Raw genomic sequence first — 47,533 nt, 5'->3', positions numbered from 1 at the left:
AGGTTACGATAAAAACACCCAATTTAATTTGGAAGATGAAGTAATTCTCAGAAAGCCTTTTGCAATATCAGAAATGAGTCAGTTGATTCGGAATGTGCTAGATGAAATATAGCGCTTCTCTAAATTTTATTTAGTCAGATTATTTAAGCTTTTTGGCTAGATCTTTTCCTCTAGGGTGGTAATACCTTAAAATCATTTTTAGATCTTTGTGACCAGTTATTTTTGCTAGGTCCTGAGCAGGGTATATTTCGGCAAGGCGGCTAGTTGCTTCATGTCTTAAATCATGAAATGTAAGCCCTTCAATGGGGGCTGGCTCACCCTCAGCATCTTTAGCTTTTACGCAGACCTTAATGAATGCCTTTCTAGTGGCATAAGAAGTGGTGCCAAAAACTTTCCCCGAGATCGACTTAGGTAAGGACTTTAATACTTTGATTGCACGTGGTGAAAGAGGAACCTCTCGACTCTCTCCGTTTTTAGTGTCTGGCAAGAATACAACTCGATCCTTTAGGTCAATATTGTTCCACGTCAAATCAAGCATTTCTCCTTTCCTCATGGCTGTTTCGATGGCCAAGGTGACCAGAGGTTCCAACCAAGGGTTTCCCTGTCTTCTACAGCCTCTCAGAAGTTTCTCTTCTTCGCTTTCTTTACCATCAAAGCTTTCTTCAAGCCTTCTGTCTCGCGAATTTTTCACAATGGGTTTGCGGATCAACTCAACTGGGTTTGCTAGACTCTCCATTCCCCATTCTTTGCGGGCAATGTTGAAAAGGTGTGAAATAACAGCCAAGTATTTGACTACTGTACTGGGGGATTTCCCATCACGTAACATTTCATCGCGAACAGATGCAATATCAGACCCCCGAATGCTTGCCATATAGTAATGCGCGATAGGTAATCCTTTCAGAACACGTATGCGGCTCTCATCTTGTTTGTAGCCTTTTTTTCCTGGTACTATCTCTTTTAGATATCGTTCAAGGCATTCCAGTAGGGTGGTACTTTCAGCAGACGTGCGTGAAACGAATACACCACGGTCCATTTCAGAGAGGATCATCCGTTCCCAAGCTTCGGCTTCGTATTTTGTTTCGAAGGTCTTGGTTTGGGATGGCAAACCTTTTCTTCTTATCCTTGCTCGCCATTGATATGGACCTCGGTTTTCAACTGCCATTTTTAGGCTCCTAATTGGGGGTGTTTGCCCCAAATATGCCCCAATAAATTATATATAGTCAATAATATGTTACATATAAACAAATAGTCTCGGAATCATAATCCGTGTGTCCGGGGTTCGAGTCCCTGAAGCGCCACCAACAAGAAAGAGGGAGTGACTGAATGTCACTTCCTCTTTTGCGTTAGGGTGAAGAAATAATATTTAACTAAATGTCACTCTGCCTTTTTGTGTCAGGCTTGTATTTAACAGCAGTGACTGAATGCCCTGCATGAGAAAATGCCGGTTGCTTGCTCGGCCTTTTATTCAATAAATCTATGATTTGTGTAATATCAAATCCGAATCTCCGACTAGTTGGCTCAGGCATTATTGATGTGAGTGGCCAAGTTCATTTAAACCAGAGGAAAAATTGCATATGAGAACAGTATGAAAATGGAGATACAATGATTAAAAAAGTTCTGCTTATGCTAATTGTGCTGTCAGGGGTTCTCAGCTTCTTTGCCTTTGATCTGGATCAGTATCTGACGCTTGAAGCGCTTAAACAGAGTCAGGATGAATTTTCATCACTCCAGGCTGAATCCCCATGGTTGGTCGCAGCATCATTCTTTATGGTTTATATCATTGTGACAGCGTTATCGTTACCTGGCGCTGCGATTATGACACTGGCGGCAGGTGCATTTTTCGGCCTGGTGACCGGCACATTGCTGGTCTCTTTTGCCTCCACTATCGGAGCAACTCTGGCTTTTCTGGTGTCCCGTTTTCTGCTGCACGACAGTGTTCAACATCGTTTCGGGGATAAGCTGAAAGCCATTAACGATGGCATTGCCAGGGATGGCGCGTTTTATCTGTTTACCCTGCGCTTAGTGCCGGTGTTCCCGTTCTTTCTGATTAATCTGCTGATGGGGCTCACGCCTTTACGAGCAGGTACGTTTTATTGGGTCAGTCAGGCAGGCATGCTGGCTGGTACGCTGGTGTATGTGAATGCAGGTACACAACTGGCAAATATCGATAGTCTTTCCGGTATACTGTCACCCGGCCTGCTGTTCTCATTTGCGCTTTTGGGTATCTTTCCCATCCTGGCTAAAAAAGCTGCACAATATGTTCAGAAGCGCCGTGTTTATTCAGCCTGGAGCAAGCCAAAATCATACGATCGTAATCTGATAGTGATTGGTGGTGGCGCAGCCGGGCTGGTCAGTTCCTATATCGCAGCGGCTGTGAAAGCCAAAGTTACACTGGTGGAAGCCCATAAGATGGGTGGTGATTGCCTGAACTATGGTTGCGTACCGAGTAAGGCTATTATCAAGAGTGCCAAGCTTGCGCAGCAGTTGAGGCATGCTGACCGTTATGGTCTGGAGAAGAGCAGTCCTCGTTTCAGTTTCAGGGCAGTGATGAGACGTGTGCATGATGTGATTCGAGCAGTTGAACCCCATGATAGTGTGGAGCGTTATACCAAACTGGGTGTCGAAGTATTGCAGGGATATGCCAAAGTGGTTGATCCCTGGACTGTTGAAATCACGCTGCATGATGGAAGCATTCAGCGGCTGACAACGCGTAATATCATTATCGCTTCCGGAGCCAGACCTTTTGTTCCGCCACTGCCGGGTATTGAAGAGGTCGGTTATTTGACCAGTGATACCCTGTGGGAAGAGTTTGCCAAACTGGATGAACCACCTGAACGACTGGTTGTGCTTGGTGGTGGTCCGATTGGCTGTGAGCTGGCACAGAGTTTTGCTCGTCTGGGTTCACAGACGACCCAGGTTGAGATGGCTCCGCGTATTATGATTCGGGAAGATGAAGAAGTATCAGCGCTTGCTCAATCAGCCTTGGAAGAAGATGGCATCACTGTGTTGACCGGTCATAAGGCACTGCGTTGTGAGTTGGATGGCGTGCGAAAAACGCTGGTTGTGGAGTCGAATGGTGAAGAGAAACGGATTGAATTCGATGCACTTCTCTGTGCAGTCGGACGTGTAGCAAGATTGAGCGGTTATGGCCTGGAAGAGCTGGGCATACCGACCGAACGTACTGTCGTGACCAATGAGTATCTCGAAACATTATATCCCAATATTTTTGCCGCAGGTGATGTGGCAGGCCCTTATCAGTTTACGCATACGGCTGCGCATATGGCGTGGTATGCCTCTGTAAATGCCCTGTTTGGCAGCTTTAAACGTTTCAAGGTTGATTATTCAGTCGTACCCTGGGCTACGTTTATCGACCCTGAAGTCGCACGTGTCGGCCTGAATGAACAGGAGGCTAAAGAGAAGGGCATAGGCTATGAGGTGACTCGGTATGATCTGGATGATCTGGACAGAGCCATTGCCGATAGTGAAACCAGGGGTTTCATCAAGGTGTTGACCGTACCCGGCAAAGATAAAATTCTGGGTGTTACAATTGTGGGGGCGCATGCAGCAGAAATGTTGTCCGAGTATGTGCTGGCCATGAAACATGGTCTCGGGCTGAATAAAATTCTCGGCACCATTCATACCTATCCGACACTTTCAGAAGCCAATAAATATGCGGCGGGTGAGTGGAAACGAGCCCATGCGCCTGAGAAATTGCTGGCCTTGAGTGAGCGCTACCATACCTGGAAACGGGGTTAGCATGAGAAAGCTGCTGTTCTTATGTCTGTTGCTTGCAAGCTCAATCAACGTTCAGGCGGCCGCATTTAATCACAGCGACTGGGATGCTCTACTCAAGAAACATGTCATCACAGTTGGGCAGGGAGAGGTAACTCAGGTTGATTATGCCGGTATGGCCGCTGATCGATCTGATCTGAAGAACTATCTCTCCTCATTGTCAGCGACAGGTATGCAACAATTTGAATCATGGCCAGAACAAGCGCAACTGGCATTTTTGATCAATGCATACAATGCATGGACGATTGAACTGATATTAACGGCTTATCCGGATATTGAGTCGATCAAGGAACTCGGTTCACTGTTCCAGTCCCCATGGAAAAAAGAGTTTATTCCACTGCTGGGAGAGGTACGTTCGCTCGATGATATTGAGCATGGCTTTATTCGAGCAGAAGGTCGATATCAGAATCCATATATCCATTTCGCCGTGAACTGCGCCAGCATTGGCTGTCCAGCGCTATTGCCTGAAGCTTATAGTGCCAAGACCCTGGATAGGCAGCTGAAAGAAGCGACGGCCAATTTTCTGCGTGATAGAAGCCGCAACAGGCTGGAAGGCCAGACGCTGAAAATATCGAGCATCTTCAAATGGTATCGTCAGGATTTTGAACGTGGTTGGGAAGGTTTTCACTCACTAGAAGCTTTCTTTTCAGAGCACAGTGAGTCTCTTGATCTTTCAGCCGCAGATGTAAAACGCCTGCTTGCAGGTGATATCGAAGTGGAATACCTCGATTATGACTGGCGCTTGAATGGTAAAAGAAGTCGTTAGTGTTCTCTGAAAAGTTATATCTGTTTGGGGAAGCTGTGTTTCTTGCCGCAGATGAGGAGGGGAGCCTGGAGAGATGAAAGTCTGTTAGGCCTGTTCTTCTGATCTGAGACGATCAAAATAATTCTTTCCTGCAAGCACCTAAAAACTCCGCTCAGTATCATGGTCAGCTGCACTGAAGCGAATATAATAAGTGCGCCAGTGGCCATATCCAGGGAAACATAAGCAAAAGAAAATGCCGCTGCATAGGCAAATAACATCAGACTGGCTGACCAGCTTCCTGTTGATGCAGGCTGCTTATTGTTGCCGCTGATTCTTTAAGATCAGCAATAGAGCAATGGCACCTGTAAGTAAACGGATCACGGTGAAAACCGATGCATCAATCAGTTCTTCACCCGGCGCTAATCGGCACAACACGGAATTAGCAGCAAATGCCATTAATGCGATGCCTGCAAATATGAATGCACCATTCCGGTCGACCAGTGCAGAAGCTGGAGTCAGAGCAAACAGAGCCGGCCAAAGTGTGGTCAGGCTTAGAAAAATTATGCCCTGTTCATCATGCATATCCGGAAAAGTCATAAAACTCGCAGGGTTTCATTATCGCATGAGTTTCGTAATGGTGGGTTGGGCTGATGCAATAGAATGTAAATAATCCATTTTTTACTGCGGATATTTAGGCGTGCATGCATGGATTATCCTTGTTATAATGGATGGGATTTTACCGGATTGATGGATCAATGTCGGTTACGCTTTGACAAGGGCTGCAGAGGGGGGAGCGTTGCAGAGAGATAGCCTTCACTCATCGGAAGCTGTACATGTCCCGGATATAGATAGGCGGGATGATATAGGTCCAATCGCTTTGGAATTGAAGCGGAAAACACTCACGCGTGTCTGTGTGATGGTGGCTATCGCACTTGCTGTTTTTGCAGCGTTCAATGTTTATAGCGGTATCTACCTTCTGGCCGCGATTGAAATTGCTTTTTCATCTGTTGTGCTGTTGGTGACAGCAGCGGATAAGCGTTGGCATTTTCCACTCCAGCGTTTGACAGACCTGCTGGTGGTGCTGACCTTATCACTGTTCAGCTATCTGTTTATCTCCGGCGGTGTTGAGGGGACAGGTTTTTACTGGGCTTTTCTATTTCCGTTTGCAGCATTTTTCCTGAAAGGAATTCAGCAGGGGCTGATCTGGAGTATCCTGTTTTTCTGCATTAATGCGCTTGCCATACTGGTGATGCAGATATCGGGGGCGCAGCTGCCTTACAGTGGTGAGATTCTCCAGCGCTCATTATTGGTATATCTGCTGACTGCTTCGTTCGCATATTATTATGAGTCGCTGCATTTTAAGCGCCAGTTTGAAATGGGCATCGACAAAAACCGGTTTGAGCAGTTGATAGAAAATTCCTATGACCTGATTGTTATTGTCGATCCGATGGGGACAATGTTGTTTTTATCCCCTTCATTTGAGCGCATGACCGGTTTTACGCCCGGAGAACTGACAAACAGGAATGCCTTTGATTATATTCATCCTGATGATGCGAAAAAGGTAAAAAAGGCATTAGGCCGCCTGTTTTATAATCGTAAAGGGTCGGAGCAGGAAGAGTATCGTTTCCGCAATAAAGATGGCAGCTGGATTCATGTCGAGGCAATTGGCAGTCCGCTTATTGATGTTGACGGGGTTGTCTCGGTGATCGCTAATGTTCGCGATATCTCTGAGCGCAAGCAGGTTGAAGAGATAATTCGTGCAAAAGAGATCAGCCTGAATCACCACTTCGCTGAATTGGAAAGTATTTATTCTACGGCACCTATCGGTATGGGATTTATAGATACGGAGCTTCGTTTTAAACGTATCAATCCAGCGCTGGCAGGTATGGATGGTTTGTCAGTGGAAGAGCATCTGGGGCACACGGTTAAAGAAGCCATTCCCAAGCTTGCTCATCAGCTTGAACCGGTTTGTCAGAGTGTCATGGAGACTGGAACAGCCGCTGTTGCTCTTGAACTTCAGGCTGAGTCTGCAGCTTATCCGGGACAGTTGCGTAACTGGTTGGCTCATTTCTATCCTGTGATTGATAATGCCGGGGAGGTAATTGGCGCGAGCCTGTTTATACAGGATGTGACCGATCAGAACCGTCTGGAGGAGAAATATCATCAGGCCCAGAAGATGGAGGCGATCGGAACACTGATTGCCGGTATTGCACATGATTTCAATAACACGCTGGCTGCCATGCAGGGGAATCTTTATCTGGCCAGGCTGCATACGGATAAAAACTCTCCGTGTATGGAGAAGTTGCGTAGTGTGGAAAGTTTAGGCGATCATGCTGCAGAAATCGTGTCGCAGCTGCTGATCTTTGCCCGCAAGGGCATGGTGTCCCGATCTCCCATCTCTTTTTCCGCTTTGGTTAAAGATACGATGATGTTGGCGGGTAATATTGTTGGTGAGAATATCGAACATTCATGTCATGTCTGTCAGGAGGATTTGACCATCAACGGAGATGCTTCGCAGCTGCAACAGGTGATTGTTAATCTGCTTGGTAATGCCAGTGATGCGGTTGAAGCTGTGTCATCCCCCAGAATACACTGCAGTGTCGAGCCATTCACGGCAGATGATGCATTCAAACAAAGACATCCGGATGAAACAGACCGGGATTTTGCACACCTGATCGTCGAAGATAATGGCTGCGGTATTTTACAGAGTGTACAGGTACACATGTTTGAACCGTTCTTTACCACGAAAGAGGTAGGTAAGGGCTCTGGCCTCGGACTTGCCATGGTATATGGTGCTGTGAAGACCCATCAGGGCGTGATAGAGGTAGAGAGTTCACCCGACAGCGGTACCAGAGTGCATATCTACCTGCCACTGGAGGTCAAGCAAACTGCTGTATCACAGGTGGATGAAGCTGAGCAAAGTGAAGTCAAAGAAAAGCAGGCCACCATTCTTATCGTTGATGATAATGAGAAGATTTTATGGGCAACCGAGCAGGTTTTGCAGAAACTGGGATATAAGACGATTATTGCAGTCGACGGGCAACAGGCTCTTGGCCTGTTTGAGCAGAATCATGATGATATAGATCTGGTTATTTCTGATGTGGTCATGCCCAAGCTTGGCGGCGTGGAATCGGTGGAGATGATGCGGAAAATCAATCCGGAACTACCTGTTATTTTTATGACAGGTTATGACAAGGAAAAAACAGTAATTCCTCAAGCCATGTCGAAAAACAGCAGGTTTTTAACCAAGCCGTTCTCCTTTCCTCATCTGAATCAACTGGTGAACAGTATGATCCGTGGAACAGAGGAGCAGGACTAAGCCAGTTCAGAACAGTTCGCCGTATGATATGGCTGCTATTATGAATCCTGTGTGCGGCTTTGAAGTATGCGCTTCTGAATGGCTGCCGGAACAATGTCGTAGTGATCCAGTTCAATGATATAACTGCCTTCACCTGATGTGATGGATTTCAGTTGAGCCTGATAAGACTGAACTTCAGCCAGTGGCGCCTGAGCCTCAATAGTGGCGTTGTTACCATTGATATTGGTAGCAAATATCTGGGCACGGCGTGAATTGAGATCTCCCATGATATCACCGATATGATCCTGTGGTGTGGTGATCTCCATTTTCACAATCGGTTCGAGCAGGACCGGTCTGCAGGCTTGAAAAGCCAGTTTAAAAGCCTTTTGTCCGGCAACCTGAAAGGCAATGTCTTTGGAGTCGACAGAGTGGGTTTTTCCATCGCTCAGTGTTACGCGTACATCGGTGGCAGGGAACCCGGCCAGTACACCTTCGGCCATGGCGGCCTGAATACCCTTATCAACCGATGTGCGGAAAACGGCATCGATGACACCGCCATGAATTTTATCGACAAACTCATAACCTTTGCCACGTGCCAGCGGCTCCATATCGATCACCACACGTCCGAACTGACCTGCACCACCGGACTGTTTTTTGTGCGTGTATTCTATACCGCTTACCTTGCCGGTAATGGTTTCCATATAAGGCACCTGAGGCACTGAGGTTTCGACATTAACTTTATAGCGGCGTTTCAGTTTGTTCAGGATCAGCTGCAGATGCATATCAGACATGCCGCTGATAATCAGGTCGTGGGTCTGGCTGTCAGCCTGCACATGGAAAGTGGAGTCATCGGTTGCAAACTCATGCAGTGCTGTGCCGAGCTTTTGTCCGTCTTTATTGGTTTTAGGGCGTATTGCCATCGAAACCATCGGTTTGGGAAAATTCATCTCATCGATAGTGATGTCGGTATTATCATCGGTTATGACATCACAGGCATGCATATCATCAATTCTGGGCATGGCGACCAGATCTCCGGCTGTTGCCTTGCTGATATCATGCTGGATTTTGCCGACTACGCGGAAGATGTGGCCGATTTTTTCATGTTTTCCAGAGCGACGGTTGAGGAAAGTATCATGCGTAGAAATAGAGCCAGAGAGGATGCGGACATAGGATATGCGGCCGGCGAACTCGTCAGATTCGGTGCGATATACATAAGCAGCAAAACCATCCAGATCGGTGACTGAAACAGGTTCACCATCCCGGTAGACAATGCGTTCAATCTCTTCGGGTGCAGCGGTGAGGCTGCAGAGCAGGTCGAGTAAATCAACCGTACCAGTTACATTTTCAGCGGCTGTTGGCATCACCGGAAAAAGCGAGCCATGCAGAAGGGCGTCTTTCAGCGCTGCAAGCAGTTGTTGCTCACTGATCTCTTCTCCCTCCAGATATGCTTCCATCAAATCATCATCTGTTTCAACAATGGCCTCGACAATTTTTTCATAAGTGGCAGCGCCCTCGGCAACGGCATCTCTGTCATGTAGAACTGAATGCACGGATGTAAAAGAAGAGCCGCTTGCATTAGGCAGATACAGCGGGATACAGCGATTACCGAACTCGGCCTGAATGGTTTCCAGTGCTTGCCAGAAATCAGCGTTGTCTGCATCAAGCTTGGTCATGGCAATAAAGCGGGGAATGCCGCGCTGAGAAGCCAGTCGCCACATGCGTCTGGTATTCATCTTGATGCCATCTGTCACATCTATACAGATCAGGGCCGCTTCCACGGCATGCAAGGCTGTCATGGCATCTGCAATGGCATCGGGTGAACCCGGCACATCAAGGCAGTTGAATAGCAAGCCTTTGTAGGAAAAGTTAATGGTGGAGCAGTACAGTGATTTCTCCAGCTCTTTTTCATCCGGGTCGAAATCGCTGATGGTGTTGTGATCATCAATATGCCCCATGCGCCGGGTTGAGCCGGTAACATGTAACATCGATTCGAGTAGCGTCGTTTCTCCGGCTCCTTCGTGATCGAGCAGTGCAATGTTTCTGATGTGGGAAGTGAAAACCTGATCCAAGTGAGCCTCCAGCTTTACGGTAAGCAAATCGAATAAGAGCTGTTTATGTGCAGCAGTTGAAAGTGAATGGATTGTACTTACCGCTTATCCATTCGGTGACGTAAAATGGTATAGAAAACAGATGCAATCGTCCATGTTGATTTTAAGGTTTTCTGACTGATTCACAGATGCTTCAGAATATCCTTTGTTTCCTTGAGGTAGACGTAAGGAAATCAATTCTTCATGCTTTCTATCCCATGCAGAGGGCGCAAAAAGACAGACTGATTCAGCGGCTTATCGATGTACTTCCGCAAACTTCCATTCTTGCCAGTCAGGAAGAACTGAAGCCATACGAATGTGATGGTTTGTCGGTATACCGGCAGGTTCCGGCTCTGGTGGTATTGCCCGAAACTGTGGCTCAGGCACAGGCTGTGCTGCAACTCTGCCATGCAGAAAAAGTCGAAGTGGTTGCCCGTGGAGCGGGTACAGGTCTGTCCGGTGGAGCCATGCCTCTTGAGAATGCAGTCGTACTGTCACTGGCGAAATTCAATCATATTCTGAATATCAACAAAGCAGGACGCACGGCCGTGGTGGAGCCGGGTGTACGCAACCTGGCTATTTCCGAGGCAGTGAGTCATCTGGGGCTCTATTATGCACCTGATCCATCATCTCAAATTGCTTGTACCATTGGCGGCAATGTGGCTGAAAATTCAGGTGGCGTACATTGTCTGAAATACGGTTTGACGGTGCACAATGTTCTGGGTCTGAAAATACTGACCATGCAAGGTGATCTGATTGAGCTTGGCGGTGAGTCTCTGGATACAGCAGGTTTCGACCTGCTGGCTCTGATGCATGGCTCTGAAGGGCTGCTGGGTGTGATTGTCGAGGTTACTGTTAAATTGTTACCCAGGCCCGAGTTGGCTCAGGTGGTGATGGCGGCCTTTGATGATGTGGAAAAAGCAGGGCAGGCGGTCGGCGATATTATTGCTGCAGGTATTGTGCCTGCCGGTCTGGAGATGATGGACAGGCTGGCCATTCAGGCTGCTGAGGCTTTTGCACATGCCGGTTATCCAACTGATGCCGAAGCTATTCTGCTGTGCGAAATTGATGGCACCAGTGAAAGTGTGAGTGATTTTATTACTGCTGTGGAAGAGGTGCTCAAGCATGCCGGTGCAACCGAGATGAAAACCTCTGCGAGTGAGAGCGAGCGTTTGCAGCTGTGGGCCGGGCGCAAGGCCGCATTCCCGGCGGTGGGGCGACTGGCTCCTGATTATTACTGTATGGACGGCACCATTCCCAAATCGGCTTTGCCGACAGTGCTTCGCCAGATTGCACTGTGGTCAGAGGAGTATGGTTTACCGGTTGCCAATGTGTTTCATGCCGGAGACGGCAATATGCATCCGCTGATTCTTTACGATGCGAACAAACCGGGAGAGCTGCAACGAACCGAAGACTTTGGTGCCAGAATACTTGAATTATGCGTGCAGTCCGGCGGCAGTATTACCGGTGAACACGGGGTGGGTGTCGAGAAGCTGGATTCCATGTGCGTGCAGTTCGGTGCAAAGGAGTTGCAGCAGTTTTTTGCCGTCAAGGATGCTTTTGATTCCGAGCGGTTGCTCAATCCGGGCAAGGCTGTGCCGACACTGCATCGCTGTGCTGAACTGGGGCGCATGCATGTGCATAACGGGGCTTTGCCGCATCCGGAACTGGAGCGTTTCTAGATGCAGGAAGCAATACTCAGACAGCAGATTGAACATGCCTGCATGGCTGGAACGGCATTGAATATTGTCGGTGGTAACAGCAAAGCCTGGTATGGCCGCGAGATTACAGGTGAAACGCTGAATGTCGGGGAATATACCGGCATCACATCCTATCAGCCGACGGAGCTGGTGATCACTGCCAAAGCAGGAACGAAACTGTCTGATATCACTTCAGCACTGGATGAACACAAACAGCGATTGCCGTTTGATCCCCCCTGTTTTGGCGAGACTGCAACGCTGGGTGGCACGGTGGCTTGTGGGTTCTCAGGCCCGAGAAGGCCGTATGCCGGTTCCTGCCGCGATTTTGTGCTCGGCTGCAGGATGATCAATGGTAAAGGAGAGGTCGGCTCTTTTGGCGGAGAGGTGATGAAAAATGTTGCCGGTTTCGATATCTCACGTTTGATGACTGGAAGCCTGGGTACGCTCGGGCTGATGTTGGAAATATCGTTGAAGGTGCTGCCACACAGACAGTCAGAGCAGACCGTTATGCTGGAAGGCGATTTTTCTGATGCCATTCATGCCATGAATCACTGGGCCGGAAGTACGCTGCCGGTCACGGCAATGGCGGCGGATGGCTCCCAGATCTATTTTCGCATCTGTGGTACAGCATCCTCGGTAGAAAAATCGGTTAAACAGATTGGTGGACATCTGTATGATGACGGACTGCAGCTATGGAAAGATATCCGGGAACATCAGCTACCGTTTTTTGATGATGAACGCCCCCTGTGGCGGATTTCCGTGCCATCGGATGCCCCGTTTCAGATAATGGAGGATATGCATGAGCATGACTGGTTTATCGGCTGGGGTGGGGCGCAGCGCTGGCTGAAGTCCGAGCTGCCTGCCGAACTGATCTTTGCGGCTGCAAAACATGCCGGAGGACACGCAACGCTGTTTCGTGGTGGAGATCGGGCTGGTGAGCGTTTTTCACCGCTGAGTGAAGGAGAGATGCGCTTGCATAAATCATTGAAACAGGCGTTTGATCCTGAAGGCATCCTCAACCCCGGCCGCATGTATAGAGATCTGTAATGCAGACAAAGATTTCCAGCCAACTACTGACAACGGATGCGGGTAAGGAAGCTGACCGCATCCTGCGCTCCTGTGTACATTGCGGATTTTGTACCGCGACATGTCCGACCTATCAATTGATGGGCGATGAACTGGATGGGCCGCGAGGTCGTATTTACCAGATCAAGGAGATGCTGGAAGGCGCTGAAGTGTCTGAAAAGACACTGGGTCATCTGGATCGATGCCTATCCTGTCGGGGCTGTGAAACGACCTGTCCGTCGGGTGTTGAATACGGGCATCTGGTGGATATCGGACGTGAAGTGGCTGAAACCAGAATTAAGCGGCCGATGCGCACGCGTATGATGCGTAAGCTGCTGGCTTCTGTATTGCCCGATCGTTTGCGTTTTTCACGCCTGCTCAAGACAGCAGCCCTGTTCAGACCATTGTTGCCAGCGCGTTTCAGGGAAGTGTTACCCGGGATTTCCGGTTCATCACTGGACTGGCCTGAGCATAATCATGTGCGGCGCGTGTTGCTGATTGAAGGTTGCGTGCAACCGGTGCTTGCAGCCAATATTGACAGGGCTGCAGCGCATGTGCTGGATCAACTGTCCATATCAACGCTTAGAAGTGGCGTGGCGCAGTGCTGTGGAGCTGTGGAGCATCATCTGAACGAGACTGAAGCAGCCTTGAATCGTATACGGAGCAATATTGATCACTGGTGGCCACTGCTGGAGCAGGGCGTTGAAGCGATTGTTTCCACTGCCAGTGCCTGCTCGCTGGAGTTGAAAGAGTATGGCTATCTGCTTCGGCATGATTCTCTTTATGCTGAAAAAGCAAAACGGATTTCAGCACTGGCTCGCGATATTTCCGAAGTGGTTGCTGGGGAGGATCTCTCTGCAATTGAGGCGGGTGAAATTCGGAATGTGGCATTTCATCCATCCTGTACACTGCAACATGGGCAGAAGCTGAATGGTGTTGTTGAGGCCATCCTCAGGCAGGTGGGATATGATCTCAAAGTGGTGAAAGATGCGCATATATGTTGCGGTGCTGCAGGTACGTATGCAGTCATGCAGCCTGAAATTGGTCTGGAATTGCGCCACAACAAGCTGACTGCGCTACAGACGGATCAACCGCAATTGATTGCAACGGCAAATATTGGTTGTTTGAAACATCTGGACTCCGCCAGTGAGGTGCCGGTTGTGCATTGGATTGAACTGTTGGCCGGTTCACATGTAAAGGCCAGACAGACAAATCCGCAATAACTATGAGGGTGAATAAGAGACTGTTTTTTTCTAGTTTGCTTCACCAGAGTTTGACCTGAGTTAATAATTCAGGAAGTTTGATTTTTGAGAGGTAACAGATGACACAATCATTTTATCCACCACAGCGAACATTGATGGGGCCGGGTCCATCTGATGTGAATCCGCGTGTCTCACAGGCCATGTCCAGACCAACCATCGGTCATCTTGATCCGATGTTTGTAGCCATGATGGATGAAATGAAAGCGATGCTGCAGTACGCATTGCAGACCAGGAATGAACTGACAATTCCTGTTTCGGCACCGGGTTCTGCCGGCATGGAAACCTGTTTTGTAAACCTTGTTGAACCGGGCGATACCGTGATTGTTTGCCAGAACGGTGTGTTCGGTGGCCGCATGAAAGAGAATGTGGAACGGTGCGGTGCTACAGCTGTGATGGTGATGGATGATTGGGGCAGGGCAGTTGATGCCAATAAACTTGAAGATGCGCTGAAGGCGCACCCGCAGGCAAAGGTGGTTGCTTTTGTACATGCTGAAACTTCGACGGGTGCATCATCGGATGTGAAAACGCTGGTGGAACTGGCACACAGATACGACTGTCTGACTATTGTTGATGCTGTGACTTCACTCGGTGGTACTGAATTGCGTGTGGATGAGTGGGGCGTGGATGCTATTTATTCAGGTACCCAGAAATGTCTCTCCTGTGTGCCGGGTCTGTCTCCTGTTTCATTCAGTGAGGCAGCGATTGCAGCCATTAAGGGGCGCACGCATCCAGTGCAGAGCTGGTTCCTCGATTTGAACCTTGTTATGGGATATTGGGGTGCAGGTGCGAAACGTGCTTATCATCATACCGCACCGGTCAATACCCTGTATGCCCTGCATGAGTCACTGGTTATTCTTGAAGAAGAGGGGCTGGAAAATTCATGGGCTCGTCATCGTACACATCACAATGCGCTGAAAGCCGGTCTTGAAGCGCTGGGGCTCGCATTCGTTGTACCGGAAGCCGAACGCTTGCCGCAACTCAATGCAGTGACTATCCCTGAGGGTGTGGACGATGCTGCTGTGCGTACTGCGTTGCTGGGTGACTACAATCTGGAAATCGGTGCAGGCCTTGGTCCTATGGCAGGTAAAGTGTGGCGTATCGGTCTGATGGGTTACGCGGCACGCAAGGATAATGTTCTCAACTGTCTGGCAGCACTCGATGAAGTATTGGGCAGGATGGATGCCCCGGTGAATCACGGTACTGCAGTTGCAGCTGCTCTGGCAGCGTATTCCGATTGATGGCTGGGAAACAGTTTTAGTAATTACGAATTGAATGCGCTTTCTGGCTTGATATTGAAATAGGGGTTTGTTCATTCTTTGTTCGTACAAACAACGAACCAAGAAAAACGCCCCGGAGATCAGCCTGTCTTTCGGATACCCGATCCTGCATGTCCAAAACCGGTCACGGCTCCGCCGCTTTATTCCGGTTTTGGACATTTGTCTCGGCAGCCTGCTAACGGGGGATCAATTGTTTTAGCCCGAGCTTCGCGATGAACTTTAAAGAAAGGAGGGTGCTATGCTTTAGCAGAGTAGTATCCTGACTATATAAGAACCCACCATAAGCTGAATCAAAAGGCTTTCTTCAGCCATATTGACCGATCATACGCAATGAGCCTGAGTCTATTCGACTGCTTTACTCAAAAACTGCAACGCAACAGGTGATATCATCCAATCAAGTGGATATATTGTCGTAATGAGTTCCTCGGATAGAAATTTCCTGTCATATGTTATTTACCTCTGGCCTCTGGTGTTTATCTTCGGGCTGGGCCAAAGCGTGATGCGGATCAATGGCAATGCTGCTGAACTGGGTATATCAGCAGTGGTAACAATCGTTGATATGATTGTGTTTCTCAGCCTGTTTTGCGGTACCGCATGGTGGGTGTTTCAACCGCTGAGAAGCAGTCTTGGTAAAAGCGGGGAGCCTGAAAAACATCGCCGTATTATTGAAAACGTACTCATGGACTTTCCCTGGCGTGCACTGAGAGCTTATACCATTGCAGGTTGGGGCTTTGCCTTTTATCTGATTATGATGATCAGTTCAGTTGCCCTGATGGGCGAGCATCCGTTCACCTGGCGCATGTTTGTTTCACTGGCGCTGAACTTCTGTTTCGGTGCGGGTATGCTTGCGCCCTCTTTAGCCGTGGCCAGTTCTATTATTTACAGTGGCCGATTACGATTAAAGCTTTCTCAGAAGGGGCTCTTTGTTTCTCTTCTGAGTGACGAACATTCTGATCGCCATATCACCTCATCGTCACATCGCCCCTGGCTGGTGTTTATGGTGACGGGCCTGTTTCCAACTCTGATTCTGGGTCTGTATGTTTATCTGGCACTTGGTGGCAATGACATGGAAGAGCACTTTATTCTTTCGCAATCACTGGTGCTGCTGACGATGAGTATTTCGGCCAGTATCATACTGGTCTGGACGATCAGCCATACCCTGAAGCAGGTGACCGATACACTGGAAACTGGACTTAGGCATCTGGCCAGCGGTCAGTTTAAAGGGCGAGTGCCGGTATTGCTGGATGATGATTTTGGTGAACTGGCTCGCGGTCTGAATACGGCACTTGCCGGTCTGCAGGAAAGGGAAGATTTGAAAGATTCCCTGGCCATTGCTGCTGAAATTCAGCAGGGCCTGTTACCCAAACATGCACCGGTGATTCCATTCTACAAATTGCAGGGTTTCCAGCAGACCTGCTATTCAGTGGGTGGTGACTATTATGACTATATCGAACTCGAAGATGGCCGTGTCTGGCTGATGATTGCCGATGTGTCGGGCAAGGGATATCCGGCAGCTCTCACCATGGCCAATCTGCAGGCTATGCTCAGAGGTTTGGCGACAGTGGACTGGCCGATTGAAACGGCGGCTAATTATCTCAACGAATCATTTTGTGATTCGCTGGCAGCAGGCCGATTTGTCACCATGTTTATGGCCAAGTTGCAGCCTCAATCGCATTCGCTGGTCTGGATGAATGCAGGTCACGTGCCGCCGTTGCTGGCAACAAAGGATGGGATCAAGGCACTTGAAGCTTCTGCACCACCGCTGGGGCTGGTCAAATCTGTGAGTTATGAAGTGGTGAGGACCGAACTGCATCCGGGAGATACCTTACTGGCTTATACCGATGGAGCTACTGAAACGTCGGGTCGTGTCGGTAAAGAGATGTATGGTGAAAAACGCTTGCGTGCGTGGTTGCTTGAGCACCTTGAAACACCTGTAGAAGCTTTGCCTGAACTGCTGCTGGAAGAGCTGAACGATTTTGGCCGCAATGAAGAAGATGATGATTTAACACTGTTGTGTATGAGACGGGAGTAAGAAATGACAAAAACACGTATTGAAAAGGATTCGATGGGTGAGATGCAGGTGCCGGAAACAGCGATGTACGGCGCTTCAACCGCCCGTGCTGTGGATAATTTCCCGGTTTCTGATCTGCGTTTTTCGCGTGAATTCATTCGTGCACTCGGAGAAATTAAACTGGCTGCAGCTACCAGCAACCTCGCGCTGGGGAAATTGGCTGAAGCGCAGGCCGATTTGATCCGGCAGGCTGCTGCTGAAGTGATAGCCGGTGACTGGGATGATCAGTTCGTCGTGGATATTTTTCAGACCGGTTCCGGTACATCCACCAATATGAATGCCAATGAGGTGATTGCCCATCGCTGTGCCCAGATCAGCAGCAGCACCTATGTGCATCCCAACGATCATGTGAATATGGGACAATCATCCAATGATGTGATTCCGACAGCCATTCATCTGGCTTCTGCCGACCTGTTGGTGCATACGTTGTTGCCGGCACTGAATTATTTGCATCAGGCTCTGTTGGTGAAAGCCGATGAGACTATGGATGCGGTCAAAATTGGACGTACACATCTGATGGATGCCACACCGATCACGATTGGACAGGAAATATCCGGCTGGGCGCGTCAGGTTGAACTGGCTATCAAACGTCTGGAGACAGCGCTGCCGAGAATCACCGAACTGGCACAGGGTGGTACGGCAGTGGGTACCGGCCTGAATACACACCCTGAGTTCGGTTCCAGCTGTGCTGCTGAACTGTCGAAAGCTTACGGCATTGAATTTCGTGAGGCAGACAATCATTTTGAAGCCCAGGCGGCCCAGGATGCTGCCGTGGAGCTATCCGGCCAGCTGAAAACAGTGGCTGTATCACTGGTGAAAATTGCCAATGATGTACGTCTGCTGAATGCCGGGCCGCGTTGTGGTCTTGGTGAAATTACCGTGCCCTCCGTGCAGCCGGGTTCCTCGATTATGCCGGGTAAGGTGAATCCGGTGATTGCCGAATCGATGGCACAGGTTTGTGCACAGGTGATAGGCAATGATGCCGCGATTACCTTTGGTGGTGCCTCCGGACTGTTGGATCTGAATGTGATGCTACCCATGATGGCCCACAACTTGCTCGAATCCGAAAGATTACTGGCCAGTGCATCGCGCATGTTCACCGACAAATGCATCAATGGTTTGGTGGCGAACAGGGAACGTTGTGCTGAACAGATTGAATGGAGCATGAGTATGGTCACGTCATTGGCACCTGTGATTGGATATGATCGGGCATCACAGATAGCCAAGCAGGCAGTGAGTGAGGGTAAAACGGTTCGTCAAATATGTCTGGATGAATCGGTGATGGATGAAGATGAACTTGACCGGTTACTTGATCCAACATCCATGCTCAAGCCACATGCCTGATAGAACAGATGTTTTTTTGAGAAAGGACTTTTCAATACAAGGGTGAATCAATGACACTTAAGGTAGCAGATATTCTGACGCGAAATCTTGTTACGGTTTCTCCCGAGACCATGCTGGATGAAGCTACCAGGCTGATGTCAGATAACAGGATCAGTTGTTTGATCGCTGTTTCTGAAAAGAAACCAGTCGGTATTTTGACAGAATCTGATCTGGTTCATGTTTGTCGTTTGGGTGTTGATACAGCGGCATCGCCGGTCTCTGATTTCATGGCCAATCCGGTTATTTCTACTCTCACTAATATGAATGTTTTTGAAGTGTATGATCTTTTCCTTGAGAAAAACATGCGTCATCTGGTGGTGGTGAATCAGGATGAAGAGTTAGATGGGCTTGTTACCCTGTCAGATATTCTCAAAGCAACTGAATTTGATGATTTTCTTCATGCCAAACAGGTTCGTGACGTTATGAGAGCCCCGATTGTATGTGTATCTGTTGATCAGTCAGTACAAGCTGCACTTGAAAAAATGGATGCTATTCATATCAGCTGCGTGGTTGTGACCGAAAAAGAGAAAGCTGTCGGAATATTTACTGAAAGAGATGCGGCCAGACTGCTTGCAGCCAAACAGCATGCCAAACAGCTTAATATTGCAGAGGTGATGACATCTCCATTGCTGACCCTGAAACCGGAAGATCCTTTAATTCTTGCTTCGACAACCATGCGGGAATTGGGTACCAGACGCCTCGTAATCGTGGATAGCTCTGACCAACCAGTTGGCATCGTGACTCAGTTTGATGTCGTTCGAGGCCTTGAAGGGGTCAGTATCCGGCATTTTAAAGATTTATATACTAAGTCTGAACAAAAGCTCGAAGAAAATAACAAGCTTCTGGAAGAAAAGTCAGAATTAGAACGAATTGTTGCTGCCTCTCCTGGCGTGTTATATCGCTGTGTTTGGGATAACACTCAAGCACGGAGTGAATTCAAACCTACCTATTTCAGTTCTCAAATCAGAAGCATGCTGGGTTATGAACCTTCAGACTTTTTGCGCCCGGATTGGTGGGAAGAATATGTACATCCAGATGATCAGGCCTCAGTGCAGAAATGTTTGCACAGCATCATTATTTCTGGCGAACAGAATTTGACTTATCGGGTGAAGACGAAAACCAACGACTACATCTGGGTTCTCGATCACGCGCGCGTGAGCAAAGATGCTGATGGCAAGCCTGTGGAGATGGTGGGTTCATGGCTGGATATTTCTGAACGTAGGCAGGCAGAAGAGGAAGTAAGCAAAAGCGAAGAAAAATATCGCCGTATGATTGAATCATCCAATGACGCTATTTTCGTAGCAGAAATAGAAACCGGCATTCTGATTGATGCCAACGAGCAAGCTGAGGAAATGCTCGGCTTGCCGCGCGAGAAAATTATCGGCATGCATCAGGCCGAATTGCATCCGCCGGAAGAGGCGGAACGTTACAGACAAATCTTTGCTGATCATATCCATGATGACCGGGCATTCATTCCCGATCTGCTGGTTCGCCGGGCCGACGGCACCGATGTACCGGTCGATATCAGTTCCAATATTGTCGATGTGGGTGGCCGAATTGTTATTCAGGGCGTGTTCCGCAATATCACCGAGCGCAAGCGGGCAGATCTGGCAGTTGCGGAGAGTGAAGCGAAATACCGTAGCCTGTTTGACGATGCGGAGGATTTGATTCATATCACCGATGCAGAAGGTGTAATCGTTGATGTGAACAGGGCCGAACTGGATTGTCTGGGTTACAGTCAGGGTGAAATGCTCGGGAAATCCGTACTGGATTTTGTTGCGCCTGATTATCGTGATAGCTGTATCCATGCGGTTGGAACTGTCCTGCATGGTGAGCCGTTCAGCAATTATGAAACTGTTTTTCTGACCAAAGAGGGTGAGCCTGTCTGGCTGGAGATTTCAGCCGTGCCTCAGTTTGATGCAGAGGGCAATGTGTCAGGGGCCCGGGCAATCATGCGCGACATCACGGGTCGTAAACAGGCAGAGAAAGTCTTACATGATAGTGAAAGCCGCCTTGTTGCTTCGCAGGTCATTTCGCACACCGGTACATGGGATTGGAACCCAGTCACGGGTGATCTGATCTGGTCGGATGAGACTTATCGAATCCACGGCTACGAACCCGGACAGGTTGAGCCTAGCTACGAGCTGTTTTTGAAACATGTGCATCCCGATGACCGGGATATGCTCGCTTCCGCAGTGGAAACGGCACTGAACGAGAATCAGCCTTACAGCCTTGATTGCCGCCTGCAAACCGTGGATGGCAAAGAGATGGTCTGTCATGCGCAGGGCGAGGTCGAGTTCGATACCGATGGTCAGCCGCTGCGTATGCTCGGTGTATTTCAGGATATCACCGAGCGAAAACAGGCCGAGAGTGAAACCAAAGAGAGCCGACAAAGGCTTGAGAACGTACTTGCTGCCGTTCCCGAATCGATCTTTATGAAAGACATGGAAGGCCGTTACGTTTTCTGCAACGACATGGTCGAGCAGGTGTTCGGCAAATCGCAGGATGAGATTATCGGTCACACCGATTTCGATCTGGTCAGCAAACAACAGGCGGAAGCGTTCCGGGAAAACGACCGGTTGGCGATGGAGGCTGATAAACCACGCATCAACGAAGAGACCGTTGTGTTCGGGTCGGATGGTCATGAGGAACTGTTGCAGACCATCAAAATCGCTATTCGTGATGAGGCGGGTGAGGTGATCGGCATGCTCGGCGTCGGGCGCAACATCACCGATACCCGGAAGGCGGAGCAGGCCTACCGCAATGAGGCGAGGCGCAACGAGCTGATTCTTCAAACCTCGATGGATGGCTTTATTCTGGCTGATGTTCAGGGGCAACTGGTTGATGTGAATCCGGCCTATTGCGACATGGTGGGTTACAGTCGCGATGAACTGCTTGGCATGAATATCGTACAGATGGAGGCGTGGCTGACGCCTGAACAGGTGGGCGAGAAGATCGGACGGATGATGCAGGATGGCTCTGCCCGTTTTGAATCGCAGCATCGTCATAAAGACGGCCATGTGATTGATCTGGATGTATCGATCTTTGTGATGCAGCAGGAGGGGCAGAAGCCACTGGTTTCGGCATTCGTGCGTGACATCAGTGACAGAAAGATGGCTGCTGAAATGCTGACGGCGAGCGAGCTGAAATTCCGCAGCCTGTTCGAAGAGTCGCGCGATATGATGCATATTGTCGGACGGGACGGATGTGTCATCGATGTGAACCGGGCCGAGTTGGAAACGCTCGGATATACGCGTGAGGAGATGATTGGCAAGCCCTTGAAAGCGCTGGTCTGTCCGGAATATCACGACATCACCATGCCGAAATTCGCCGAGTTGATGCAAGGCAAACCAATACCGATCTATGAATCGGCTATGCATGCTAAAGATGGCACCTGTATTCATGTCGAGGTGACTGCGACGCCACAGTTCGATAACGATGGCAACGTGGTTGCTTCCCGCGCTATTATCCGCGATATCCGGTCGCGAAAACAGAAAGAGGCGCTGCTGGCCCGGCGCGAGCGCCAGCTGGCCGTACTGGCCGAAGCAGGCTCCGAGATCAATGAGCAACTGGAAGTGGTCGAGATCGGTCGCAGGCTCGTAGAGCTGGCATGTCGGCTGGTGGATTGCGAGTCGGGAGCTGTCGGATTCTACCGCGATGAAAAGATCTGCTTCCGTGAATATCTGAAGCAGGGTAAGCGCATGGAGATCGAACTCGATTTTCCGGGTGGCTACGGCGTGCCGGGCCATGTGCTGGAGACGAGGGCTCCGTATATTTCCGCAGATGCGCCGAATAATGCGCATGTGATTCCCGAGATTCAGCAGAGCCTCGGTTTCATGAAACTGATCGATGTGCCGATTCTGAATGCACAGGGAGAACTGCTCGGCTGTTTCGAGATGCACGATCGCAACGACGGTGCCGATTTCGACGAGCAGGATCTGGAAATGTTGCAGTCGCTCGCAGGTATAGTAGGGGCAGCCCTGATCAATGCCAGACAGCAAACAGAGATTAAACAGGAAGCAGTTCGCATGAAGCTGATTCTGGATGCGGAATTTGATGCCATCGTCGTGCAGCAGAATGAAAAAGTAGTATTCAGTAATAAAAATGCTCAAACGCTGTTTGGCTACGACTCATTGGAAGAAACAATTGGAGAGAATGCCATGCTGGCCTTCCTGCCGGAGCAGCGCAGTTTTGCATCCCGGGTTGTCAGGCGTTCCATTCGAAGAAATGAACCTACCGGGCGAATTGAAATGATGGGCGTCAGTCGAGCCAGGTCCGAACCATTTCCGATGGAGATTGCCAGTGTACCGATTGAATGGGCAGGCAAGCCTGCAGTGGTTTCGGTTGTTCGTGACATCACTGAACGTAAGACAGCCCAGAAACAGATAGAATCAGAACGCGCTGCCATGCGTGCGATTCTGAATAACTTACCTTTCCTGGCCTGGCTCAAAGATGAAGAGGGCCGTTTCCTTGCTGTAAATGATTTGTTTGTTAAAGCGTGTGGGGCAGCCGATGCAGCATCGCTTGCTGATAAAACTGATCTGGATTTATGGCCGGAGGAGCTGGCGATTGCCTATCGGCTTGATGATCAGGATGTGATGGATAGCGGCAAAGCTAAACAGGTAGAAGAACAGGTAGAGGTGGAAGGTGACAAGCGCTGGTTTGAAACGTTCAAATCACCGGTGTTTGATGCTGAAGGTAAGGTGGTCGGCACCGCGGGTATGGCGCGTGATATCACAGAAAAAATAAACAGCGAAGCTCAAATGCGCCTGCTGGAAAGCGCTGTCGGTTCGGTGAATGAGAGCATTATCATTACCGACGCAGAAGGCGTGATTGAATATGTGAATCCGGGCTTTACCCGGAATACCGGCTTTACGTTTGAAGATGCGATTGGTAACACGCCTGCCATGCTTAATAGTAAACAGCAGAAAAAAGGTTTTTATGAGCAGTTCTGGCAAACGATTAAATCAGGACAAGCCTGGTCAGGGCGAATATTGGACCGAAAAAAAGATGGTACGATTTTTCCCGTTCATCTGTCTGTAGCTCCGATAGTCAATACGCACGGTCAAATTAGCCATTTCGTGGCTGTTCATGAAGATCTTACTGAAGCTGAAGCCATGCAGAAGAAAATGATGCAGTCACAGAAGATGGAAGCAGTAGCGACCATGGTGGGTGGTGTGGCACACGATTTCAATAATTTACTGGCCAGTATCGTTGGCAACCTCTATCTGATGCGTAATCAGCATAAAGATAATGAAAAAACGGTCTCCCGCATCCGGGGCATGGAGTCTGCCGTTCAGCATGGTGCTCAACTCATTCAACAGATGCTTACCTTTGCCCGTAAAGACAGAACAGATATGCAGGGCATGGATCTGAAGGTTTTTGCCAAAGAATCATTTAAAATGGCTCAGGCAGGGATTCCGGAAAATATCAAATTCCGGCTTGATTATGCTGCTGAAAATGAGCTGTGGGTGAAGGGTGATGCAACACAGCTGCAACAGGTATTGCTCAATCTGGTCGCCAATGCGCGCCATGCGGTTCGCCATGCAGAGCAGCCCGAAATCAGCATGGATCTTTACAAGGTGCCGTCTGGAAGTGCAATTATAGCTGAACACTCTGAATTGAGCAGCGAAAATGGATGGTGTTGCCTGACATGTACGGACAATGGAGAAGGTATTCAAGCCAAACATTTGCAACGGGTGTTTGAGCCGTTTTTTACCACCAAAGCGGTTGGTGAAGGCACAGGCCTTGGCCTGGCTATGGTGTATGGGGCGGTGCAAAATCATCGCGGCATTATCGATGTGCAATCTGCACCCGGCGAAGGTACCTGTATCTCGATTTACCTGCCCTTGTATAAGGCCGCTCCAGTGCAGATCGATGAGGATGATGAGTCTGAAGTGGATGGCAGCGGTATCTGTATCCTGATTGTGGATGATGAAGAGAACTTGCGTCAGGTGTTGGCGGATGTGCTCAGGCACAATGCCTTCAGAATTTTGCAGGCTTGCGATGGAGAACAGGCGATTGAAATGTTTGTCGAGCGTCGGGATGAAATCGATCTGATTTTGATGGATGTGGTGATGCCGGTCAAAGGTGGCGTGGTCGCTGCAGGTGAAATCAGGGAAATCGATGCCAACATACCTATCATTTTCCAGACCGGATACGGTGAACAGACCCAGCTTGAGGCGGCTGCGAGTATTAATAACTCCGCATCGTTGCAGAAACCTGTACTGATTCCGCAACTGATGCAGTTGATTCTCGAACAGGTTGAAGGCGGGCGCAGGAAAAACGGCAAGCGGGACTGATTATTCATTTGTTTGTTGCCAATTTGATTCACGGCTCCTGCCGTTCACCTGTCGGCGGCTTTGCCGTCCAATCCGGCTTTCCTGCCGGATTGTGACAGCCCATCCGTGGGCTGTATGGAATCTGCTGAATTAATCAGCGATTCCTTTGTGGAAAGCAGTCTGCAGTTGCGTCACAATGCCGCTATGCTTGAAATCTCTGATCTGTCGCTGTCTGTTTCCATTCAGGGGGAACGTGTAGATGCTGTTTCCGCGGTTTCTTTACGTCTTGAACCGGGCCGCGTGCTGGGGCTTGTCGGCGAATCCGGTTGTGGTAAATCGCTCACGGCTCAAGCCATACTCAGGCTTGGTGAGCATCAGGGGGTAGAGAAGTCATCAGGTGATATCAGCCTCGATGGCAATAGCCTGTTTGATATGTCTGATGAGCAATTGAGACGCGTGCGCGGCGGTCATATTGCCATGATATTTCAGGAGCCGATGACGGCATTGAATCCTGTATTTACCATCGGTAGTCAGATTACCGAAGTGATCCGCCTGCATCTGGACATGAGTGCACAGCAGGCCAACCAGCGGGCGATTGATCTGCTGCTGGATGTCGGTATGCAGGACGCAGAACAGATTCTCAAACAGTATCCCGATTCACTCTCCGGCGGTATGCGGCAACGTGTACTGATTGCCATGGCTATGGCTGCTGACCCCGATTATATCATTGCAGATGAACCAACGACCGCACTCGATGTGTCGGTGCAGAAGCGCATTGTGGCGCTGCTTTTGGATTTGCAGAAAAAACGTAACCTGGGCCTGTTACTTGTCACCCATGATTTCGGTCTGGTCGCTGAAATGTGTGATGATGTGGCTGTGATGTATGCCGGTGAGATTGTTGAGTCCGGAACGGTAGCTGAAATTTTCGATCATCCTGCTCATCCATATACGCGTGCACTGATGGGCTGTCGCCCTGAAGTGTCCACTCCGGGTGAAGCCTTGCCGGTAATCGCAGGGCAGGTGCCTCCACCCGGTCGCTGGCCTGCAGGTTGCCATTTTGCAAAACGCTGCCCGTTGTCAGAAGATGATTGCAGTCAGGCTGTTGCAGCAGATGTCTGGGTCAAAGGTGAACATATTGTGCGTTGCCTGCATGTGGGAGATCCATCTTGAGCGAGTTAAAGGTTTCAGGACTGAATAAAACATTTGCTGCAGGCGGCATGTTCAAGGCGATTGGCAAAGCCAAGCGGGCGGTGATAGACACTTCATTTGATCTGGCAGCCGGGGAGACTCTGGCTATCGTGGGTGAATCCGGTAGCGGAAAGTCCACCACTGCACGACTGGCGATGCATCTTCTGGCTCCCGATTCAGGTCATGTATTCTGGGCAGGTGAAGATGTGACGCAGATGTCCGGCAAAGCGCTCAGGCAGCGTCGCAGTCATATCCAGATGGTATTTCAGGACCCGTTTGCAAGCCTCAATCCGCGCATGAAAATCTGGGAAAGTGTGGCAGAAGGTTTGCGGGTACACAGGCCAGATATGACAAAACAGCAGCGGCGAGAGAAAGTCGCTGAAACACTGGCGCTGTGCGGACTTGATGCTTCGGGTATGGATCGCTATCCGCATCAGTTCTCCGGTGGCCAGAGACAACGTATCGGCATTGCCCGGGCTTTGATTGTCGAGCCAAAAGTGCTGGTGCTCGATGAACCTGTATCTGCACTGGATGTGTCGGTACAGGCACAGATATTGAATCTTCTGAAAGATATCCAGCAGGCAAAAAACCTCGCATATCTGTTTATATCACATGATCTCTCTGTGGTGCGTCATATCGCTGATCGTGTGTCGGTGATGTTTGCCGGTCAGGTGGTTGAGCAGGGCAGTGCTGCAGATATTTTTGAGTCTTGTGCTCATCCTTACACCAGAGCATTGCTTGATGCACGGCCGATCACGCATCCTGATGAGCGGAACCGGGACAATGAAGTGCTGATCGTGGGTGAAGGCATGTCAGATTCCGGTTGTGCCTATCAACCGCGTTGTGCATTTAAGCAGCAAGCCTGTGCTGATTTCAATGGTGAGCTGAACGCTGCTGGCTGTGCCTGCCTGTTTCCGTTAAATAGTTAATGAAAAATATTGCTAGCCAGGTTCGCCGCGATTTCGCGGCCGATTCAGCACTGGCAACAGGACTGGCCGGATACGCCCGGCGTGAAGAACAGATTAATCTGGCTGAAGAGATCGGCACGGCTTTTGAGCAGAAAAGCGTGTTACTGGCAGAAGCGGAAACAGGGACAGGTAAAACCCTGGCTTATCTGGTTCCTGCTCTGCGTTCCTATGAAAAAATCCTGATCTCTACACATACCAAAGCACTACAGGATCAGCTGGTGCATCGCGACCTTCCTTCTGTGCAGAAAGCGCTTGGCATAGGGCGAAAGGTTGCGCTGCTAAAAGGGCGCAGTAACTATCTCTGTCCACAACGCCTGCAACGATCAATTACCAGTCCGGAGCTGGAAAGCCGGACGCAAAAGAACATGCTTAAAGTACTGAAATGGTCTGAATCAACCACAGACGGCGATCTCTCCGGCCTTGATTTCGATGTGTTTGCCAAGGGTATAGGGCAGATGGTCACAGCCACTGCAGATCAGTGCCTCGGTGTTAAATGTGGCGAATATGATGTCTGCCCGTTGATGAAAGCGAGGCAGCGTGCTCAATCGGCAGATATCGTGGTCACCAATCATAGCCTGCTGCTCGCTGATGCAGCGCTTAAGTCCGGCGAATATGGTGAGATTCTCCCCATGTTTGATGCTTATGTACTCGATGAGGCGCATTCTCTGCCGGAGCTGGCCTGCCAGCACTTTGGCATACAGTTAACCCGTTTAAAACTGATTCAGTGGCTGAATGATATGCAGGCACTGCTTGATGAAATGGGTGATGAACCGGCACTGAAAAAAGATGTGGTCGCAGCTGGCAGAGATGTGCTGGATGCCTGGCTGAAACCGGGTCTGGATGAGTTAAAAGATGCATGGCATGGCATGTTTGATCTGGCTGAATCACGCCGTGAACGTAGCGAAGATATGGCACGCATTGCAGATCGGGCTGGCGAGATTCTGGTGGAAATCAGAATGGTGATGCAGCCGGCAGATGGTTTTGTCGGCTGGAGTGATGGCGAGGGTGAAAACAAAAGGTATACCGTTGCACCTGTAGAAACGGGTCCAGTATTGAAGCAGCATCTATGGGACAGGCCTGCCGCTTTCGTACTGCTCTCTGCCACGCTTAGAGTCTCTGGAAGCTTTGAATATGCCCGCTTACGGCTGGGTGTGGATGTGGCCGACGATAGTTTCCATGCTACTCCCTTTGATTATTCGCGGCAGTCGATGATTTATCTGCCGCGTCATATGCCTGATTCACGTTCTCCGCAGGGTGTAGAGGCGCTGACCGATGAGATGGAAACACTGATTCGTGCATCACAGGGGCGCGCATTTGTGCTGTTTACCTCTTGGGGGATGCTGAATCAGGTCGGGCCGGAGTTGGCCAGGCGTTTGCCATGGCATGTTTTGATTCAGGGGGAGAGCGGTAGCCGGGACGCAATTCTTGAAACCTTTCGCAAGGACACGCATTCCGTGCTCTGCGGCACACGAAGTTTCTGGGAAGGTGTGGATGTGCCGGGTGAGGCGTTGAGCATGGTGATTATCGATAAGATGCCCTTTGCTCCGCCCAATGACCCATTGCTGAAAGCCCGTATTCAACGCTGCGAAGAGAAGGGGGGACACGGTTTCAGAGATATTCAGTTGCCTGAGGCTATTGCCACATTGCGGCAGGGGGCCGGACGTTTGATCCGTTCAGTAGATGATCGCGGTGTGATGGCACTGCTCGATTCACGCCTGTATGCCAAGGCATATGGACGCGAGGTTGTACGTAACCTGCCTGCAGCTCCGATCAAAGATGATCTATCGGAAGTCCGCTGGTTCTTCGAGGAACAAGACCAATAAAGCCACGGGTGTGGCTTTATTGGTCGCGTTAGTCAAAATAATCCAAGCCACGGGTGTGGCTTTATGGGGCGCGTTAGTTCAAACCCTGTTGGGTTTTAGTTTTGGCTAACCCCGTGATGACGGTCAGATGCATACCTGTACAATAACAAGATTATCTCTTTGACTTACTTTGCGTACTCTGCGGTGAAATAGATCAAATAAGCGTTAAAGCACTGCGTGTTTTAATGAGATTGATCTGGAGTCGCGGTAGCCAAAGCTTTAAATCTCTGCTGCATTCGGCAGTGTTTGAGTTGCAGGAGGGGTGAATGAACAAGTCAGTTATGAAGCTACTACTTTTCTTATTCATGCTGCTGTCGGCGAGTTCGGCATTTGCAGCAGAAAATGGAATTGATGCCATATTCGGCACCATTAACGGTTATCTTGCTTCCGTACTGTTTTTCGATGTGATGCCCGGCGAAGGCAATATGCCATTTATTGTTGCATGGCTGATTACCGGCGCTGTGTATCTCACCTTCCGTTTTGGCTTTATCAATCTGCGCATGATGGGGCACGCCTTTCATGTTATTCGAGGCAAATACCACTCCAAAGATGCAAAGGGTGAGGTTTCCCCGTTTCAGGCTCTGACCACTGCACTGTCTGCCACGGTGGGGCTGGGAAATATTGCCGGCGTGGCCATTGCTATCAGCATTGGCGGTCCCGGTGCGACCTTCTGGATGATCATTGCAGGCTTCTTCGGCATGACAACCAAGTTTACCGAGGTGACACTCGGTCAGATGTATCGCGAATACCGTCCCGATGGTCATATTATGGGTGGAGGCATGCAGTACCTCTCCAGAGGCCTGAAAGAGAAGGGGATGCCAAAACTGGGTAAACTACTGGCGATTCTGTTTGCACTGTTAACCATTGGTGGATCTCTCGGAGCAGGTAACCTGTTTCAGGTCAGCCAGGCGATGGGTGCAGTACAGACTGAGGTGGCCTTCTTTAAAGAGTTCCCTTTCGCATTTGGTGTCATCATGGCACTGGCAGTGGGTGTTGTGATTATCGGCGGTATCAAACGTATTGCCCATGCTGCTGAAGCAATTGTGCCATCCATGGTGTTCATTTACCTGAGTGCCTGCCTGTGGATTATTGCTTCCCATGCAGCCGAAGTTCCGGAAGCTCTTGGTCTGATTGTAAGTGAAGCATTTGCCCCAACAGCTGTAGCCGGTGGCATGATCGGTGTGATTGTGCAGGGCTTTAAACGTGCCGCTTTCTCCAGTGAGGCTGGCATTGGTTCGGCTGCTATTGCCCATTCAGCAGCATCAGTGAAATATCCCGTACGACAGGGTTTTGTCGCACTTTATGAGCCGTTTATCGACACCATTGTGATCTGCACGATGACCGCACTGGTGATTGTCATTACCGGTGTGTACAACGCCCCTGAGCATGCGGCATTGGTTGAAGGCAGCAAAGGAGCTGCGCTGACTGCAGTTGCTTTCGGTTCAGTGATATCGTGGTTTCCGATCATCCTTTCTGTTTCGGTGGTGCTGTTTGCTTACTCCACCATGATTTCATGGTCCTATTACGGCGAGCGCAGCTGGACCTATGTGTTCGGCGAGTCCTACTCGATGATTTTCCGTATTATATTTGTTCTGTTTGTGGCATTGGCATCTATCACCAGTGCAGGAAATATCCTCGATTTTTCTGATCTGCTGATTCTTTCCATGGCTTTCCCGAACCTGATTGCGCTGTATATACTGCAAGGTAAAGTGGCCTCTGCTCTGAAAGAGTATCTGGTCAAATTGCGCGCTGGCGAATTCGAACACGAAGGCAAGAGTATGTAAGCATACATCTCATCAATGCTGATATCTCAGGCATGAGACTGGCATTCCTTGTTTTTGTGCTATACTAGGCTTTACTTTCGCCATCACTTGGTGAACAAGCCTGGCTAGGCAATGGAGATGCTTTGGTTCAAAGGATAAATGAGAAGGTGAAATTACTGTTTTCCGGCTATGGAAATTATAGTCCGGATGAAAGTGGCCAGAAAGCTGTCCTCATGCTGCTGCTTACGTTATCCATCTCAGTCTGTTCTGTTTTTTCGATTATTAACTTTCTGTATGGCCATGAATGGCTTGCCTATGTCTTGATTATAGTCGGCTTGTCGTTTGTTCCCGTTATTATCAATGGATACAGAGGATGCTGGTTCAATCATTCACGTGAGATTTTCATGTGCCTCGCTTTTCTCACGTTTGTAGCACTGTTTGCCGACGGCGGCATTGCAAATACCGGTATTTACTGGGGATTAATTTTCCCGTTTCTGGCTTTTCTTCTCATGGGGGTTCGCATTGGCTGGCTGTGGGTCGCGGCTTTCGTGTTTTTCTATGCTGGCTTGTTGGTATTAGATGATCTGGGCTTTATGGCTTTCAGCTACAGTGCAGATACCTTGCGTTTTGTACCCGCAATGTTTCTCTGTTTTTCAATTATCGCCTGCGCATTTCAGTTGCAGCAGGAGAGGCGGCAGACCGAATTGCAGCAAATTAACGATGATCTCAAAACCAGTGAAGAAGAGCTGCGCCATGCCCAGGATCATCTTGAGCAGACGGTACATAAACGAACGGAACAGTTAAGAATAATCAATCAGAAGCTGAGTCAGGAAGTGGATGAGAAAATCGAGGCACTGCAGCAGAAAGAGTTTGCCGAGATGAAGTATGAACATGCTCAGAAAATGGAGTCAATGGGCACACTTGTCGGGGGAATCGCGCACGATTTCAATAATATGCTCTCGGGAATTACCGCCAACCTCTATCTGATTCAGCGTCAGATTGATGCTCCGGAGGCGCAACGCCGGTTGGATAAAATCGGTGACCTGACCATGCATGCTGCGGATATGATTCGTCAGTTGATGACTTTTGCGCGTAAGGATGTGGTGACACTGGCGGAATTTGATCTGGGTGTATTTCTCAAAGAGGCCTACAAACTGGCCAAAGTGTCAGTGCCTGAACATATCTGTTGTGATCTGGTCTTGCCTGAAGGTAAATGTCTTATCAAAGGCGATACTACCCAGATTCAGCAGATTTTGATGAATTTGATGAACAATGCCCGTGATGCATTAAGTGGTGTCAATGAACCCTTTATCAATGTGTCGCTGGTCAGGAGTAAAGCGGGCAAGAGCTTTCTGAGGAAATACCCTGATGCAAGGAACTGTGAATACGTGATTCTCACAGTAGAGGACAATGGATGTGGTATCCCGGAAGAAAAACTGAATAGAATCTATGAGCCGTTTTTCACCACCAAGGAGGTCGGTAAAGGTACGGGGCTGGGCTTATCGATGGTGTATGGGGCGATACAGTCGCATGGTGGTTTCATCGACTTGGTAAGTCATTTGGGTAAGGGCACAACTTTTAATATCTATCTGCCTCTGCTTGAAAGTGAGCATGCAGCAATAGGGTGGCAGAATAAAGCGATAGAGACAGGGCAGGGGGAATGCCTGTTGCTGGTGGATGACGACGAAAACCTTCTTGATGTGAGTGAACAACTGTTAAGAAATCTTGGTTACAGGGTTTTGACAGCTACAAATGGTCTGCAAGCCGTGGAGGTCTACAAAGCCAATCCTGGGATTGATCTGGTGCTGATGGATATCGTAATGCCGGTACTTGGTGGGAAAGCAGCAGCAGATCGTATCCAGAAATTGAACCCGGATGCCAAGGTTATTTTTATATCAGGTTATGATCGCGATCATGAAGCAACCCTGGAAATGGTTTCCGACTGGAACATGGTGCTCAACAAACCATTGGCTGTGGATGAATTAAGCCGGGTTATCAGGCAACGACTGAATTAAGCCTTCGATTTAAGCGGAAATCAGTTTCATTATTACTGCTTGTATTGTTTTAAAAAGCTTGTCCTGACATAATACCTTTCCATGCCAAGGAAGCTGTTACGCCGTTATATGCCGGATCATAAGACGATCAAGGAACACAAATATTTACAGTGTTTTGGTACGCTTCTGCATAACCCCGCACTCTGGCATCTGAACCGTCACTCCGTCGCCAAAGCATTCTTGGTAGGCCTTGTCTGTGCATTTATCCCGGTTCCTTTTCAGATGGTTATTGCTTCAGGTGGTGCCATCCTGGTGCATGCCAACCTGCCACTGTCAGTCGTGCTGGTCTGGCTAACCAATCCGGTCACCATTCCCCCGATGTTCTACGGCGCTTACGTTGTTGGTGCGTGGGTGATGAATACACCGCAAAAGGATTTTGAGTTTGAACTTAGTCTTGAATGGCTGGGCAGCGAGCTTTCCCTGATCTGGCAGCCGTTCCTGCTCGGCTGTGCTGTTGTAGGCATTACTGCAGGTTTGCTTGGTTATCTGGGTATAAATCTTTTGTGGCGCTGGATGGTGTTGCGCAAATGGCGTCGCAGACACCTTGGCAATCAGCACTGATAAGCCATGCTTTGGCAGGCAGTAGAGCACTCTATATCGCAGGCTCTTGATTGCAGTTTTAACATCACTCATACCAACAGTCTCTCCGGTGGCAGCATCAATTCGGCATATCGAATTGATGATGGAGATAGCAGCTATTTTGTGAAATTGAATGGCGAACAAGGTCTCTCCATGTTCGAGGCCGAAGCCGAAGGCTTAAGGGAACTGGCTGCTGCGAAAGCTATCCGGGTGCCGGAACCCGTCTGTTATGGCGCTGAATCAGGGCGTGCATGGCTGGTGACGGAATATATTTCATTTGGCAGACAAGGGAGCCATTCAGCGCAACTGCTCGGTGAACAACTGGCCGCTCTTCATCGCAATACATCTGAACAATTTGGCTGGTATCGTGATAATACCATTGGTTCAACAGTGCAGCAGAACAGTCAATCCGATCATTGGGTAACATTTTACAGGCAACAGCGCCTGCAATTTCAACTGGACCTAGCATCTCGCCATGGATTAAGCGGATCATTGCAGGATAAGGGGGATCGGTTGCTGGCTGATCTTGATGTTTTTTTCAGCGATTATGCTCCACAGGCTTCGTTGTTACATGGCGATCTGTGGGGAGGTAACTGCAGCTTTGATACAGATGGCAACCCGGTGATATTTGACCCGGCAGTTTATTACGGTGACCGGGAAGCTGATCTGGCCATGACTGAACTATTCGGTGGTTTCAATGCAGGGTTTTATGCCGCTTATAATGAGGTCTGGCCGCTGCATGTGGGATACCAGGTGCGAAAAGAGTTGTATAATCTCTATCACACCCTCAACCACGCCAATCTGTTTGGCGGCGGTTACGCCGCTCAGGCCGAATCGATGATGGATCGCTTATTATCTGAGATGAAACCTTGAACCGCAGGGATATTTCGTCTTTTCTGCGGCGGGGGCTTTTACTGTCCCGCGATGGTCATACCGGAAACAGCAATGGATGGCACAGCCGTTGATCCGAACCAGCTCAGATCAGAGCCAACCAGTTCAATATTGGCAAACATCTCTTTCAGATTTCCCGCAATGGTAATGCCCTGAACCGGCCGACTAATTTCACCATTTTCAATCAGGAAGCCGCCAGCACCACGTGAATAATCGCCTGTGACCGGATTAACGCCAAAACCGATGAGTTCGGTCACAAGCAGTCCGTTACCAATCTCTTTCAGCATGGCTTTCTGGCTATGTGAACCCGGCTGCCAGATCAGATTGGATGAGCCAATACCGATATCACCGGTGAGACCACGCATGGCACTGCCTGTTTCCTGCATATTCAGACGCTTGGCAGTGTAGCGATCAGTGAGGAAGGTTGTCAGCACACCGCGATCAATCAGCGAGTGAGCGGAGCAGCGTGTGCCTTCACCATCAAACAGACGGTTGCCCAAGCCTTCCGGGTGATCGTGTTTGTCTTCGATGTTGACGAAATCCGGAAATATAGTCTGACCTAATGCATCTGTGAGAAAAGAACGCTGCTGTAAAACGGAGCGGCCATTGATGGCTCCGACCAGATGACCAAGCAGTGATGTGGCCGTACGTGGTTCAAATACGATGCTACTGTGTCCACTGTGCATGCTGCCGGCATTGAGCCGACTGACTGCACGCGATGCTGCTTCTTCAGCAATAAGTTCAGGGCTGCGCAGATCATTTACATGTCTGGCGCGATGCCAGGCATAATCTCGTTGCATACCTTCACCGCTTCCTGCAATGACAGAGACGCTGATCGAGGCTGATGATTTGCCGTATTCGGCGGCAAAACCGTCGCAGGAGGCGTAGGCGACCCGGTTGTGGCCGAAACTTGCTTCAGCACCTTCGGAATTGGTGATTTTATCTGAATAGTGGCGTGCAACGTCTTCGCAATGCAGAGCTGCATCTCTGGCCTGCCCAATATCCCAGCCGGGATTGCCACCCGGGTGTTTTTTGTTCCACTCTTTCAGCTCATCGGCATCAGGATGGTTCGCTCCGACAGGAGGCATGGCATTCGGATCCGGTTCTGAAATTCTGGCCATGAGAACGACCTGTTCAGCCAGTTTTTTGAGACCTGATTCAGATACGTCTGAACTGGAAGCGGTGGCAAAAGCGAGCCCTCTGTCTGTTTCAACAAAAGCACGTAAGCCCATACCCTGTGCATCTTCGCGTTCAACCGATTCAACAGCGCCGTTGCGTACGCTGATGGAGTCGCCGGTATCATTGACGGCCAGCGCATCAACATAGGTTGCGCCCGCTTTGCGCGCTTCATCAATAAGCTTTGCAGCCAGATAGGAGAGAGAAGGGGCGTGCGATGATGATTCAGTCGGCAAACTCATGTTTCGGTTCCTCCGATGGTCAACTCATCAATGCGCAGCGTTGGCAGTCCAACACCGACAGGCACCGATTGGCCGCCCTTGCCGCATGTACCCACACCCGGATCAAGCTTCAGATCGTTACCGATCATCGACACCTTTTGCAGAACCTCGTGTCCGAGGCCGATCAGGGTTGCGCCTTTAACCGGATGCTGAATTTTACCGTTTTCAACGTAATAGGCTTCCGACGTGGTAAAAACAAATTTACCTGAAGTGATGTCCACCTGACCGCCACCAAAATTAACAGCGTAAATACCGCGATCCAGTGATGCCACGATATCATCCGGTTCATCTTTACCGGCCAGCATAAATGTATTGGTCATGCGCGGCAGTACGGGGTGCGCATAGGATTCTCGGCGTCCGTTGCCGGTCGGCTGCATGCCCATCAGTCGGGCATTTTGTCTGTCCATCAGGTAACCTGTTAAAATGCCATCTTCGATCAGCACAGTACGATTGCTCGGTGTGCCTTCATCATCAATCGTCAGCGAACCACGCCGCTCATGGATAGTGCCGTCATCGACAACGGTAATCCCACGCGCTGCAACCTGCTGGCCCATCTTGTCTGAAAAAACAGAGGTTCCCTTGCGGTTAAAATCACCTTCAAGTCCGTGACCGATAGCTTCGTGCAGTAGAATGCCTGGCCAGCCCGGCCCGAGTACAACCGGAAAAGTACCGGCTGGCGCTTCCTGTGCATCCAGATTGAGAATGGCCAGACGTACCGCTTCACGAACCAGTCGTTTGGCTTCATCACCTTCAGTCAGTCGTGAAAGAGAAAAACGGCCGCCACCACCGGCAGAGCCTGTTTCGCGCATACCATTCTGTTCGACAACAACCGAGATGTTCAGGCGTACAAGCGGTCGGGCATCATGCAGATGGCCACCATCCATACGAATAATATGAATATCCGAAAATGAGGATGAGACGTTGGCAAACACCTGTTTCACACGCGGATCGAGGCTTCGCGCCAGCGCATCAAGCTCTTCCAGCAGTGTTTTGCGCTGTAGAAAGTCCACGCCTTCAGAAGGATTGATATTCTGGTACAGGGCAGGGGAGGAATGGTCCGGATGAATGGCAACCGGTCCTTTAGTCTCTCCGCTCAGAGCAATGGCTCGTGCCGATTTTCCAGCCTCCATCAATGCGGCCGGGTCAAGCCGGTCGGTAAAGGCATGTCCGGAAGCTTCACCTTTAATCACCCGTGCACCCATACCCTGATGCGTTGAGGCGGATACATGTTTAACGCGACCCTCTTCCAGTGCCAGAGATTCGGCTGTGCTGTGTTCAATATATAGATCACCGTCATCTGCATCGGCAGGCAACATCAGAGAGAGAACCGATTGCAGGGTATCTTCGGATACGGGTAGTGAATCTGAAGCGGGTGTGTGTGTTTGACTGGACATGCAGCACATCGTCATGTCTGGCCGCACTCTGTCAAGCGTGACGCGGTTAGTGAATCCACATAAGCTGCGTCCATGATAGAATTAATTAAGCTTTCCGACCCTGTGCTGCTGCAGGTTCTTACCGATGCACTTGCAGAGAGAAATATTCTGTTTCGTGTTGATAATGCAGGCATGAATGCACTGATGCCACTGCCGAGCGTCATGGATGCTCGCGTACTTATTGCTGAGGATGACATCAAGGCTGCTGAACTGGTGTTGAATGATCTGGAGTTGAACTGATGTTTAAAGGTGCTGCTCTCTTTATAACCGGTCTGAAGCAGCTGCTTGCCAGAGCAGAACTGCGCAGTGTGCTGTGGCGTATGGCGGGATTGCTGCTCGTACTGATGTTGTTGCTTACCGGCGGCGTATTCTGGCTGATTGATTATGTCGCCAACCTCTGGATTCCAGAAGGGGATGCCTGGTACTGGCAGATTGTATCATGGCTGGCCTGGTTGCTGGCATTTGTTCTGGCCGTCCTGTGCGGTATCGTCAGCTTTGTGGCTCTGGGTTCTGCGGCCGTGGCGCCGTGGCTGGACCTGTTGGCCAGACGGGTCGAGCAGCGTACCGGTTCTGAGCTGGCCGAACAAACTTCAGGCTGGATGCAGCTGGTGATGCACAGTTTGGCCAACTCTGTGCGGCCATTGCTGGGACTGATGCTCTGGGGGGGCGCAGCACTGCTGTTCTTCTGGCTTCCGCCAGTGGCAACTGCATTATGGGTTTATGGCGGAGTTCGTTTCCTGAGTTTTGAATTGATTGATACACCAGCCTCACGGCGCAACTGGAATTATGCCAGACGAAAAAGTGAGCTGAATGAGGAACGCTGGTTTTATATCGGTTTTTCCGGCCTGGCAACACTGCTGTTGATGGTTCCACTATTGAATCTACTGGTCATTCCGGCAGCAGTGGTCGGATTGAGCCAGCATCTCGTCAATCGTGAAGAGTAATCAGTAAATCAGCTGATCGGTAAAATTCCGAACATGTAAAAACCCTTGAAAACAGGGGGTGCAAAGCGCTGGTTAGCTGGTTACACTGCGTCGCTGTATTTCGATGGAGGTCATGCATGCCCTGGAGCAACAATGATAACAATCAAAACCAGAACCCGTGGGGTAATCGCGGAAATGGCGGAGGCAACCAGACTCCCCCTGATCTTGATGAGGTCATTCGTCGCTTGCAGGAACGCTTTGGCGGATTCTTCGGTGGCTCCGGCGGTGGTAGTAACGGCTCAGGTGGAACTCCGAATCTAAGCAAAGGATTTATTACCGGCATCATGGCGGCAGTATTTGTCATCTGGGGTGTTTTCGGTGGTCTGTATATGGTTGCAGCCGATGAAGAAGCCGTGGTACTGCGTTTTGGTAAACATGTGGCGACCAAAGGCCCGGGTCTGAACTGGCATATTCCATACCCGATTGAAACTGTTGAGAAGCTGCCTGTGACACGTGTACAGCGTCTGGAAATCGGGTTCCGCCAGTTTGGTGATGGCACCGTGCGCAAGCGTGCCAATGAGTCATTGATGCTGACCAAAGACGAAAATATTGTAGATATCTCGTTCATCGTACAGTACAAGATCAAGAGTGTGGAAAATTTCCTGTTTAATATCGACAGCGCTACCAAGACCGTACGCGACGCAGCCGAGTCTGCCATTCGTGAAGTGATAGGCCGTACCCTGATCGATGATGTACTGACCACCAAAAAGGCCGAGGTGGAAGTAGAAACTCAGGAACTGATTCAGCAGATTCTCGACAGCTATGAGGCAGGTATCTCTGTCAGCACGGTGAAATTGCAGGATGTTCAGCCGCCTGAGCGTGTTATCAAGGAATTCAAGGACGTAGCAAGTGCTCGTGAAGATAAAGAGCGTGCCAAGAATGAAGCGGAAGCTTATGCCAATGCGATTATTCCAAATGCGCGTGGTGAAGGTAAGAAGATGGTCCTTGACGCCGAGGCCTATGGTAAGGCTGTGGTCGAGCGAGCCAAGGGTGAGGCGGATCGTTTCGAGAGTTTGCTGTTAGCCTATAAACAAGCTCCTGAAGTAACCCGCAAGCGTCTGTATATGGATACCATGCAGGAAGTTTTGAGCAAGGCGGACAAGATTATTGTTGATGGCAAGGTGGCAGGCCACGTGTTGCCTTATCTCCCATTGAATAAAAATGCTAACAAGGTGGAGGTGCAGAAATGAGTCCGAAACAGACTATGATGGCAGTTGTTGCAGTAATTCTGGCCTCAATCATTGGTATGAGTGCATTTGTGGTGGATCAGCGTGAGCAGACGCTGGTGCTGCAGTTCGGTAATCCGAAAGATGTAGTGAAGGAAGCCGGTCTGCACTTCAAATGGCCATGGCAGAGTGTTGAACGTTTTGACGGACGTTTGCTGGAAAGTGATGTGCCGCCGAATGAAGTTATTACCAAGGACAAGAAATCGATTCTGGTGGATAATTACGCTCGCTGGCGTATTACCGATCCTCTGAAAGTATATCAGGTTGCCCGAACACAGAATGGTGTGGCGGCACGCATGGACGATGTGGTTCGCGGTAAGGTTCGTGAGGTGCTGGGTCAGCATACCCTGCATGAGATTGTATCCGGTGGTGATAAGGCAAATCTGCGTGTTGAGCTGATGCAGACGATTCGTGACCGTGCCGATGAAGGTGTGAAAGATTACGGTATTACTGTGGTAGATGTACGCATTAAACGTGCCGACCTGCCGCAGGAGAACTCGGAAGCCGTATTCCAGCGTATGAAGGCTGAACGTAATCGTATTGCCAAGGAGTATCGTTCCGAGGGTGAAGAGGCTGCCAAGGAAATTCGTGCAACCGCTGAAAAAACTCAGAAGACTATTTTGGCTGAAGCGTATAAGCAGTCCGAAATTCTTCGCGGTAAAGCAGATGCTTTGACCACGGCTATTTATGCCAGGGCATACAACAAAGACCGTCAGTTTTATGCTTTTACCCGTTCACTGGAAGCGTATCGCGAATCCATTGATGTGAATACACGTCTGGTGATTTCACCGGATTCTGAATTTTTCAACTTTTTTCAACAGTCCAGACGATAATGTTATTGCCCGCAGGGCTGAAACATCATGGATGATCTCTGGGCTGCTTTAGGTCTGTTGCTGGTGTTGGAGGGCGCAATCTATGCGCTCTTCCCCCAGCAGATGATCAATATGATGCGTAAACTTCCTGAAATATCACCGCGCGCGATTCGCATGGCGGGTCTCAGTGCAATCGTGATTGGCTGGCTGCTGGTGAAGTTCATCCGCAGCTGAACGCTTATATCTGTTGCGTCTGGAATTCGTTGAGTTTACTCATCAATTGGGCTCGTTGTTTTGCTGCATTGGAAAACAGCGCGTTGCGCAGTGGCGGATAAGCTTCCACGACAGTTTTAAAGGCATCACTGGAAATATGTACAATAGCCAGAGCTGACAGTGCAACCATATCGGCAGGGCAACCACCGCCCTGAATGACTGCTGTATCACCCACAAGCGAGCCGGGTACAAGTGATTTCAGCTCTTTGATCGATTCATTATTTTGTAATTGGAAGCAAGCTTCTCCTCGAATTACCAGATCAACATAGTTCAACTTTTCTCCCGACTTGTGGATCGTGGTGCCTGCAGGGTACTGGCGAATGAAACTCTCTTTAGCCATATGCTGGCGCATATCCAGAGGTACATTTTCCAGCAAGGGACAGGAAGAGATCAGACCGGTGATACGGCGGATATCAGCTTTGTGCTGCAGGGCGGCTTTCAGCGCAGGTGTGTTGTTTAGTGCCGCAGTCATTTTATTGCGTGGTAGTTTGGCGACAATGCTGTTTTTATTCGCTACAACATCAGTTTTATGCGGACCGGGTGTCAGCAGGTTAGCCTCACCAATCACGTCTCCGGTATGAACCAGATTAAGCAATACATGTTTGCCAGTCGCGCCACGGACAAATTCTGCAAGTTCTCCTTCACAAACAAGGTAAAGCGTGTCTTCCACTTCGCCGCGACGAAACAGGTGACGACCCTCTTGTACACGTTTTTGATGCAATTTCAGCCACAGGCGATTTTGCATGGAGGAGGGTAACAGACTGGTGATATCTTCCTGGCTTTGATCACCTGACTCTTTGATGCGCCCGATTTGAGGGAAGCGTCGGGCCAGCTTGTCTGCTTTTCCTTTGTCGCCTTTTTTTAATAACAGTTTATGCAGGTGGCGTAGTATTTCTGTAGCAGTGGCCAACTGTCCATCATCAAGCAGGAGTTCAGCGTATTGTCCTATATATGCCTCATTTTCCGGGTAGAGTTGAACCAGATCTGCATAGACCTTGAGTTGTGAGTTCTGCTTTGACGAGGCGGAAATATTTCGATCAGACATAAGAAACGAGACTACTGCCACATTCATCGTGCGGAAACAGGTAATTACATTACGGATACGAGAATTGTTTTCGCAATCAATACAGTTTCTCATTAAGATTAGTCACTAGGAGTTACACACATGGCTTTAACGATTACAGATGACTGTATCAATTGCGCGGTTTGTGAACCGGAATGCCCGAACCTTGCGATATTTGAGGGTGAAGAGATTTTCGAAATTGATCCGGAACGTTGCACCGAATGCGTGGGGCACTTTGATGAGCCTCAGTGTCAGATGGTCTGTCCTGTCGATTGTATTCCACTTGATCCTGAACGAGTTGAGTCGAAAGATGAGTTGCAGAAGAAATATGAGTTACTGACGGGGCAGGGCGCATGAGCGGCAGATTATTTATTGTTTCAGGGCCATCCGGTGCTGGTAAGTCCAGCCTGTGTACTGCATTGCTGGAAAAATGTCCTGATCTGAAACTATCCATTTCCTGTACAACACGTGGTCCGCGTCCAGGCGAAGTGGACGGGTCTGAATATCACTTTCTTACATCTGATGTGTTTGAGTCTCAGCGTGATCAGGGTGATTTTCTGGAGTGGGCAAACGTACACGGCAATATGTACGGCACGCGCCAGTCCGACATAGAAGCTATGCTGGCAGAAGGTTCCAATGTATTGCTGGAGATTGACTGGCAGGGGGCTGCACAGGTGGCTGAGAAAATTCCATCTGCAGTACGTGTGTTTATTTTGCCACCATCGCTGGATGAGTTGAAAAAACGTCTGACATCACGTGCTCAGGATAGTGCTGAAGTGGTTGCATTCCGTGTTGCTGCTGCAGAAGCCGAGATTGCCCATGCCGGTGAGGCACATTTTCAGGTGATTAATGATGACTTTGATGAGGCGCTGGCTCGCCTTTTGGAGATATTCCGGTAAATATGAAGTAAGGATGCTCAGGGGTAGCAGAGCACTCTTCGGACGTCACTTGCTGACCTTTCTCAGGAGTGAAATGGCATGGCAGCTGGAAACCGGGGATGAGCCACATGGATGTGGTGAATATCAAAAAAACATGGATCTGGTTTTTCAGCGACGTTCTAGATCATATATTATAAGAGTTGCATTTTACGCGGTCTTTTCTAGGTTGTCAGACATAGTTCAGTTGGAGGTAAGCCGCCATGGCTCGCGTAACAGTAGAAGATTGCATTCGTTATTATCCTAACCGTTTTGAAATGGTTTTGTTGGCATCCCGCCGCGCCCGCCAGCTGCTTAATGGCATGCCTCCGCTGCTTGAGACAGAAGGTGATAAACATGCTGTACAGGCATTGCGCGAAATGGGCGATGGTTATGTTTCGTGGGAAGCTCTGTTTGAACAGGATGAACAGGCCCGTCTGCGTGCCAGCCAGTTTGATGAAGAAGAGGCCAGCGCCGCCTGATTGCCATTGGCTTGCATGCATCTATGAATTTTATTCACTATAAGCCGTGAGCCGAATTTTTGAAATTACCGAACGTGTTGCCTCTTATGCACCAAAGGCAGACCTTGACCGTATAAACCGCGCTTATGTTTTTGCGGCTCATGCTCATGCCGGTCAGACGCGTATATCCGGTGAACCCTATATTACCCACCCATTGGCCGTAGCCGATATTCTTGCCAGCCTTGGTATGGATGAGGCCACTATTATCACGGGTATTCTGCATGATACTGTTGAAGATACCGATGTAAGTCTGGATGATGTTGAATCTCATTTTGGCTCGGATGTGGCCACCCTAGTCGATGGTGTCACGAAGATCGGTAAGATTCATTTTAATTCATCCGAGCATAAACAGGCAGAAAATTTTCGTAAAATGATTCTGGCTACTGCCAAGGATCTGCGTGTGTTGATCGTCAAGCTGGCTGATCGTCTGCATAACATGCGCACACTCGGTTTCATGCGTGAAGAAAAGCGTCGCATGATCGGAGAAGAGACGCTGCAGATCTACGCACCGCTGGCGCACAGGCTTGGCATTCACTGGATCAAACAGGAGATGGAAGACCTCGTATTTTCCTATCTCGAAACCGATGCTTACAAATCACTATTGCAAGAGATGCAGGGGCGCCTTGAAGGCTTGAACAAAACGCGTGAAAGGCTGGAAAGTATTATTCAGCAGGCTCTGGAGCGGCAGGGGATGGAAGTCCGGGTACAGGGGCGCATGAAACACCTGTATAGCATACATGAAAAAATGCAGCGCAAACATGTGAACTTTGATGATATATTCGATCTGGTGGCGTTTAGGGTCATCGTTGAAGATATGACTAAATGTTATCAGGCCCTGGGTGTTGTACACAGTCTGTATCGTCCGGTTCCTGGGCGTTTCAAGGATTATATTGCTCTGCCCAAGCCCAATGGTTATCAATCACTGCACACCGCTGTAATCGGACCGGAAAATTTCCGCATTGAGGTGCAGATCAGAACTGATGCAATGCATTCATATGCTGAAGATGGTGTGGCTGCTCACTGGGCTTATAAAGAAGGCTCAACTGAAGCTGGTGAGCGCGAAAGTTTCAAGTGGCTGAAGCAGTTGACCGATCTATTGAAGGATACTGAAAACCCGAGTGAATTCCTTGAGAATGTGCGACTCGATCTGTTTGTTCAGGAGGTTTATGTATTCAGCCGTGACGGTGATATTTTCCCCTTGCCAAGAGGAGCCCGGCCACTTGATTTTGCCTATGCCGTACATACTGATGTCGGTCATCACTGCATCGGTGTGCGTATCAATGGTGAAATGGCCGATTTTTCTACGCGTTTGAGAAATGGTGATCAGATTGAAATTATGACCAGTCCGGACCAGTCGCCAAGCAGGCAATGGTTGCAGTATGTGAAAACACCACGTGCGCGTCAGTCCATCCGGCAGTGGTTCAAGCGCCAGGAGCGAGAAACATGTGTCCGGGTGGGGCAGAAGATTCTGCGCGAAGCCATTGGAAAAAAAGATGTGCCTGCAGATACGCTGAAGCGTTTCAATTGTGAGAATATGGAAGATCTCAAGATACGTCTGGGCCGCGGTGAGATACCAATTCATTCACTGCTCGAGGCTACCGAACATGATAAGCGGGTTCTGCCACTGAAGCTGAAAGGGCTGAAACGCTCCATGATGCATGCGGCGGGTTGCTGTCATCCGATTCCGGGCGATCCTGTCCTTGGTCTGTTCACTGCCGGCGAAGGTATGATGCTGCATCATCGCAAGTGTCCTGAAGTTGCCAGCCAGGGTAACGTGGATTGGCTGGAGGTCGAGTGGGAGGCCAAACGTGGCCAACTGTTTAAGACCGGTATCGAAGTGCGCTCGCAAAATGAGCGTGGCATGCTGGCCAATGTGACACGTAGTATTGCCGATGCATCATCGAGCATTGAGGATCTGAAGCTAAGCCAGCGCGGTGGTTCAATGACTGAGCTGTTGTTTCTGGTGGAAGTGGAGGATCGCAAACATCTGGCTGCAGTATTGCGTTCGATCAAGTCTGTATCAGGCGTGGTGAGTGTGTCCCGTCGTAACAGGGTCGGGCTAAGTGGTAAACCGGAAACACGGGCTCTGGGTGAAACGCTTCGCGACTTCTTCAGTCGGAAATCTTCATCAAAAACAACAAACAAGAAGGAAAAAGAGACATGAGTTGTATACAGGTTATTCATTCGGATGATGCCCCTAAAGCAGTGGGCCCATATAGTCAGGCTGTTGTTTCCGGAGGTGTACTCTATGCCTCGGGCCAGATCGGGCTGGTGCCTGGCGAGGGTAAGCTCATTGGCGATGATGTAGAGTCACAGGCCGGGCAGGTAACGAAAAATCTGTCTGCCGTACTGAGTGAAGCAGGTGTTTCACTGACCGATATTCTGAAGGTGAATATCTTTCTTACTGATATGGGTGACTTCCCACTGGTGAATGCGATTTATGCAGAGTGGCTGGGCGAGCACAGGCCTGCGCGTGCTACGGTCGCTGTAGCTGCTTTGCCACTGGGCGCTAAAGTAGAGATGGATCTGGTTGCCAGAGCAGGCTGAAAACAGTTCTGGAATACAAATAAAAAGGGGCGCCTGACTGACAGGCGCCCCTTTTTTGAATTTAGTATGAGGTAATCAGGCGGCTTTCTGGATCTTGCCGGAACGCAGGCAGCTTGAGCAAACCTTTACTTTAGCAGTCTGTCCATTCACAACAGCACGAACTTGCTGCAGGTTAGGCAGGAAACGACGACGCGTCGTATTATGCGCGTGACTGACATTGTTGCCGCTCATTGGGCCTTTTCCACATACTTCACAACGTTTTGCCATAACTATTACCTCCGAAAACGGGGCGCACTTTAGGTGAATGTGCTGGAGCATACAAGTAAAAAGTTCACTCTTTTTGACCTGATATCGAAATAGACCAGATTGTTATGATTCTTTTGCCTGAACTGTTGAAATAAAACGGGTTTTTCAGCACATAAGATGCCTTGCTTCAGTTGTTGAGCTGTCCGTATTATGCCCGGTTGAGCAAGGCCATGTAATCGGTCAATATCAGCCTATGTACGATTTGTTTGCACAGCCGTTGACTGTGATACCCGGTATTGGAGCTACCCTTGAGAAGCGATTGATGAGCCGTGGCATCAACTGCATTGGAGATTTTCTCCTGCATCTGCCAAAGGATTACGTGGATGATCGCCACGTCATGCCTATCGCATCACTGCAGGAGGGGATGGATGCACGCATCAATGGTCGTATCGTCTCCAAACAGGCGCGCGGCTTTGGTCGAAATCGGCAGGTGATGATCAAACTTGCTGATGAAACAGGCTTTATTGCTCTCAATTTTTTCCATTCCGGTTATATGATGACCGATGCGCGACTGACTGAGGGCAGAGAAATTTCTGTGCGCGGTAGTGTGGAGTCATGGAAAGGTTATCTGCAGATGAATCATCCGGACTGGTGTGTGATGGAAGCATACCATCCGGGTTATCGGCCGGTTTACGCATCGCTGGCCGGATTAGGTGGAAAACGCATAAGCACAATGATCAAGCAGGTGCTGGCTCTGTTGCCGACAACGGCAGCAAGCCCCCTGGATGCCAGACTGGCGAGTGAATTTCATCTGCCTGACTTGAGAAGTGCACTGGCTCGTTTGCATGGCCCGGAAGATGCGGATCGTGATCTGTTGGAGAAAGCCAATGTCCGGCTTAAATCTGAGGAGGTCATTATTTACCTGCATCTGATGCGGGAGAAAAAAGTCGCGGCAGACTGTCCTGGACTTACATTGCAGCGGGAGGGCTTGAGCGAACAGTTGTTGAACAGCCTACCGTTTCCGCTGACTGAAGCGCAAACCACAGTCTGGTCGGATATCTCACAAGATCTGCATAGCGGCAAACGCATGCATAGATTACTGCAGGGTGATGTGGGAGCAGGCAAAACGTGGATTGCCGCCCTTGCCATGGCCAAGGCTGCAGGCTGTGGTTATCAGGCTGCACTGCTTGCTCCGACTGAGGTGCTGGCCAATCAGCATGCCGAAACACTTGCGGAACTGTTTGCTCCCTTAGGCCTTGAAATAAAACTACTGACCGGCAGTACAAGGGCCAGGGCACGCAGAGAGATGCTGGCGGAGTTGCAGAGTGGTGAGTTAAAGCTGATTGTCGGTACGCATGCTTTGTTGACTGAAGATGTGCATTTTAAACAGCTGGCGCTGGCACTGGTTGATGAGCAACATCGTTTTGGCGTTCGACAACGATGGGCTCTGGCCGATAAAAAGCGCGAAGGCCATGAAGCAGTTCATCTGCTCGGCATGACCGCAACACCGATTCCACGCACATTGGCACTTGCTCTCTATGGAGATATGGACCTCTCCATTATGCGTGGTATGCCGCCGGGCAGAAAGCCTGTGGAAACTCGCGTGATTGCTTCAAGCAAGATGCAGCCTCTGATTGGTGGTATGCAGCGCATCCTGGATGGAGATGGGCGAATCTACTGGATTGTCCCACGTATTGACGAAGATGAGGATGGATTGTCGGTCGATCAGCGTGTGGAGTTATTGAAAGGATATTTTCCTGATGCCAATGTAATCGGTCTGCATGGACGCATG

General features: G+C 49.6%; 34 protein-coding genes and 1 pseudogene (1 of these 35 running past the window's edge). 28 read left to right on the top strand and 7 right to left on the bottom strand.

Annotated features, from left to right (window positions below):
* Nucleotides 1-139: 139 nt before the first annotated feature.
* Complete coding sequence (locus MMIC_RS06600) at nucleotides 140-1,162, bottom strand: site-specific integrase (RefSeq protein ID WP_072659670.1); 1,023 nt, start codon at nucleotides 1,160-1,162, stop codon at nucleotides 140-142.
* A 440-nt stretch (nucleotides 1,163-1,602) separates the two neighbouring features.
* Here MMIC_RS06600 and MMIC_RS06595 point away from each other — a divergent pair, with 440 nt between their 5' ends.
* Nucleotides 1,603-3,756, top strand: a complete 2,154-nt coding sequence (locus tag MMIC_RS06595) for a dihydrolipoyl dehydrogenase family protein (protein ID WP_227819399.1) — start codon at nucleotides 1,603-1,605, stop codon at nucleotides 3,754-3,756.
* A 1-nt stretch (nucleotide 3,757) separates the two neighbouring features.
* The gene (locus MMIC_RS06590) at nucleotides 3,758-4,558 is read left to right on the top strand and encodes a DUF547 domain-containing protein (protein ID WP_072659669.1); all 801 of its coding nucleotides are present in this window, start codon (nucleotides 3,758-3,760) and stop codon (nucleotides 4,556-4,558) included.
* Nucleotides 4,559-4,710: 152 nt separating this feature from the next.
* On the opposite strand, the pseudogene MMIC_RS12970 reads toward MMIC_RS06590, so the two are convergent.
* Nucleotides 4,711-4,993 (bottom strand): annotated as a pseudogene (locus MMIC_RS12970) (EamA family transporter); the annotation flags it as partial.
* A 340-nt stretch (nucleotides 4,994-5,333) separates the two neighbouring features.
* Here MMIC_RS12970 and MMIC_RS12470 point away from each other — a divergent pair.
* On the top strand, nucleotides 5,334-7,856 hold the full coding sequence (locus tag MMIC_RS12470) for a PAS domain S-box protein (protein ID WP_143144893.1): 2,523 nt from the start codon (nucleotides 5,334-5,336) through the stop codon (nucleotides 7,854-7,856).
* Nucleotides 7,857-7,894: 38 nt separating this feature from the next.
* Here the strand turns inward: MMIC_RS12470 and fusA are convergent, their stop codons facing one another.
* Nucleotides 7,895-9,904 carry an elongation factor G gene (gene fusA, locus MMIC_RS06565; protein ID WP_072659666.1) on the bottom strand — a complete coding sequence of 670 codons (2,010 nt, stop codon included), beginning with the start codon at nucleotides 9,902-9,904 and terminating at the stop codon, nucleotides 7,895-7,897.
* A gap of 236 nt (nucleotides 9,905-10,140) precedes the next feature.
* Between fusA and MMIC_RS06560 the strand changes: the two genes are divergently transcribed.
* From MMIC_RS06560 to MMIC_RS06495, 14 genes are all read left to right on the top strand, one after another.
* Entirely contained in the window at nucleotides 10,141-11,604 is a 1,464-nt protein-coding gene (locus MMIC_RS06560; protein ID WP_072659665.1) for an FAD-linked oxidase C-terminal domain-containing protein, read from the top strand.
* A complete protein-coding gene (gene glcE / locus MMIC_RS06555; RefSeq protein WP_072659664.1) occupies nucleotides 11,605-12,669 on the top strand; it encodes a glycolate oxidase subunit GlcE in 1,065 nt (354 codons plus the stop codon).
* Nucleotides 12,669-13,910 (top strand): glycolate oxidase subunit GlcF, encoded by a 1,242-nt coding sequence (gene glcF, locus MMIC_RS06550; RefSeq protein WP_072659663.1) that lies wholly within the window; start codon nucleotides 12,669-12,671, stop codon nucleotides 13,908-13,910. The genes glcE and glcF overlap by 1 nt, the downstream gene beginning before the upstream one ends.
* Before the next feature lie 98 nt (nucleotides 13,911-14,008).
* Nucleotides 14,009-15,187 carry a pyridoxal-phosphate-dependent aminotransferase family protein gene (locus MMIC_RS06545; protein WP_072659662.1) on the top strand — a complete coding sequence of 393 codons (1,179 nt, stop codon included), beginning with the start codon at nucleotides 14,009-14,011 and terminating at the stop codon, nucleotides 15,185-15,187.
* Nucleotides 15,188-15,641: 454 nt separating this feature from the next.
* Nucleotides 15,642-17,258, top strand: coding sequence for a PP2C family protein-serine/threonine phosphatase (locus MMIC_RS06540; RefSeq protein ID WP_072659661.1), 1,617 nt, complete (start codon nucleotides 15,642-15,644; stop codon nucleotides 17,256-17,258).
* 3 nt (nucleotides 17,259-17,261) lie between these two features.
* Complete coding sequence (locus MMIC_RS06535; RefSeq protein WP_072659660.1) at nucleotides 17,262-18,641, top strand: class II fumarate hydratase; 1,380 nt, start codon at nucleotides 17,262-17,264, stop codon at nucleotides 18,639-18,641.
* Between the two features lie 50 nt (nucleotides 18,642-18,691).
* Entirely contained in the window at nucleotides 18,692-24,982 is a 6,291-nt protein-coding gene (locus MMIC_RS06530) for a PAS domain S-box protein (protein ID WP_072659659.1), read from the top strand.
* A 183-nt stretch (nucleotides 24,983-25,165) separates the two neighbouring features.
* Nucleotides 25,166-26,131: an ABC transporter ATP-binding protein gene (locus tag MMIC_RS06525; protein WP_072659679.1), complete on the top strand. Its 966-nt coding sequence runs from the start codon at nucleotides 25,166-25,168 to the stop codon at nucleotides 26,129-26,131.
* Nucleotides 26,128-27,078, top strand: coding sequence for an ABC transporter ATP-binding protein (locus MMIC_RS06520; protein ID WP_227819397.1), 951 nt, complete (start codon nucleotides 26,128-26,130; stop codon nucleotides 27,076-27,078). The genes MMIC_RS06525 and MMIC_RS06520 overlap by 4 nt, the downstream gene beginning before the upstream one ends.
* The gene (gene yoaA, locus MMIC_RS06515; protein ID WP_072659658.1) at nucleotides 27,078-28,940 is read left to right on the top strand and encodes a DNA repair helicase YoaA; all 1,863 of its coding nucleotides are present in this window, start codon (nucleotides 27,078-27,080) and stop codon (nucleotides 28,938-28,940) included. Before MMIC_RS06520 ends, yoaA begins: the two co-directional genes overlap by 1 nt.
* Before the next feature lie 305 nt (nucleotides 28,941-29,245).
* Nucleotides 29,246-30,763 carry an alanine/glycine:cation symporter family protein gene (locus MMIC_RS06510; RefSeq protein WP_072659657.1) on the top strand — a complete coding sequence of 506 codons (1,518 nt, stop codon included), beginning with the start codon at nucleotides 29,246-29,248 and terminating at the stop codon, nucleotides 30,761-30,763.
* A gap of 146 nt (nucleotides 30,764-30,909) precedes the next feature.
* Nucleotides 30,910-32,757, top strand: a complete 1,848-nt coding sequence (locus MMIC_RS12465; protein WP_083530477.1) for an ATP-binding protein — start codon at nucleotides 30,910-30,912, stop codon at nucleotides 32,755-32,757.
* A gap of 81 nt (nucleotides 32,758-32,838) precedes the next feature.
* The gene (locus tag MMIC_RS06500) at nucleotides 32,839-33,357 is read left to right on the top strand and encodes a DUF2062 domain-containing protein (protein WP_072659656.1); all 519 of its coding nucleotides are present in this window, start codon (nucleotides 32,839-32,841) and stop codon (nucleotides 33,355-33,357) included.
* Between the two features lie 6 nt (nucleotides 33,358-33,363).
* A complete protein-coding gene (locus tag MMIC_RS06495; RefSeq protein ID WP_072659655.1) occupies nucleotides 33,364-34,248 on the top strand; it encodes a fructosamine kinase family protein in 885 nt (294 codons plus the stop codon).
* Nucleotides 34,249-34,286: 38 nt separating this feature from the next.
* Here MMIC_RS06495 and MMIC_RS06490 read toward each other — a convergent pair whose 3' ends face one another.
* Nucleotides 34,287-35,684, bottom strand: a complete 1,398-nt coding sequence (locus MMIC_RS06490) for a TldD/PmbA family protein (protein WP_072659654.1) — start codon at nucleotides 35,682-35,684, stop codon at nucleotides 34,287-34,289.
* Nucleotides 35,681-37,117, bottom strand: a complete 1,437-nt coding sequence (tldD, locus tag MMIC_RS06485; protein ID WP_072659653.1) for a metalloprotease TldD — start codon at nucleotides 37,115-37,117, stop codon at nucleotides 35,681-35,683. Before tldD ends, MMIC_RS06490 begins: the two co-directional genes overlap by 4 nt.
* Nucleotides 37,118-37,189: 72 nt before the next feature.
* Between tldD and MMIC_RS06480 the strand changes: the two genes are divergently transcribed.
* The 5 genes from MMIC_RS06480 to MMIC_RS06460 all read left to right on the top strand — a co-directional run bounded on the left by MMIC_RS06480 (nucleotide 37,190) and on the right by MMIC_RS06460 (nucleotide 40,411).
* On the top strand, nucleotides 37,190-37,396 hold the full coding sequence (locus MMIC_RS06480) for a putative signal transducing protein (protein ID WP_072659652.1): 207 nt from the start codon (nucleotides 37,190-37,192) through the stop codon (nucleotides 37,394-37,396).
* Nucleotides 37,396-38,100: an EI24 domain-containing protein gene (locus MMIC_RS06475; RefSeq protein WP_072659651.1), complete on the top strand. Its 705-nt coding sequence runs from the start codon at nucleotides 37,396-37,398 to the stop codon at nucleotides 38,098-38,100. Before MMIC_RS06480 ends, MMIC_RS06475 begins: the two co-directional genes overlap by 1 nt.
* 116 nt (nucleotides 38,101-38,216) lie before the next feature.
* On the top strand, nucleotides 38,217-39,329 hold the full coding sequence (gene hflK, locus MMIC_RS06470) for an FtsH protease activity modulator HflK (RefSeq protein WP_072659650.1): 1,113 nt from the start codon (nucleotides 38,217-38,219) through the stop codon (nucleotides 39,327-39,329).
* Nucleotides 39,326-40,198, top strand: a complete 873-nt coding sequence (hflC, locus tag MMIC_RS06465; RefSeq protein ID WP_072659649.1) for a protease modulator HflC — start codon at nucleotides 39,326-39,328, stop codon at nucleotides 40,196-40,198. The genes hflK and hflC overlap by 4 nt, the downstream gene beginning before the upstream one ends.
* Nucleotides 40,199-40,225: 27 nt before the next feature.
* The gene (locus MMIC_RS06460) at nucleotides 40,226-40,411 is read left to right on the top strand and encodes a DUF2065 domain-containing protein (RefSeq protein WP_072659648.1); all 186 of its coding nucleotides are present in this window, start codon (nucleotides 40,226-40,228) and stop codon (nucleotides 40,409-40,411) included.
* 4 nt (nucleotides 40,412-40,415) lie between these two features.
* On the opposite strand, the gene MMIC_RS06455 is transcribed toward MMIC_RS06460, so the two are convergent.
* The gene (locus MMIC_RS06455) at nucleotides 40,416-41,495 is read right to left on the bottom strand and encodes a cyclic nucleotide-binding domain-containing protein (RefSeq protein WP_072659647.1); all 1,080 of its coding nucleotides are present in this window, start codon (nucleotides 41,493-41,495) and stop codon (nucleotides 40,416-40,418) included.
* A gap of 120 nt (nucleotides 41,496-41,615) precedes the next feature.
* Between MMIC_RS06455 and MMIC_RS06450 the strand changes: the two genes are divergently transcribed.
* The 5 genes from MMIC_RS06450 (at nucleotide 41,616) to MMIC_RS06430 (ending at nucleotide 45,495) form a co-directional block, all read left to right on the top strand.
* Entirely contained in the window at nucleotides 41,616-41,870 is a 255-nt protein-coding gene (locus MMIC_RS06450) for a YfhL family 4Fe-4S dicluster ferredoxin (protein WP_072659646.1), read from the top strand.
* Nucleotides 41,867-42,412, top strand: a complete 546-nt coding sequence (gmk, locus tag MMIC_RS06445) for a guanylate kinase (RefSeq protein WP_072659645.1) — start codon at nucleotides 41,867-41,869, stop codon at nucleotides 42,410-42,412. Before MMIC_RS06450 ends, gmk begins: the two co-directional genes overlap by 4 nt.
* A 239-nt stretch (nucleotides 42,413-42,651) precedes the next feature.
* Nucleotides 42,652-42,909 carry a DNA-directed RNA polymerase subunit omega gene (gene rpoZ, locus MMIC_RS06440; protein WP_072659644.1) on the top strand — a complete coding sequence of 86 codons (258 nt, stop codon included), beginning with the start codon at nucleotides 42,652-42,654 and terminating at the stop codon, nucleotides 42,907-42,909.
* Between the two features lie 46 nt (nucleotides 42,910-42,955).
* On the top strand, nucleotides 42,956-45,112 hold the full coding sequence (locus MMIC_RS06435) for a RelA/SpoT family protein (protein ID WP_072659643.1): 2,157 nt from the start codon (nucleotides 42,956-42,958) through the stop codon (nucleotides 45,110-45,112).
* Entirely contained in the window at nucleotides 45,109-45,495 is a 387-nt protein-coding gene (locus MMIC_RS06430; protein WP_072659642.1) for a RidA family protein, read from the top strand. Before MMIC_RS06435 ends, MMIC_RS06430 begins: the two co-directional genes overlap by 4 nt.
* Nucleotides 45,496-45,570: 75 nt before the next feature.
* Here the strand turns inward: MMIC_RS06430 and rpmB are convergent, their stop codons facing one another.
* Nucleotides 45,571-45,762 carry a 50S ribosomal protein L28 gene (gene rpmB / locus MMIC_RS06425; protein ID WP_072659641.1) on the bottom strand — a complete coding sequence of 64 codons (192 nt, stop codon included), beginning with the start codon at nucleotides 45,760-45,762 and terminating at the stop codon, nucleotides 45,571-45,573.
* Between the two features lie 232 nt (nucleotides 45,763-45,994).
* On the opposite strand from rpmB, the gene MMIC_RS06420 reads away from it, so the two are divergent.
* Nucleotides 45,995-47,533 carry the 5' portion of an ATP-dependent DNA helicase RecG gene (locus MMIC_RS06420; RefSeq protein ID WP_083530475.1) on the top strand. It continues 480 nt past the right edge of the window, so only the first 1,539 of its 2,019 coding nucleotides appear in the window; its start codon is at nucleotides 45,995-45,997; the stop codon falls past the right edge of the window.

It is taken from the genome of Mariprofundus micogutta, assembly GCF_001895085.1.
Taxonomy (GTDB): Bacteria; Pseudomonadota; Zetaproteobacteria; order Mariprofundales; family Mariprofundaceae; genus Mariprofundus; species Mariprofundus micogutta.
Note: the sequence above shows the minus strand (reverse complement) of the source record. Positions and strands in the feature narration are given on the sequence as shown.

Bases quoted from the DNA above. Each gene is read 5' to 3' on its own strand.
- MMIC_RS06600 (WP_072659670.1), bottom strand. From the start codon at position 1,162: ATGGCAGTTGAAAACCGAGGTCCATATCAATGGCGAGCAAGGATAAGA.
- MMIC_RS06595 (WP_227819399.1), top strand. From the start codon at position 1,603: ATGATTAAAAAAGTTCTGCTTATGCTAATTGTGCTGTCAGGGGTTCTC.
- MMIC_RS06590 (WP_072659669.1), top strand. From the start codon at position 3,758: ATGAGAAAGCTGCTGTTCTTATGTCTGTTGCTTGCAAGCTCAATCAAC.
- MMIC_RS06560 (WP_072659665.1), top strand. From the start codon at position 10,141: ATGCAGAGGGCGCAAAAAGACAGACTGATTCAGCGGCTTATCGATGTA.
- glcE (WP_072659664.1), top strand. From the start codon at position 11,605: ATGCAGGAAGCAATACTCAGACAGCAGATTGAACATGCCTGCATGGCT.
- glcF (WP_072659663.1), top strand. From the start codon at position 12,669: ATGCAGACAAAGATTTCCAGCCAACTACTGACAACGGATGCGGGTAAG.
- MMIC_RS06545 (WP_072659662.1), top strand. From the start codon at position 14,009: ATGACACAATCATTTTATCCACCACAGCGAACATTGATGGGGCCGGGT.
- MMIC_RS06540 (WP_072659661.1), top strand. From the start codon at position 15,642: ATGAGTTCCTCGGATAGAAATTTCCTGTCATATGTTATTTACCTCTGG.
- MMIC_RS06535 (WP_072659660.1), top strand. From the start codon at position 17,262: ATGACAAAAACACGTATTGAAAAGGATTCGATGGGTGAGATGCAGGTG.
- MMIC_RS06530 (WP_072659659.1), top strand. From the start codon at position 18,692: ATGACACTTAAGGTAGCAGATATTCTGACGCGAAATCTTGTTACGGTT.
- MMIC_RS06525 (WP_072659679.1), top strand. From the start codon at position 25,166: ATGCTTGAAATCTCTGATCTGTCGCTGTCTGTTTCCATTCAGGGGGAA.
- yoaA (WP_072659658.1), top strand. From the start codon at position 27,078: ATGAAAAATATTGCTAGCCAGGTTCGCCGCGATTTCGCGGCCGATTCA.
- MMIC_RS06510 (WP_072659657.1), top strand. From the start codon at position 29,246: ATGAACAAGTCAGTTATGAAGCTACTACTTTTCTTATTCATGCTGCTG.
- MMIC_RS06500 (WP_072659656.1), top strand. From the start codon at position 32,839: ATGCCAAGGAAGCTGTTACGCCGTTATATGCCGGATCATAAGACGATC.
- MMIC_RS06495 (WP_072659655.1), top strand. From the start codon at position 33,364: ATGCTTTGGCAGGCAGTAGAGCACTCTATATCGCAGGCTCTTGATTGC.
- MMIC_RS06490 (WP_072659654.1), bottom strand. From the start codon at position 35,684: ATGAGTTTGCCGACTGAATCATCATCGCACGCCCCTTCTCTCTCCTAT.
- tldD (WP_072659653.1), bottom strand. From the start codon at position 37,117: ATGTCCAGTCAAACACACACACCCGCTTCAGATTCACTACCCGTATCC.
- MMIC_RS06480 (WP_072659652.1), top strand. From the start codon at position 37,190: ATGATAGAATTAATTAAGCTTTCCGACCCTGTGCTGCTGCAGGTTCTT.
- MMIC_RS06475 (WP_072659651.1), top strand. From the start codon at position 37,396: ATGTTTAAAGGTGCTGCTCTCTTTATAACCGGTCTGAAGCAGCTGCTT.
- hflK (WP_072659650.1), top strand. From the start codon at position 38,217: ATGCCCTGGAGCAACAATGATAACAATCAAAACCAGAACCCGTGGGGT.
- hflC (WP_072659649.1), top strand. From the start codon at position 39,326: ATGAGTCCGAAACAGACTATGATGGCAGTTGTTGCAGTAATTCTGGCC.
- MMIC_RS06460 (WP_072659648.1), top strand. From the start codon at position 40,226: ATGGATGATCTCTGGGCTGCTTTAGGTCTGTTGCTGGTGTTGGAGGGC.
- MMIC_RS06455 (WP_072659647.1), bottom strand. From the start codon at position 41,495: ATGTCTGATCGAAATATTTCCGCCTCGTCAAAGCAGAACTCACAACTC.
- MMIC_RS06450 (WP_072659646.1), top strand. From the start codon at position 41,616: ATGGCTTTAACGATTACAGATGACTGTATCAATTGCGCGGTTTGTGAA.
- gmk (WP_072659645.1), top strand. From the start codon at position 41,867: ATGAGCGGCAGATTATTTATTGTTTCAGGGCCATCCGGTGCTGGTAAG.
- rpoZ (WP_072659644.1), top strand. From the start codon at position 42,652: ATGGCTCGCGTAACAGTAGAAGATTGCATTCGTTATTATCCTAACCGT.
- MMIC_RS06430 (WP_072659642.1), top strand. From the start codon at position 45,109: ATGAGTTGTATACAGGTTATTCATTCGGATGATGCCCCTAAAGCAGTG.
- rpmB (WP_072659641.1), bottom strand. From the start codon at position 45,762: ATGGCAAAACGTTGTGAAGTATGTGGAAAAGGCCCAATGAGCGGCAAC.